The 49,997-nt window shown below is 73.0% G+C and carries 39 protein-coding genes, 1 tRNA gene, 1 other RNA gene and 2 pseudogenes; 30 read left to right on the top strand and 13 right to left on the bottom strand.

What is annotated here, in order from left to right; translation table 11 throughout:
* Positions 1 to 214 (bottom strand): annotated as a pseudogene (locus MNZ29_RS10975) (DUF4912 domain-containing protein); the annotation flags it as partial.
* A 160-nt stretch (positions 215 to 374) separates the two neighbouring features.
* Between MNZ29_RS10975 and MNZ29_RS10980 the strand changes: the two are divergent.
* From MNZ29_RS10980 to MNZ29_RS11000, 5 genes are all read left to right on the top strand, one after another.
* Positions 375 to 2,315, top strand: a complete 1,941-nt coding sequence (locus MNZ29_RS10980) for a serine/threonine-protein kinase (RefSeq protein ID WP_277956894.1) — start codon at positions 375 to 377, stop codon at positions 2,313 to 2,315.
* A gap of 85 nt (positions 2,316 to 2,400) precedes the next feature.
* The gene (locus MNZ29_RS10985; protein WP_242355192.1) at positions 2,401 to 3,825 is read left to right on the top strand and encodes a BamA/TamA family outer membrane protein; all 1,425 of its coding nucleotides are present in this window, start codon (positions 2,401 to 2,403) and stop codon (positions 3,823 to 3,825) included.
* 29 nt (positions 3,826 to 3,854) lie between these two features.
* Entirely contained in the window at positions 3,855 to 4,508 is a 654-nt protein-coding gene (locus MNZ29_RS10990) for a hypothetical protein (protein WP_242338014.1), read from the top strand.
* Positions 4,505 to 6,031, top strand: coding sequence for a PAS domain-containing sensor histidine kinase (locus MNZ29_RS10995; protein ID WP_242338012.1), 1,527 nt, complete (start codon positions 4,505 to 4,507; stop codon positions 6,029 to 6,031). The genes MNZ29_RS10990 and MNZ29_RS10995 overlap by 4 nt, the downstream gene beginning before the upstream one ends.
* A gap of 123 nt (positions 6,032 to 6,154) precedes the next feature.
* Positions 6,155 to 6,919: an SDR family oxidoreductase gene (locus MNZ29_RS11000; RefSeq protein WP_242338010.1), complete on the top strand. Its 765-nt coding sequence runs from the start codon at positions 6,155 to 6,157 to the stop codon at positions 6,917 to 6,919.
* Positions 6,920 to 6,989: 70 nt separating this feature from the next.
* Here the strand turns inward: MNZ29_RS11000 and MNZ29_RS11005 are convergent, their stop codons facing one another.
* Together MNZ29_RS11005 and MNZ29_RS11010 are read right to left on the bottom strand one after the other, a co-directional pair.
* Complete coding sequence (locus tag MNZ29_RS11005; protein ID WP_242338008.1) at positions 6,990 to 7,889, bottom strand: RNA polymerase factor sigma-32; 900 nt, start codon at positions 7,887 to 7,889, stop codon at positions 6,990 to 6,992.
* A 338-nt stretch (positions 7,890 to 8,227) separates the two neighbouring features.
* Complete coding sequence (locus tag MNZ29_RS11010) at positions 8,228 to 9,343, bottom strand: glycosyltransferase family 4 protein (protein ID WP_242355194.1); 1,116 nt, start codon at positions 9,341 to 9,343, stop codon at positions 8,228 to 8,230.
* 243 nt (positions 9,344 to 9,586) lie between these two features.
* Between MNZ29_RS11010 and glgX the strand changes: the two genes are divergently transcribed.
* The 9 genes from glgX (at position 9,587) to MNZ29_RS11055 (ending at position 23,294) form a co-directional block, all read left to right on the top strand.
* On the top strand, positions 9,587 to 11,722 hold the full coding sequence (glgX, locus tag MNZ29_RS11015; protein WP_242338004.1) for a glycogen debranching protein GlgX: 2,136 nt from the start codon (positions 9,587 to 9,589) through the stop codon (positions 11,720 to 11,722).
* 78 nt (positions 11,723 to 11,800) lie between these two features.
* The gene (locus tag MNZ29_RS11020; RefSeq protein ID WP_242355196.1) at positions 11,801 to 13,225 is read left to right on the top strand and encodes a sigma-54 dependent transcriptional regulator; all 1,425 of its coding nucleotides are present in this window, start codon (positions 11,801 to 11,803) and stop codon (positions 13,223 to 13,225) included.
* 8 nt (positions 13,226 to 13,233) lie between these two features.
* Complete coding sequence (gene glnE, locus MNZ29_RS11025; protein ID WP_242355198.1) at positions 13,234 to 16,278, top strand: bifunctional [glutamate--ammonia ligase]-adenylyl-L-tyrosine phosphorylase/[glutamate--ammonia-ligase] adenylyltransferase; 3,045 nt, start codon at positions 13,234 to 13,236, stop codon at positions 16,276 to 16,278.
* A gap of 68 nt (positions 16,279 to 16,346) precedes the next feature.
* Positions 16,347 to 17,774, top strand: coding sequence for a patatin-like phospholipase family protein (locus tag MNZ29_RS11030; protein ID WP_242355200.1), 1,428 nt, complete (start codon positions 16,347 to 16,349; stop codon positions 17,772 to 17,774).
* A 98-nt stretch (positions 17,775 to 17,872) separates the two neighbouring features.
* Entirely contained in the window at positions 17,873 to 18,787 is a 915-nt protein-coding gene (locus MNZ29_RS11035; protein ID WP_242337996.1) for a branched-chain amino acid transaminase, read from the top strand.
* Positions 18,788 to 19,206: 419 nt separating this feature from the next.
* Positions 19,207 to 19,968 carry a Fic family protein gene (locus tag MNZ29_RS11040; protein WP_242337994.1) on the top strand — a complete coding sequence of 254 codons (762 nt, stop codon included), beginning with the start codon at positions 19,207 to 19,209 and terminating at the stop codon, positions 19,966 to 19,968.
* Between the two features lie 232 nt (positions 19,969 to 20,200).
* Entirely contained in the window at positions 20,201 to 21,031 is an 831-nt protein-coding gene (locus tag MNZ29_RS11045; protein ID WP_242371308.1) for a deoxyribonuclease IV, read from the top strand.
* Positions 21,028 to 22,155 carry a bifunctional oligoribonuclease/PAP phosphatase NrnA gene (locus tag MNZ29_RS11050; RefSeq protein ID WP_242355204.1) on the top strand — a complete coding sequence of 376 codons (1,128 nt, stop codon included), beginning with the start codon at positions 21,028 to 21,030 and terminating at the stop codon, positions 22,153 to 22,155. Before MNZ29_RS11045 ends, MNZ29_RS11050 begins: the two co-directional genes overlap by 4 nt.
* A complete protein-coding gene (locus tag MNZ29_RS11055; protein WP_242355206.1) occupies positions 22,152 to 23,294 on the top strand; it encodes a cysteine desulfurase family protein in 1,143 nt (380 codons plus the stop codon). Before MNZ29_RS11050 ends, MNZ29_RS11055 begins: the two co-directional genes overlap by 4 nt.
* An 81-nt stretch (positions 23,295 to 23,375) precedes the next feature.
* Here MNZ29_RS11055 and MNZ29_RS11060 read toward each other — a convergent pair whose 3' ends face one another.
* Positions 23,376 to 24,287, bottom strand: coding sequence for a serine/threonine-protein kinase (locus tag MNZ29_RS11060; RefSeq protein ID WP_242355208.1), 912 nt, complete (start codon positions 24,285 to 24,287; stop codon positions 23,376 to 23,378).
* A 193-nt stretch (positions 24,288 to 24,480) separates the two neighbouring features.
* Between MNZ29_RS11060 and ssrS the strand changes: the two genes are divergently transcribed.
* The 4 genes from ssrS to tyrS all read left to right on the top strand — a co-directional run bounded on the left by ssrS (position 24,481) and on the right by tyrS (position 27,383).
* Positions 24,481 to 24,674: non-coding RNA, 6S RNA (ssrS, locus tag MNZ29_RS11065), on the top strand.
* A gap of 4 nt (positions 24,675 to 24,678) precedes the next feature.
* On the top strand, positions 24,679 to 25,299 hold the full coding sequence (locus MNZ29_RS11070) for a 5-formyltetrahydrofolate cyclo-ligase (protein WP_242355210.1): 621 nt from the start codon (positions 24,679 to 24,681) through the stop codon (positions 25,297 to 25,299).
* A 35-nt stretch (positions 25,300 to 25,334) separates the two neighbouring features.
* A complete protein-coding gene (locus tag MNZ29_RS11075) occupies positions 25,335 to 26,129 on the top strand; it encodes a TIGR00282 family metallophosphoesterase (protein ID WP_242338020.1) in 795 nt (264 codons plus the stop codon).
* 3 nt (positions 26,130 to 26,132) lie between these two features.
* Entirely contained in the window at positions 26,133 to 27,383 is a 1,251-nt protein-coding gene (gene tyrS, locus MNZ29_RS11080) for a tyrosine--tRNA ligase (protein ID WP_242355212.1), read from the top strand.
* A gap of 319 nt (positions 27,384 to 27,702) precedes the next feature.
* Here tyrS and MNZ29_RS11085 read toward each other — a convergent pair.
* A pseudogene (locus MNZ29_RS11085) lies at positions 27,703 to 28,299 on the bottom strand (SAM-dependent methyltransferase); the annotation flags it as partial.
* Positions 28,300 to 28,367: 68 nt separating this feature from the next.
* Between MNZ29_RS11085 and MNZ29_RS11090 the strand changes: the two are divergent.
* From MNZ29_RS11090 to MNZ29_RS11110, 5 genes are all read left to right on the top strand, one after another.
* Positions 28,368 to 28,748, top strand: coding sequence for a hypothetical protein (locus MNZ29_RS11090; protein WP_242355216.1), 381 nt, complete (start codon positions 28,368 to 28,370; stop codon positions 28,746 to 28,748).
* A gap of 140 nt (positions 28,749 to 28,888) precedes the next feature.
* Complete coding sequence (locus tag MNZ29_RS11095; RefSeq protein ID WP_242337976.1) at positions 28,889 to 29,077, top strand: YfhL family 4Fe-4S dicluster ferredoxin; 189 nt, start codon at positions 28,889 to 28,891, stop codon at positions 29,075 to 29,077.
* 150 nt (positions 29,078 to 29,227) lie between these two features.
* A complete protein-coding gene (locus MNZ29_RS11100) occupies positions 29,228 to 29,563 on the top strand; it encodes a YfhL family 4Fe-4S dicluster ferredoxin (protein WP_308197060.1) in 336 nt (111 codons plus the stop codon).
* A gap of 91 nt (positions 29,564 to 29,654) precedes the next feature.
* On the top strand, positions 29,655 to 31,307 hold the full coding sequence (locus MNZ29_RS11105; protein WP_242355218.1) for a thiamine pyrophosphate-binding protein: 1,653 nt from the start codon (positions 29,655 to 29,657) through the stop codon (positions 31,305 to 31,307).
* A gap of 178 nt (positions 31,308 to 31,485) precedes the next feature.
* Positions 31,486 to 32,043: a hydrolase gene (locus MNZ29_RS11110; RefSeq protein WP_242337971.1), complete on the top strand. Its 558-nt coding sequence runs from the start codon at positions 31,486 to 31,488 to the stop codon at positions 32,041 to 32,043.
* A gap of 128 nt (positions 32,044 to 32,171) precedes the next feature.
* Here the strand turns inward: MNZ29_RS11110 and MNZ29_RS11115 are convergent, their stop codons facing one another.
* A complete protein-coding gene (locus MNZ29_RS11115; protein WP_242337969.1) occupies positions 32,172 to 32,768 on the bottom strand; it encodes a sensor histidine kinase KdpD in 597 nt (198 codons plus the stop codon).
* Between the two features lie 474 nt (positions 32,769 to 33,242).
* Between MNZ29_RS11115 and MNZ29_RS11120 the strand changes: the two genes are divergently transcribed.
* The 3 genes from MNZ29_RS11120 (at position 33,243) to MNZ29_RS11130 (ending at position 34,603) form a co-directional block, all read left to right on the top strand.
* Positions 33,243 to 33,737, top strand: coding sequence for a flavin reductase family protein (locus MNZ29_RS11120; RefSeq protein WP_242337967.1), 495 nt, complete (start codon positions 33,243 to 33,245; stop codon positions 33,735 to 33,737).
* 218 nt (positions 33,738 to 33,955) lie between these two features.
* A tRNA-Pro gene (locus tag MNZ29_RS11125) sits at positions 33,956 to 34,029 on the top strand.
* Between the two features lie 154 nt (positions 34,030 to 34,183).
* Complete coding sequence (locus tag MNZ29_RS11130) at positions 34,184 to 34,603, top strand: hypothetical protein (protein WP_242337965.1); 420 nt, start codon at positions 34,184 to 34,186, stop codon at positions 34,601 to 34,603.
* 593 nt (positions 34,604 to 35,196) lie between these two features.
* On the opposite strand, the gene MNZ29_RS11135 is transcribed toward MNZ29_RS11130, so the two are convergent.
* From MNZ29_RS11135 to MNZ29_RS11150, 4 genes are read right to left on the bottom strand one after another with little or no spacing between them, the layout of a single operon-like run.
* On the bottom strand, positions 35,197 to 36,537 hold the full coding sequence (locus MNZ29_RS11135) for a DUF2399 domain-containing protein (protein ID WP_242337963.1): 1,341 nt from the start codon (positions 36,535 to 36,537) through the stop codon (positions 35,197 to 35,199).
* Complete coding sequence (locus tag MNZ29_RS11140; RefSeq protein WP_242337960.1) at positions 36,534 to 40,679, bottom strand: SbcC/MukB-like Walker B domain-containing protein; 4,146 nt, start codon at positions 40,677 to 40,679, stop codon at positions 36,534 to 36,536. Before MNZ29_RS11140 ends, MNZ29_RS11135 begins: the two co-directional genes overlap by 4 nt.
* Before the next feature lie 14 nt (positions 40,680 to 40,693).
* Positions 40,694 to 42,001, bottom strand: a complete 1,308-nt coding sequence (locus MNZ29_RS11145) for a DUF2398 family protein (protein WP_242337958.1) — start codon at positions 41,999 to 42,001, stop codon at positions 40,694 to 40,696.
* On the bottom strand, positions 41,998 to 43,536 hold the full coding sequence (locus tag MNZ29_RS11150) for a DUF2397 family protein (RefSeq protein ID WP_242337956.1): 1,539 nt from the start codon (positions 43,534 to 43,536) through the stop codon (positions 41,998 to 42,000). The genes MNZ29_RS11145 and MNZ29_RS11150 overlap by 4 nt, the downstream gene beginning before the upstream one ends.
* A gap of 185 nt (positions 43,537 to 43,721) precedes the next feature.
* On the opposite strand from MNZ29_RS11150, the gene MNZ29_RS11155 reads away from it, so the two are divergent.
* The 3 genes from MNZ29_RS11155 (at position 43,722) to MNZ29_RS11165 (ending at position 45,869) form a co-directional block, all read left to right on the top strand.
* Positions 43,722 to 44,300: a type IV toxin-antitoxin system AbiEi family antitoxin domain-containing protein gene (locus tag MNZ29_RS11155; RefSeq protein WP_242355220.1), complete on the top strand. Its 579-nt coding sequence runs from the start codon at positions 43,722 to 43,724 to the stop codon at positions 44,298 to 44,300.
* Positions 44,297 to 45,196 carry a nucleotidyl transferase AbiEii/AbiGii toxin family protein gene (locus MNZ29_RS11160; RefSeq protein WP_242337952.1) on the top strand — a complete coding sequence of 300 codons (900 nt, stop codon included), beginning with the start codon at positions 44,297 to 44,299 and terminating at the stop codon, positions 45,194 to 45,196. Before MNZ29_RS11155 ends, MNZ29_RS11160 begins: the two co-directional genes overlap by 4 nt.
* An 88-nt stretch (positions 45,197 to 45,284) precedes the next feature.
* The gene (locus MNZ29_RS11165) at positions 45,285 to 45,869 is read left to right on the top strand and encodes a hypothetical protein (RefSeq protein WP_242337950.1); all 585 of its coding nucleotides are present in this window, start codon (positions 45,285 to 45,287) and stop codon (positions 45,867 to 45,869) included.
* 46 nt (positions 45,870 to 45,915) lie between these two features.
* On the opposite strand, the gene MNZ29_RS24935 is transcribed toward MNZ29_RS11165, so the two are convergent.
* On the bottom strand, positions 45,916 to 46,083 hold the full coding sequence (locus MNZ29_RS24935) for a helix-turn-helix domain-containing protein (RefSeq protein ID WP_200860884.1): 168 nt from the start codon (positions 46,081 to 46,083) through the stop codon (positions 45,916 to 45,918).
* Positions 46,084 to 46,318: 235 nt separating this feature from the next.
* On the opposite strand from MNZ29_RS24935, the gene MNZ29_RS11175 reads away from it, so the two are divergent.
* Positions 46,319 to 47,419, top strand: coding sequence for a toll/interleukin-1 receptor domain-containing protein (locus MNZ29_RS11175; RefSeq protein WP_242337948.1), 1,101 nt, complete (start codon positions 46,319 to 46,321; stop codon positions 47,417 to 47,419).
* Between the two features lie 7 nt (positions 47,420 to 47,426).
* Here MNZ29_RS11175 and MNZ29_RS11180 read toward each other — a convergent pair whose 3' ends face one another.
* Both MNZ29_RS11180 and MNZ29_RS11185 read right to left on the bottom strand, forming a co-directional pair.
* Entirely contained in the window at positions 47,427 to 48,056 is a 630-nt protein-coding gene (locus tag MNZ29_RS11180) for an ABATE domain-containing protein (RefSeq protein ID WP_242337946.1), read from the bottom strand.
* A gap of 95 nt (positions 48,057 to 48,151) precedes the next feature.
* On the bottom strand, positions 48,152 to 49,732 hold the full coding sequence (locus MNZ29_RS11185) for a hypothetical protein (RefSeq protein WP_242337944.1): 1,581 nt from the start codon (positions 49,730 to 49,732) through the stop codon (positions 48,152 to 48,154).
* Between the last annotated feature and the right edge of the window lie 265 nt (positions 49,733 to 49,997).

A 49,997-nucleotide genomic window follows, 5' to 3' on the forward strand; every position in this document is an offset into this window, starting at 1 on the left:
CGGCGCGGACGGCCTTGCCCGTCGCCGACGCGGCGCGGCTCGCGGCGGTGCGGGCCTTGCCGCGCGCGGTCTTCACCGCGCGGCCCGTCTTCTTCTCCGCGGCCTCGAGCGCCGCGACCAGCTCGCCCTTGGTCTTCCTGGACTGGCCCGGACCCAGCACCTTCCGGGCGAGCTCGCGCAAGCTCTCGACGGTCATCTTCCTGAAGTCGGCCATGGCAGTGTTCGAGAGAAATCCGGGTTGGCCGCGGTCCGCAAGGGGTTTCCCGGGTCGGCAGCGCGCGGGCGGCGGCGTTCGCGTCGCGTGTCCCCCCTGCGCGGGGCTGGGCCGGCCGTCCGCCTCTGCTACGCTCGAATCTCGCAACGGTGGGGGCCTCATGCACCGTCGGGCAACGTCGACCACGAGGGGACTCGAGCCGTGCGCGAGGTGCGGCGGCGCGCACCCCGCGGATGCGTCCTGCTCGTCTCCCCTGCCGACGCTCGCCTTCGGCGGTGGATCCGGCCCGGCGCGGGCGCCCGCGGCGCAGGTCGCGGCGGTCGATCCGCTCCTGGGGACGCAGGTTGGCAGCTTTAGGATCTCGAGGCTCCTCGGCCGCGGCGGGATGGGCACCGTGTACCTCGCCGAGCATCCCGTGATCGGCAGCCGCGTCGCGGTGAAGTTCCTGCACGAGGCGATGTCGGCGGACGCGCAGGTCGTCTCGCGCTTCTACGACGAGGCGCGGGCGGTGAACCTCATCGGGCACGAGAACATCGTCGGCATCTACGACCTCTCGGTGCTCCCGCCGGGTCGCTTCTACTACGTGATGGAGCTCCTCGACGGCGAGACGCTCGCCGAGCGGGTCCGCGGAGGTCCGCTCGACCCCGCGACCGCCCTCGACGTCCTCCTGCAGCTCTGCGACGCGCTCCAGTGCGCGCACGAGCGGGGCGTCGTCCACCGCGACCTGAAGCCCGAGAACGTCTTCCTCGTGAACCGCCGCGGCCGCCGGAACTTCGTCAAGCTCGTCGACTTCGGCATCGCGAAGCTGCGCGGCGCCCGCGTCGCCGGCCGCACCGAGGCGGGGTTGATCGTCGGGACCCCCGAGTACATGGCGCCCGAGCAGTGCGAGGACGGTCCGATCGACGCGCGGACGGACGTCTATGCGCTGGGCGTCATCGCCTTCGAGCTCGCCACCGGGCGTCTCCCCTTCGCGGGGAGGAGCCTCGCGGCGCTCCTCCTCGCGCACCTCGAGGCGGTCCCCCCCCGCCCATCCGAGCTCGCCCCGGTCGCCCCGGCGCTCGAGCGGGCCATCCTCCGCGCCCTCGAGAAGGACCCCGATGCTCGCTTCGCGGACATGGCCACGTTCGCCGCCGCGCTCCGCGAGGCGCGCGCGGAGCTCCCGGCTCGCACGCCCTCCCCGGCTCCCGCCGCGGGCGCGGCACCGGTCCCGCGCGGTGCGGACGCCGCCCGGGAGGCCGCCGTCGAGGCGGAGGTGTGCGCCGGAGGCGCCCCCCCGGTGCGCCTCGCCGTCCGCGAGCTCACCCGGAGCGGCGCCTTCCTCCGCGGCGACGCGGCGCTCCCGCCGCTCCTCTCGCGGCTCCGGCTCACCCTCGCGCACCCCTCGCTGCGCGCGCCGCTCGGGCTGTCCGCCGAGGTGGTGCGCCACGTGTCCGCCGCCGAGGCCGCCGCCTGGCGGATGGACCCCGGCTTCGCGGTGCAGTTCGTGGACCTCGCGCCCGCGGACCGCGCCGCGCTCGCGACGCTCGCCGACACCCAGCGCCGCGCGACCCCGCCGCCGGCGGCGGGTCCCACGGGGGAGCCGCTCCTGCGCGCCCTCGAGGCCCGCGCCTCCGCGAGCCACTACGCGTTCCTCGCCGTGCCGCTCGACGCGGAGTTCGCCGACGTGCGGCGCGCCGCCCGGGGGCTGCGGGAGTCGCTCGAGGCGCTCCGGCTCCGGCCGCTCGCGGCCGATCACCCGGCCCGGGCGACCGCGCTCCTCGTACGCCTCGAGGCGGCGCAGGCGGCGCTCGCGACCCCCGCGGCCCGCCTCGCCCACGACGCCGAGCGCGGCAACGCCCTCGGCGTCTCGCGCTGCCTCGCCGCGGGCGTCCCCCGCGCCCTGCTCGAGTCGCGGCGGGCGGAGCTCCTCCGGGCGGCGCCCGCGCGCGGCGCCGAGGCGAGCCGCCAGCGCGCGCGCGCCGAGGTCGCCCGCAAGCTCGGGAACGCGGCCGCCGCCCTCGCAGCGTACGAGGCCGCGCTCGCGGCGGATCCACTCGACGTGGAGACCCTCGAGGCCTGCCTCGCCCTCCGCCGCGGGCCGAATGGCCCCGCCGCCCGCTGAGGGAGGCCCCCGCCGCGGGCTGAATAGACGATCCGAGCGCAGCGTCCAGGTCAGCGGGCCGCTCTTCGCCTACAATCGCCCGCCGATGACCGCGCTCGTCCCCGCCCTGCTGGCGCTCGCCCTCGGGCAGGCCGCCGCTGCCCCGGCCGCGCCGGAGCCCCCGCCGATCGCCGCCCCGGCGGTCGACGCGCCCGAGCCCGACCTCTCGCCCCTCCCGCGGCGCTACACCATCGAGCGGGTGGTCGTCTCCGGGCTGCACCACGCGCGCGAGCCGGAGGTGCGCCGCCACCTGCTCGTCACGGAGGGCGACCTGCTCGACGAGGAGCGCGTGCTCCTGTCGCGGCTGCGGCTCCTCCAGCTCGGCTGGTTCTCCAAGGTCGAGACGCGGGTCGAGCGCGGGAGCGAGCGCGGCCTCGTGGTGCTCGTGGTCGAGGTGGTCGAGCGGAACACGCTCCTCGTCACGGATCTCGTCCTGGGGTCGACGGGGCCGCAGCCCATCTACGGCGGCCTCGGCCTCTCGCAGCAGAACTTCCTCGGCCGGGGCTTCGGCCTCTCGGGCGCGTTCGTCTACGGCGGCTCGCCCGCGGGCCGGCCGCAGGATCCCGGCCGCTTCGCGGTGCGAGGCAGCTTCTTCGCGCCCGACCTGCCGCTCGCCCGCCGCGGGGCGCGGGGCGAGCGCGGCCTCGTCCTCGGCGCGACCGTCCTCTTCGTGCGCGGGGAGGAGCTCGCCTGCGGCGACCCGGACTGCGACGCCTTCTCGGACGACTTCGGCGCGGCGCCGCGGCTCCGCTACCAGCGCGCCTCGTTCGAGGGCACCATCGGCATCCGCCCCGGCGCCTTCGAGCGGCTCCTCGCGAGCTACCGGTACGAGGCCCTCCGGGAGCTCTCCGCCGGGGGCACGCCGGCCGCGCCCGAGAACCTGCCGGCGCTCCGGCCCGGCCGCTCGCGCCTCTCGGCGCTGACGGGGACCTACGAGATCGACACGCGCGACGACTTCTTCCTGCCGCGCGAGGGCCTCCGCGGCCTCGCCCAGGTGACGTTCGGCTCGCGCGTGCTCGGCGGCGACTACGAGTACAGCCGCTACCTCCTCCAGCTCGAGACGGCGTTCGGGCTCCTCGACCTCCCCCTCCGCCTCCAGGCGACGCTGGGCGCCGCGCAGGGCGGCGCGCCGTTCTTCGAGCGCTTCTACCCGGCGGACCTCGCCTACTTCGCCGTGGGTCCCGCCCTGGCGCGCTCGCTCGAGCTCAACTTCTCGACCGACTCGCGCTACGACGCGTTCGTCGCCATGGGCGGCCTCGAGTACGCCGTGCCGCTCTGGCAGCGGCAGGCCTTCTTCCGGCGCGGCTACCTCGCGCTCGGCGCGCGCGGCGTCTACTCCTCCCAGGTGCTCGGCGGCGCGCGGACCCGCTTCTCCCGCACCCCCGTCTCGGCCGAGCTCGCGCTCCGCCTCGACACGCCCGTCGGCGTCTTCAACGCGTCGCTCGGCTACGCGGTGGACAACCTGCTGTGACGCGCGCTCCCCGCAGGACCGGCCGCGCCGTGCGCCACCTCCTCGCCGCCCTCGGCGCCGCGGCCGCGCTGGGCGCCGTGGCCGCCGGCCCGCCCGAGCCGCTCGCCGCCCGGGTCGCTCCGCGCGCCGGCCGCGTCGAGGCGAGCCTCGATCTCTCCGCCGCGTTCCCGGCCGCGACCGAGCGCGACTTCGGCAACGGGCTCACGAACGTCGTCGCGATCTACGTCTCGGTCGTGCCCGACGGGTCCCGCGCGCCGGCCGCGCTCTACGGGCGGGTCGTGGAGATCCTCTTCGACGTCTGGGAGGAGACGTACGCGGTGACGGTGAAGGACCCGCGCGCGCCCCAGGGCGTGCACTACGTGCTGCCGGACTTCGCGGCGCTGCGCCGGTTCCTCTCCGAGGCGCGCGGCGTCGACCTGGGTCCGGTGCAGGCGCTGCCCGGGGCGCCCTACCACCTCGAGGCGCGCGTCGAGGTGAACCCCGTCTCGCGCGAGCAGCTCCAGCGCACGCGCGAGTACATCGCGAACCCCGCCGCCGGCACCCGCACCTCGGGCGGGACGCGCAGCGTGCTCGGCGCCGTCGCGAGCTTCCTCCTGCGCGAGCCCGATCCCGGCAGCGACGTGCACCTCTTCCGCTCGCGCTCGTTCGCGCCGGGCGCCGCGGCGTCGGGGGCGGGGCGGTGAGCGGCGCGCCCTCCCTCGTCCGCCGCGCGGCCGGCGCGCTCCGCGTCTCCCGGTTCGAGGCGAAGATCGCGGTCGCCCTCGTGGTCTCGGCGACGCTGCCGCTCCTCGGCGCGCTCCTCCTCGCCGGGAAGCTCGCCGAGGAGAACCTCGCGCTCGGCCTCGACCCCCGCGTGGTGGAGCGGCTCGAGGCGGTGCCCGCGCTGTACGGCGACCTCTTCCAGGCCCGCAAGCAGCTCTACGCCGAGCAGGCGCGCGCGCTCGCGCGCGGGCTCCCCAGGGACCGCGGGCGGACGCACGCGTATCTCGAGTCGGCGCTCGCGAAGACGCCGCGGCTCCGGCGCGTGTCGCTCCACGCCGCGGACGGCGCGGTCGTCGCCGAGGCCGAGACGCAGGCGGAGAACCCCGAGGGCGAGTGGCGGGAGGCGCCGGCGCGGGTGGCGCTCCCCGGCGGCGGACGCCTCGACTGCACGTTCGCCATCGAGGCGCGCTACTTCGCCGAGCTCGGCGAGGCGCGCGAGGTGGGCGAGCTCGTCCAGGGCGTGGACGCGCTCCGCTCGGAGATCCGGCGCAGCTACGTGCGCGCCTTCGCGCTCCTCCTCGTCGCGTGGGCGGCGGGGGCGGCCGCGATCGGCATCCTGCTCGCGCGCCGCACCACCCGGCGGGTCACGCGGCTCGTCGGGGCGGTCCGCCAGCTCGCCTCGGGCGACCTCTCGGTCCAGGTCGATCCCGGGCGGGCGAACGACGAGGTCGCCGGCCTCGCCCGCGCGTTCAACGCCATGGTCCGCGAGGTGCGGGAGAGCCGCGACCGGATCGTCTACCTCGAGAAGATCTCGGGCTGGCAGGACGTCGCGCGCCGGCTCGCCCACGAGATCAAGAACCCGCTGACGCCGATGAAGCTCGCGTTCCAGCAGCTCGAGGCGCGCTGGAAGGCAACCCGGGTCCGGGACCCCGACTTCGGCAAGCTGCTCGGCGAGGCGGGCGAGATCGTGCGCGAGGAGATCGGCACGCTGCAGCGGCTCGTGGACGAGTTCTCGGCGTTCGCGAAGCTCCCGGAGGTGCGGTCCGAGCCGTCGGAGCTCGGCGCGTTCGTGAAGGAGTTCCTCCGCACGAGCAAGCAGCTCGGGGCGGCCGCCGAGCTGTCCGTCGTGAAGGCGAGCGGCCCCTGCCCGGTCGCGCTCGACCGCCAGCTCATGCGCCGGGTGCTCACGAACCTCTGCCAGAACGCGATCGACGCGGCGCGCCCGGCGCGCGCCCGGATCCACCTCGGCATCGCGCGCACGCGCGAGCGCGCCGTGCTCACCGTCGCGGACGAGGGGCCCGGCATCGACCGGGACCTCTGGGACCGGATCTTCGATCCGTACTTCACGACGAAGGGGGTCGGCGGGACCGGCCTCGGCCTCGCGATCGTGAAGAAGATCGTCCTCCAGCACGGCGGCGAGATCCAGGTCGGCGATCGCCCGGGCGGCGGCGCGTCCTTCACCATCGCCCTGCCGCTCGCGCCCGAGGCGCAGCGGGCCGCCTGACGGTCCGCGGCGGGCCCGGGCCCGGCGTCGCCCCCCGCGGGCGGCGCGGAGCCCGGCCGGGCCCGGGTCCCCGCTGCGACGGCGGGTTCAGCTCGAGCGCGCAACGCTGTAGCATCCGCCGCCATGGCATACGATCTCGACGGCAAGGTCGCGCTGGTCACGGGCGCGACGGCGGGGTTCGGAGCGGCGTGCGCGGAGGCGCTCCTCCGCGCGGGCGCGCGGGTGGTCGCGACGGGGCGGCGCGAGGACCGGCTCGAGGCGCTCGCCGCCAGGGGCGGCGGCCGGGTCCACCCGCTCGTGCTCGACGTGCGCGACCGGGGCGCGGTCGAGGCGGCGATCTCCGGCCTCCCCCCGGGGTTCGCGGCGATCGACGTGCTCGTCAACAACGCGGGGCTGGCGCTCGGGCTCGAGCCCGCCCAGCGCGCGTCGCTCGACGAGTGGGAGACGATGATCGCGACGAACTGCACCGGCCTCGTGACGGTGACGCGCGCGGTGCTGCCCGGGATGGTCGAGCGGAACCGCGGGCACGTCGTGAACCTCGGGTCCGTCGCGGGGAGCTACCCGTACCCGGGCGGCAACGTCTACGGCGCGACGAAGGCGTTCGTGCGGCAGTTCTCGCTCAACCTGCGCGCCGACCTCCTCGGCACGGCCATCCGGGTGACGTCGATCGAGCCCGGGATGGCGGAGACGGAGTTCTCGCTCGTGCGGTTCGGCGGCGACGCCGAGCGCGCGAAGAAGGTCTACGAGGGCGTGACCCCGCTCTCGGGCGAGGACGTGGCGGACGCGATCGTCTGGTGCGTGACGCGTCCCGCCCACGTGAACGTGAACGCGCTCGAGCTCATGCCCGTGCAGCAGGCGTTCGCGCCGTTCGCGGTGAGCCGCAAGTGAGCCTCACCGAGACGCGCGGCGCCGCCGGCCCGTGGGGAGCGGCGGCGCCGTCGAGGCCTCGATCGCCGCGCTACTCCGTCGCCTCGGCCCCCATCGTCGCCGGGTAGCCGATCTCGTCGGCGAGCGGCTGCAGCTCGCGGCGGAGCTTCTCCAGCGCACGGATCTCGAGCTGGCGCGCGCGTTCGCGAGAGAAGCCGAAGTGCTGGCCGAGATCCCGCAGCGTCTCCTTGCCGTCGCCCATGATGCGGGCCTCGACGATGTGGCGCTCGCGCGGGTCGAGGCGGCCCATCGCCTCGCTCACGCGCCGGTTGACGATCGCGTCCTCCTCGACGCGGGCGAGCTCCTCGTCCTGAGGATCCGCGTCGGCCGGGGTGAACTCGAGGTGCGTGCTCGTCCCGTCGGCGACCGGGGCGTCGAGCGAGAGATCGCGCCCCTCCATCCGCTGCTGCATCTCGATGACGTCGCTCGCCCGGACGCGGAGCTTCTTCGCGACGAGGTTCACGTCGATGCCCTCGGACTCGAGCCCGGCGCCCGGCGTCACGCGCTCGATCTCGTGGCGGGTGCGGGCGAGCGAGAAGAAGAGCTTCCGCTGCGCCTGCGTGGTCCCGATCTTCACGAGCGACCAGGACTTCAGGATGTGGTTCTGGATGTACGCCCGGATCCACCAGACCGCGTACGAGATGAGCCGGATCTCCTTGTCCGGATCGAACTTCTGCACCGCCTTCATGAGGCCGATGTTGCCCTCCTGGATGAGGTCGGCCATCCGCAGCCCGTAGGAGCGGTACTCGAAGGCCACCTTGACGACGAAGCGGAGGTTCGCCTCCACGAGCCGGTGGGCGGCGCGCGTCTTCCCCTCGTCCCGGTACTCGCGGGCCAGGCGACGCTCCTCTTCCACGGTGAGGAGCGCGACCTTGTTGATCTCGCGGAGGTACTGGTCGAGGGTGCTGCTCGCGCCGGTCGTTCGATTCATCGTTCCTGCCTCCTGGTGGCCTCGTGGTGATGTCGCGTCAGAGCCATCGAGCAATGGGCGTGCCGGGGAGGAGGTCCCCTGTTTCTGGCGCAAAACCGGGGGGTGCCGCGCCGCCGGAGCGGACGCAGACTGTAAGAACGAACGCAGTCGCCCGGTTCGAGATCGGTAACCGCGACAGGAGCGGCCATCCGCGGGCGCGAGGCCTCGCCGGTCACGGCGGCGCTCGCTCGTGCGCTCGTGCTCCAGGGAGCCAGAGCCTGCAGAAACGACGACCAGCGCCCGGGCGCCGGAGCGCCCGGCGAGCGGGCGAGCGACCGGTCTCGCGCAGAGGACGAACCTCATGGAGGGGTTCCGAGGGCAGCGGCGCGGCCGGTGAGCGAGCGGTACAGCTCGAGCGTCCGGTCCGCCATCCGCTTCGGGCTGAACCGCCGCGCGCGCGCCCGCGCGCGACCGGCGAGGAGCGCGCGCCGTCCGGGGTCGGCCGCGAGCGCGCCGATGGCCGCGGCGAGGGCGTCGTCCTCGCCCGGCGTGACGAACGCGGCCGCGCCCGCCCAGCTCTCGCGAAGGCTGGGAATGTCTCCGAGGACGAGCGCGCAGCCCGCGAGCGCCGCCTCGAGGACCGAGAGCCCGAACGGCTCGTACCGCGCCGGGTGCGCGAAGATGGCCGCCTCTCCCATCCATCGGGCGAGCTCCTCCTCCGGCAGGTGGCCGAGGAGCTTCGCGCCGCCACCGGCCTCCGGCACGCGGGGCGCCCGGGTCGCGCGCGCGGGCTCCTCGGTCTCGCCGGCGATCGCGACGCGCCAGGGGAGCCGGAGCCGCGGCGCGATGCGCACCAGCGCCGCCGCGTTCTTCGCCTCGTCCCACAGCCGTCCGGCGCCGAGGACCAGCTCCGCCTTCGCTCGCGGGCGGAAGCGCGCGGGGTCGCGGCCGCCGGGGATGACGGTCGGGCGCGGGATCGGGCCGTAGTGGCGGACGAGCGCCTCGGCCATCGCCGCGCTCGGCGCCGCGACCGCGTCGGCGCCGCGCAGCCCGGCAGCCACGACGTCGCGGTAGTGGTTCCACTCCGGAGGCGCGACCTCGTGCCGGACCGCCTCGAACCACGACAGCACGCAGGAGTGCCCCATGACGAGCTTCGGCGCGCGGAACGGGAGCGCCCCGTGCGCGAACGCGTTGGAGTGGACGACGTCGGGGCGCTCGCGCGCCTCGAGCTCGAGGAGCCAGCGGCCCGCGGCGCCGACGTCCTCCCAGGGGTCCTCCATCCACTCGAGCCGAAAGGCGCGCTCCTCGTGCACGAGGCCCGGGATGCCCGCGAGCGCCCGTCGCTGGTCGGGCGTGAGCAGGCGCCCTTCGGTGGCGAGCACCACGGCGACGCCCCGGGCGGCGAGCGCGCGCGAGAGCTCGACCGCGTAGGTGAACACGCCCCCGAGGGCGTCCGCGACGAGGAGGACCTTCATCGGCGCCCTGAGATCCGGTCGAGCACGACCTGCACTTCGACGATGCGTTCCATCTCCGGATCGTAGCGGCCGCCCTCCGCGAGCGCCCCGGCGAGATGCGCGACTCGGGTTCGAGTACTACGCCATCCGCCGGTCGCGGTCCCGCGCCGGCGCGCGCCCCCGCCGGTCGGGCAGTTGCCCGATGGCCGTCCGTCCGGTGCGGGAGCAGCTTGAGGGAGGCCCGGACATGGAGCGGGCCCCCCCATGGCGGACGAGATGCTCTGGCCGGGTCGGCCCCACCCCCTCGGCGCGACCTGCGACGACGAGGGCACGAACTTCGCGGTGTACGCGCGCGAGGCGGACGCGGTGGACCTCTGCCTCTTCGATCCCGCCGATCCCGCGCGCGAGCTGCGCCGCGTGCGGCTCACCGAGCGGACGGGGCACGTCTGGCACGGCTACCTGCCCGGCGTGAAGGCGGGGGCGCTGTACGGCTACCGCGCCCACGGCCCGTACGAGCCCGAGGTGGGCCTCCGCTACGACGGCGCGAAGCTGCTCGTGGATCCCTACGCCCGCGCGATCTCGGGCGAGGTCGATCTGGCGGGTCCGATCTTCGCCTACCGGCCCGACGCGCCCGAGCAGGACCTCGCCATGGACGACCGCGACAGCGCAGCGGCGGTCCCGCGCTCCGTCGTCGTGGGCGGGGGCTTCGACTGGGGCGACGATCGTCCGCCGCGCACCCCGCTGCACCGGAGCCTCATCTACGAGGTGCACGTGAAGGGCTTCACGGCGCGTCACCCCGAGGTCCCGCCCGAGCTGCGAGGCACCTACGCCGGGTTCGGCTCGCCGCCCGCCGTCGCCCACCTGCAGCGGCTCGGCGTGACCGCGGTCGAGCTGTTGCCGGTCCACGAGTACCTCGACGACCCCTTCCTGCACGCGAAGGGCCTCACGAACTACTGGGGCTACTCCACCCTCGGCTTCTTCGCGCCGGAGCAGCGGTACGCCCGCGGCAGCCGCGGCGAGCAGGTGACCGAGTTCCGCGAGATGGTGAAGGCGCTGCACGCCGCGGGGATCGAGGTGATCCTCGACGTCGTCTACAACCACACCTGCGAGGGGAACCACCTCGGCCCGACGCTCTCGCTGAAGGGGCTCGACAACCGCAGCTACTACCGGCTCGTCGACGAGTCGCCCCGCCACTACTGGGACGCGACCGGCTGCGGGAACTCGCTCGACACGACGAACCCGCAGACGCTGAAGCTCGTGATGGACTCGCTCCGCTACTGGGTCGAGGAGATGCACGTCGACGGCTTCCGCTTCGACCTCGCCGTCACGCTCGCCCGCGATCCCGAGCTCTTCGACGAGGCGTCGCGCTTCCTCGTCGCCGTCCACCAGGATCCGGTGCTCGAGCGGGTGAAGCTCATCTCCGAGCCGTGGGACCTCGGCCCGGACGGCTACAAGGTGGGCGCGTTCCCGGTGCGCTGGTCGGAGTGGAACGGCAAGTACCGCGACGTCGTGCGCCGCTTCTGGAAGGGGGACGAGGAGCTCGCGAGCGAGATGGGCTACCGCCTGACCGGCTCCGCCGACCTCTACGAGGGGGCCGGCCGGAAGATCTACGCGAGCGTGAACTTCGTCACCGCCCACGACGGCTTCACGCTGCGCGACCTCGTCAGCTTCGACCACAAGCACAACGAGGCGAACCTCGAGGAGAACCGGGACGGCGCCGACGACAACCACTCCTGGAACTGCGGGGCGGAGGGCGAGACGGACGACCCCGCCATCCTCGCCCTGCGCGACCGGCAGATGCGGAACCTCATGGCGACCCTGCTCGTGTCGCAGGGCGTCCCCATGATCGCCGCCGGCGACGAGCTGGGGAAGACGCAGGGGGGCAACAACAACGCGTACTGCCACGACGACGAGCTCTCCTGGCTCGACTGGAACCTCGACGAGCGCCGCCGCGCCTTCCTCGCCTTCGTGCGCAGGATGGTCAAGCTGCGGATGGAGCAGCCGGTGCTGCAGCGGCGCCGGTTCTTCCGCGGCGGCCACCCGTGGGACTCGTCGCTCAAGGACCTCGCCTGGTTCCGCCCCGACGGCTCGGAGATGACGGAGGAGGACTGGCAGAAGCCGTTCGCGAGGTCGGTCGCCTTCCTCCTCGGCGGCGACCAGATCGCGACGCCGGACGAGCGGGGCGAGCGGATCATGGGCGACTCCCTGCTCGTCCTCCTCAACGCCTGGCACGAGCCCGTCACCTACGTCCTGCCCGACGTGGACTGGGGGCAGGAGTGGCAGGTGCTCGTGGACACCGCCGGCGCGTCCGAGGAGAAGCACGAGCACGTGAAGGCGCGTGGCGCCGTGCCGGTCGAGGCGCGCTCCCTCGTGATCCTCTCCCGCCCGGCCGATCGCTGACGCGGCGCGCGGGGAAGGCGCTCCCGGCGGCGGCCGATTCGCGCGGCCGCCCCGGCCCGGCCTTATAATCCCCGCCCCATGGACGCGACGAAGCCGACCGTGCTCGTGGTGGACGACGAGCGCAACATCCGCCGCACGCTGCGCATGGTCCTCGAGGCGGAGGGCTACGCGGTCTCGGAGGCCGAGAGCGCGGAGGACGCGCTCAAGATCCTCGAGGGGGAGCCGGTCGATCTCGGCATCTTCGACATCCGCCTGCCCGGCATGGACGGGCTCGCCCTGCTCTCCCGCGCGCGCGAGCTGTGGCGGGACCTGCCGGTGGTGGTCATCAGCGGCCACGCCGACACGAGCGACGTGGTCGACGCGGTGAAGCGCGGCGCGACCGACTTCTTCTCGAAGCCGGTCGACCGCGACCGCGTGCTCGTCTCGGTGAAGAACGCGCTCGCCCGGCGCTCGCTGGAGGAGAAGGTCCAGGTCCTCGCCTCCCGGGAGCGGAAGTTCCAGGACGAGATGCTCGGCGAGAGCCCGGCCATGCGGAGGCTGCGCGAGGACATCGCCAAGGTCGCCCCGACGAGCGGCCGGGTGCTCGTCCTCGGCGAGTCCGGCACGGGCAAGGAGCTGGTCGCCGCGGAGATCCACCGGCAGTCGAAGCGGGCGCAGGGGCCGTTCGTCAAGGTCAACTGCGCGGCCATCCCCTCCGAGCTCATCGAGAGCGAGCTCTTCGGCCACGAGAAGGGCAGCTTCTCCGGAGCGGCGGCGCGGCGGCGCGGCCAGTTCGAGGTCGCCCACGGCGGGACCCTGTTCCTCGACGAGATCGGCGACATGAGCCTCTCGGCGCAGGCGAAGGTGCTGCGCGCGCTCCAGACAGGCGAGATCGTGCGGGTCGGCAGCGAGCGCGCCCTCACCGTGGACGTCCGCGTCATCGCCGCGACGAACAAGGATCTCGAGGCGGAGGTGCGCGAGGGGACGTTCCGCGAGGACCTGTTCTTCCGCCTGAACGTGGTGCCGCTCGTCTCGCCGCCGCTGCGCGACCGGCTCGAGGACGTGCCGCTCCTCGCCGAGCGGTTCTTCCAGCTCGCCGCGCGCGAGAACGGCACGCGCCCCAAGGCGATCGACCCCGAGGTGTACGACCGCCTGCGCGCCTACCGCTGGCCCGGCAACGTGCGCGAGCTCCGCAACGTCTGCGAGCGGATGGTGATCATGAGCGGCGACCGGATCACCGCCGCGGACGTGCCCGAGGCGGTCGGGCCGCGCCAGGCCGCCGCGCCCGCCGCCGGCGCGTCGGACCTGTCGCGCTACGGCGAGGTCCCGCTCCGCGAGCTCCGCGACCTCGTCGAGCGCGACTACATCCTGAAGAAGCTCGAGGAGCACGACTGGAACATCACGCAGGCCGCGCAGGCGCTCGGCGTCGAGCGCACGAACCTGCACAAGAAGATCAAGCAGCACGGGCTCTCGCGCGCGGGGCGGGGCGCGCCCCTGCCCGACCCGGACGGCGACGAGGGGTGACCCGCCCCATGCGCCCGGCCCACGCCATCCCCGGCCTCCCCCCCGCGGCGCCCCGGGCGCCCGAGTCGGAGGAGCGCCTCGCGCGCCTCGGGCGCCGCGCGCCGGACCGGCTCGACGAGGTGCTCGCGCTGTGCCGGCTCGCCGCCGATCCCGACCTCGCCCTCGCCGGCGTCGAGCGCTACGTGGACGGCGCGGGCGAGCTGCCCGCGGAGCGGGATCTGCTCGAGGCCCTCGTCCTCCTCGCCGGCTCGTCGCGCATGGTCCCGGCGCTCCTCGCGCGGGACCCGCGCCTCCTCCGCCGCGCCGCGCGCTCGCCGTTCCTCGGCCGCGAGCGCTCCGAGGCCGATCTGCGCCGGCTCCTCGCCCGCGCCGTGCGGAGGCTCGATCCGGACGACGTCGCGGGCCTCCTGCGCCTGCTCCGCGCGCTGCGCGCGCGCGAGATCGTCCGCATCGCCCTGCGCGATCTCCGGCGCGCCCGGGTCAAGGAGGTCACCGCGGAGCTCGCCTCGCTCGCGACCGCCTGCCTGGACGCGGCGATCCGGTTCCACGACCGGCGCCTGCGCGCGCGGCACGGGGCGCCCGCGGGGCTCGAGGACCGCGAGCCGGGCGCGGGCTTCTGCGCGATCGCCATGGGGAAGCTCGGCGCGCGCGAGCTCAACTTCTCCTCCGACGTGGACCTCGTCTACGTCTACGACCGGGACGGGCAGACGGGCGGCGAGCGGCCGGTGACGCACTTCGCCTACTTCGCGAAGCTCGCCGAGCTCGTGACCGAGGCGATCGCGAAGCCCACCGAGGACGGGTTCGTCTTCCGGGTGGACCTGAACCTCAGGCCCGACGGGCAGAACGGCCCCATCGTCAACAGCGTCCGCGCCGCGGAGCTCTACTACCAGTCGTTCGGCCGCACCTGGGAGCGCAACGCGCTCGTGAAGGCGCGCCCGGCGGCGGGCGATCTCGCGGTGGGGGACGAGCTCTTGCGCCAGCTCGAGCCGTTCGTGTGGCGGCGCAGCCTCGATCTCGACGTGCTCGCCGAGATCCAGGCGATGAAGGCGCGCATCGACGCGCGGGCCGGCGCGGAGGGGAAGGACGACCTGAAGCTCGGCAAGGGCGGCATCCGCGAGGCCGAGTTCTTCGTCTCCGCGCTCCAGCTGCTCCACGGCGGCCGGCCGGACGGGAAGGCGCTGCGCGAGCGCGCGGTCCTGCCCGCCCTCGATCGCCTCCTCTTCGCCGGCGTCGTGCCCGCGAAGGACGGCGACGTGCTCGCGGACGCGTACCTGTTCCTGCGCCGCGCCGAGCACCGCGTCCAGATGGTGGAGGGCGCCCAGACGCACCGGCTCCCGGCCGCGGGCGAGCGGCTCGGCCTCGCGCGCGGGATGGGCTACGCGACGGAGGAGGCGTTCGAGGCCGCCCTCGCGGCGCACCGCGAGCGGGTGGCGAAGCTCTTCGGCGGGCTCCTCGGGGCGGCGGCCGAGGAGGCGCCGCTCGACCCGGAGCTGGCGCTCCTCGCCGATCCCGACGTCGAGGCGGCGCGCCGGGCAGAGATCGCGTCGCGGCGCGGCCTCGTGGACCCCGATCGCGTCCTCGCCGCGATCGACGCCATGGCCCGGCGGCGCACGCCCTTCTCGCCCCACGGCGATCCCGCCGCTGCGGTCGCGCTCCTCTCCGACGCGCTCGGCACGCCCGATCCCGACCAGGCGCTCTCCCACCTCGCCGACTTCGCCGCCGCGCTCTCGAACCCCGAGCCGTACTTCCGCATGCTCGCCCAGCACCGGCGCGTCTCGCGGCTCCTGCTCGCGCTCTTCGGCACCTCCGACTTCCTGTCGAAGCGCTTCCTGCGCCACCCGGAGCTCATCGACATGCTGCTCCGGCAGGATCAGGTCCTGCTCGAGAAGGACGCGGCCCGCTTCCGCACCGACCTCGAGGAGCGGCTCGCCGCGCTCCCGTCCGACCTCGAGGCGGACGACCTCCTGGAGCGCCAGCTCGGCGAGCTCCGGCGCTTCAAGAACGAGGAGGTCCTGCGCATCGCGATCCACGACATCGCGGGCACGATCGACCTGCCCTCCATCGCGCGCCAGCTCTCGGACCTCGCCGAGGTCTGCCTCGAGCGCTGCCTGGAGCTCGCCGAGGGCGAGGCGCGCGCGAAGGGGATGCTGCCGCCCTCGCGGCTCTGCGTCGTCGGCATGGGCAAGCTCGGCGGGCGCGAGCTCGGCTACCACTCCGACCTCGACCTCGTGTTCCTCTACCGCGGCGGCGGCGGCGAGCACCACACCGCCTACGCCCGGCTCGCGCAGCGCTTCATGTCCTTCCTGCAGATGCCTCTCCGCGAGGGGCGCCTCTTCGCCATCGACACGCGGCTCCGCCCGTCCGGCAACCAGGGCGCGCTCGTCATCGGCACGGAGGGGTTCACGCGCTACCACATGGGCGAGGCGCTCCCGGGCGGCGGCGCGCGCGACGGCGCCGCCGGCGGGGTGCGCAGCCAGCTCTGGGAGCGGCAGGCGCTCCTCCGCGCGCGGCACGTGGCGGGCGATCCCGCGCCGTTCGCCGAGATCGAGGCCCAGGTGATCGTGCCGGCCGTGTACGGGCCCCGCGAGGATCGCGCCCAGCTCGCCGCCGAGATCCGTCGCATGCGGGAGCGGATGGAGAGCGAGCTCGCCAAGGAGGCCTCGCGAGGCAAGAACCCGAAGACCGGACACGGCGGCCTCGTGGACGTGGAGTTCGCCGCGCAGTTCCTCCAGCTCGCCCACGGCAACGCGCACCCCGAGATCCGCACCGGCTCCACGCCGGTCGCCCTCGAGCGGCTCCGGGCCGCGGGGCTGTTGCGCGAGGCGGAGTTCGAGGCGCTCGCGCGCGGCTACGAGTTCCTGCGAAGGGTCGAGCTCCGGCTCCGGATCGTCCACGACTTCGCGATCGACCACCTCCCCGAGAGCGGCCCGCCGCTCCACCAGCTCGCGCGCCGGCTCGGGTACTACGGCCCCGCGCCCGGCGACCGGTTCCTCGCGGACTACGCGCGCACCACCGGCGCGGTCCGCCAGGCGTTCGACGCCGTGGTGCGCTGACGGGGCCTGGGTAGGCCGTCCCGGCGGTTTTCGTCGCCGGAGGGGACTCGTCTACAATCCCCGCCGCCTTGCCCTCCGACGACGCCCTCGACGCGCTGCACCAGGACCTCCGGCCCTTCTGCGAGGCGGAGGCCGCGCTCGTCCGCGACGTGGTGTCGAGCTCGCCCTGGCTCTCCGAGCCGGACGAGGCCGCGCTCCGCTACGCGCTCAACCTGGCCCGCACCACGCTCGTCCGCGCTCCCGACGGCGGGGACGTGGACCTCTCCGGCCTCCTCGCGCCGTTCCGCGAGGACGTCCGGGCGCTCGCGCTGCCCGCCCTGCTCGGCAAGGGCGGCATCGACCGCGCCGCGGTCGCCCGCGTCGTCCCCGGCCTCTCGCTGCACGCGCGCGCCTGGCGCGGCCGCGCCGCGGCGGCCTTCGCCGGGCGGCTGCCGCCCGAGGCCATCGACCGCGAGGTCTGCGAGAAGGCGCTCGTGCTCGTGGCGGGCGGCGGGGGCGGCGTCGCCTGGTCCTATCTCGGCGCCTTCGCCCTCCTCGAGCAGTACGGCCTCGTGCCGCGGCTCCTCGCCGGCACGAGCATGGGCGCGGTGCTCCTCCTCTTCCGCGCGCGCCGCCTGCGGTGGCACCCGACGGACGTGGACGAGGCGATGCGCTCGCTCTCGTTCCGCTCGATCTTCCGCTTCCTCCAGACCGGCTCGCGCTACGGCCTGCCCGCGGCGATGCGGCTCTACCTGCGCGCCGCCATCGGCGAGTTCCTGCGCGGCCCCGACGGCCACCCGCTCACGCTCGGCCAGCTCGCCGTCCCGCTCGTGGTCGCGGTCACCGGCATCCGCAACGGCGCCCTCCCGCGCGACCCGAGCTACTACGAGCACCTCCTCGACCTGCACGGCCGCGAGGCCCGCCCGCACGTCGTGAAGCGGATGATGGCGGAGGTCTTCGAGGCGGTCGGAGAGCTCATCGTGCAGCGCGACCGCTTCGCCCGCCTCTACCTCGGCGGCGACGACGGGACCCGCTCGTTCGACGCCATCGACGCGGTCGGCTTCTCCTCCGCGCTGCCGGGCGTCATCCACTACGACGTGCTGCGCGACGACGAGCGCATGCACCGGCTCCTCGCGGAGCTCTTCGAGCGCCACGACCTGTTCCGGCTGGTCGACGGCGGGCTCGTGGACAACCTCCCCGCGCGCGAGGCGTGGGCCACCGTGCAGCGCGGCGCCATCGGCGCGCGGAACGCGTTCGTGCTGGCGCTCGAGGGCTTCGGGCCGAAGCTCACCCAGCCGCTCTGGTTCGGCCTCGAGCAGCTCGCCGCCCAGAACGTCGCGCGCAACCGGCCCTTCGTGCACCACCACCGCTCGTTCGCGCAGGTGCTCTCGCCGGTGGAGGTCGTGCCCTCCGAGCGCGCGCTCCAGCGGGCCATCCAGGCGGGCAAGGCCGAGCTCCACCCGGACATGCCGTTCATCGCGCGCATGTGCCGGCCCTTCCCCCCGCTCGCCGTCTGAGGGCTGCCCCCGCCGCGCGCGCCCGCCCCGGCCCTTGAAACGCCCCCCGCCGTCGGGCATGTTCGACCCCCACCACCACAGAAAGCGGGAAGGCCGGCATGATCAAGGCGGACAAGATCTGGCTCGACGGAAAGCTCGTCGCCTTCGAGGACGCGAAGGTCCACGCCCTCACCCACGCCCTGCACTACGGCATGGGCGTCTTCGAGGGCATCCGCGCGTATCGCGGCGCGGACGGTCGCCCGGCCGTGTTCCGGCTGCACGAGCACGTGCAGCGGCTCTTCGACTCCGCGCACATCGTGCTGATGGAGATCCCCTACTCGGTCGAGCAGGTCGAGCAGGCCTGCATCGAGACGCTCAAGGCGAACAAGCTCGACGCCGGCTACCTCCGGCCGCTCGCGTTCTTCGGCGCGGGGGCCATGGGCGTCGGCGCGGTGAACCCGGTCCAGGTCATGGTCGCCGCCTGGCCCTGGGGCGCCTACCTCTCCGAGGAGGGCCTGAAGCGCGGCATCCGCGCCAAGGTCTCCTCCTTCACGCGCATGCACGTCAACGTGAACCTGGTCCGCGCCAAGATCTCGGGCCAGTACGTGAACTCGTTCCTCGCCACCCGCGAGGCGGCCCTGAGCGGCTTCGACGAGGCGATCCTGCTCGACACCGAGGGGTACGTGGCCGAGGGCGCGGGCGAGAACATCTTCATCGTGAAGAACGGCGTGCTGCAGACGCCGCCGCTCTCGTCGCCGGTCCTCGCCGGCATCACCCGCGACTCGATCCTCCGCATCGCGCGCGACCTCGGGATCCCGGTGCGCGAGGAGAAGTTCACTCGCGACACCATGTACCTCGCCGACGAGCTCTTCATGACCGGCACGGCCGCCGAGGTGACCCCGGTGCGCGAGGTGGACGGCCGCCGCATCGGCAGGGGCGAGCCGGGGCCGGTCGTGAAGAAGGTCCAGGAGACCTTCTTCCGGGCCGTGCGGGGCGAGGAGCCGCGCTACCGGGAGTGGCTCACGGCGTACTGACCCTCCGCCTCGAAGGGCGCCATCGTCGCGAGACGAGCCCGCTCCGACGCCGCCGCGCTCCCGCCGGCGGCGTCTCCCTTTCTGGGACCAGCGCGCCCGTGGGAGGCGCAGGCTGCCCCAAGAGGGTCATCACATCGGGACGCCCGGCTCCTCCACGTAACCAGTCGAATTATGAACGTTCTCTTTGCTCGGCCCGACGTGGTCCGGGCGGCCGTGCGAGCGCGCGGAACAAAACCGGCCGAGAGCCCGTTCCAACCGCCGAGGTCGATGTTGGGTTGACGATGGGCGAAGCCTTCGGCTAGATTGCGCGCGGCTTCCGGTCAGGATGACCTGAAAATCACCCCACAATACATGCACTTGAGGCTGGTCACCGGGCAAGGCTCCCGCGAAGACCGCCGGGGCTCGAGGAGCACGAAAAAATGCGGACCCGATACGTCGACATCGACGATCGCATGGAGGATCTCGGCGACCGGATGCAGAGCGCACCCGAGGTCGGCGCGGATTTCCTCCAGAAGTACGAGCTGTCGTGGCTGTACCACGAGAACGCGCTCGAGGGCGTCGTCTACACGCCCCAGGAGCTCGCGGCCGCGCTCGCCAACCAGCCGCTCGCGGACGCGACGTTCGTCACCGCCCTCTCGGCGCTGCGGAACCACAAGACCGCCCTCGACCTCGTCCGCGAGGAGGCGAAGGCCAAGCGACCCAAGCTCACCGTCGCGCTCGTGAAGCGGCTCTACGAGACGCTGTGCGGCGGGCCGGAGAAGACGCCGCCCGACTTCCGGAAGGACATGCCCCTTCACCGGGCGTACTTCCACGAGATCGCGCAGCCGGCCAAGATCCCGGCCGGTCTCGAGAAGGTCCTCGAGGCGACGGAGACGGCGGAGTTCCGTCACCTGCACCCGATCCAGCAGGTCGCGCGGCTGCAGCACGGCTTCATGCAGGTGTTCCCGTACACCGACCAGTCCGGCCGCATCGCCCGGCTGCTCGCGAACCTCCTGTTCCTGCACGCCGGCTACCCGCTCCTGCTCATCGTCCACTCCACCGATCGGCAGCGGTACTACGACTCGCTGCGCTTCGCGGAGACGGTGCTGCGGGACCTCACCGTGGAGGCGCTCGACAACGCGCTCGAGCAGGCCGAGAAGTTCTTCGCGGCGAACGTCCGGGCCAAGAAGGCTGCCCGCTAGCCGCTCCGGACCTCGTTCCGGCAGTTCTGCGCCCGGTCGGGGAGTCCCCCGACCGGGTGTATCGTTTCACTCTCGGGAGGAGCTCGGAGGAGATCGGCGCGGCGGGCCTGCCCTGGGACAGGCGCCCGCAGTGCGGCCAAGGGTGCGCATCGTTTGAGCTTTTCGTCCCGGTCGGGACGATCGGGGCGAGCATGGCGAGGCCACGCCCGCCTATTGTATAGATGCGCGCCCAATGTACCTCGGAGCCCACGAAGGCATCGCAGGCGGAGTGTCGACCGCTTTCTCCCGCGCCGAAGCGGACGGCGCGGCCTGCCTGCAGATCTTCACGCGCAACGCGCGTGGGTGGGCGGCGAAGCCGCTCGAGGACGACGACGTCGCCCGTTTCAAGGGCGAGGCCAGGCGGACGAAGCTCCCCACCGCCGCCCACTCCTCCTACCTCATCAACTGCGCGGCGCAGGACCCCGAGATCCGGAACAAGAGCTGGGAGGGCCTCGCCGACGAGCTCGGCCGCTGTGCCCAGCTCGGGATCCCCCACCTCATCTTCCACCCCGGCAGCCACGGCGTGGAGACCGAGGGGTTAAAGCTCGTCGCGGAGGCCATCGAGCGCGCGCTCGACGCGGTCCCGGGGAAGACGCGCCTGCTCGTCGAGACCACCGCCGGCCAGGGGACCAGCCTGGGCTGGCGGTTCGAGCACCTCGCCGCCATCCGCGCAGCGATCCCCGCCGCCCCGCGCAGGCGCGTCGGCGTCTGCGTGGACACCTGCCACCTCTTCGCGGCGGGCTACGACCTCACGACCGAGGCCGGCTACGCGCAGACGTTCGAGGAGCTCGACCGGGTGGTCGGCCTCGCGCACGTGCGAGCGTTCCACCTGAACGACTCGAAGAAGCCGCTCGGGTGCCGGGTCGATCGGCACGAGCACATCGGGGAGGGAGCGATGGGTCTCGCTCCGTTTCGCCTCCTCGTCAACGACGCCCGGTTCGCGGAGCTGCCCGGGTTCGTGGAGACCGAGTCTCGCTGGAAGGAGAACATCGAGGTCCTCCGCGGCCTCGTCCGTCGCCGATGAAGTCTCCCCATCCCATGCGCCAACCGAACGAAGAGCCGACTCGATCACGTGCGCGGCCGCCCGTGCGCTCCGCCAGGATGGCGCTCTACCCGCGCCACGTGGCGAGCACGAAGGCGAAGCTCGACCGCCTCATCGAGTACGCCCGCTCGCACAAGCGCGCGCTGATCCTCACGCACGACAACCCGGACCCCGACTCCATCGCGGCCGGCGTCGCGCTCGCCCACCTCCTCGACAAGCTCGCCGGGGTCGAGGCGATCGTCGCCTACGGCGGCATCGTCGGCCGCGCGGAGAACCGCGCCCTCGTCCGCGTGCTGAAGCTCCCGGTCGTGCCGGTCTCGCGCGTCGTGTTCGACGAGTACGACCTCATCTGCATGGTCGACACCCAGCCGGAGCAGGGAAACCACTCGCTGCCGGCGCGCCACTTCCCCGACGTCGTCATCGACCACCACCCGGAGCGGCCCGACTCGCACCTCGCCCCCATCGCCGACGTCGGCGGCCCGCTCGGCGCGACCTCCACCGTGCTCGCCGAGTACTTCCGCGCGAGCGGGCTCGAGATGCCGGCGCCCGTCGCGACGGCCCTCTTCTACGGGATCAAGGCGGACACGCGCGACCTCGGCCGGCAGACCACGGACATCGACGTCGACGCCTACCTCTGGCTCTTCCCGATGGTGGACAAGGAGGCGCTCGGCGAGATCGAGCACCCCCGGCTCCCCGAGGACTACTTCCGCCTCTACCACGTGGCGATCGAGAAGGCGCACGTCTACGAGGACGAGGTCGTGATCTGCGACCTCGGCGAGATCTACACGCCCGACATGGTCGCGGAGATCGCCGAGCGGTTCATGTACCTCGAGGGCATGCGCTGGTCGCTCGCCTTCGCGGAGTACGAGGACCAGCTCTACTTCTCGGTCCGGACGGGCGACCGGCGCATGAACGCGGGCCGGCTCATCCGCGAGGTCATCGAGGCGAAGGGCGGCTCGGCGGGCGGCCACGGGACCATGGCCGGCGCGCGGCTGCCGATGAAGGGCCTCTCCGGCGCGGCGAAGAAGCGCCTCCGCGAGGACGTCGTCCGGAGCTTCCTCGACGCTTTCGGGGTGAGCGCGCGGAAGGTCCGCAACCTGGTTTGATCTACCTCGACCACAACGCCATCACCCCCATGCGCCCCGAGGCGATCGCGGCGGTCCGCGCGGCGCTCGAGGTGTTCGGGAACCCGAGCTCGGTGCACGCCGCCGGCCGCGCCGCCCGCGACGTCCTCGACCGCGCCCGCGGCCAGGTGGCGGCCGCCCTCGGGGCGGCGCCCGCCGACCTCGTCTTCACGAGCGGCGCGACCGAGTCCGCCGCGCTCGCCATCCGCGGCGTGCTCGCCCGCGCGCCCGCCGGACGCCGCCGCCTCGTCGTCACCGCGGTCGAGCACCCCTGCGTGCTCTCGCTCGCCCGCGCGCTCGAGCGGACCGGCACGCCGCTCACGGTCGTGCCGGTGGACCGCCGCGGGCTCGTCGACCCGGAGCGGTTCCGCGCCGCGCTCGGCGCGGACGTGGCCCTCGCCTGCGCGATGCGCGCGAACAACGAGACCGGCGTCCTCCTCCCCGTCCCGGACCTCGCCCACGCGGCGCGCGAGGCGGGGGTGCTCTTCTTCTGCGACGCGGTCCAGGCGATCGGCAAGATCCCGCTCGACGTGCGGACGCTCGGCGCGGATCTCGTGGCGCTCACCGGCCAGAAGTTCGGCGGGCCGCGCGGAGCGGGCGCGCTGTGGGTGACCCCCGGCCTGCCGCTCGCGCCGCTCTCCGGCGGCGAGCAGGAGCGCGGCCTCCGCCCCGGGACGGAGAACCTCCCCGGCATCGCCGGGCTCGGCGCGGCCATCGAGGCCGCCTGCGCGGCGCGCGAGGAGGAGGCCGCCGGGATCGGAGCCCTCCGCGACCGCCTCGAGGCGGGGCTGCTCACCGCCGTGCCGCGCGCGCGCGTGAACGGGGCGGACGCGCCGCGGCTGCCGGGCACCGCCTCGGTGACGTTCCAGGGCTGCGACGCCGAGGCGCTCCTCATGGCGATGGACGTGGAGGGCCTGTGCGCGAGCGCCGGCTCGGCCTGTCACTCGGGCTCGACCACGCCGTCGGGCGTGCTCCTCGCGCTCGGGCTCTCGGAGGCGGAGGCGCGGAGCACGATCCGCTTCTCGCTGGGCTGGACCACCACCGCCGCGGACGTGGACGCCGCGCTGCGCACGGTCCCGCCGCTCGTCGAGCGCGTCCGCGCGGCGATCCCGGCGGCCTGACGCGTTCCCGCTGGGTTGCCTGCGGCGACGCGGCCGCGCCGCGCGGTCCAGCGACGCCGTGAGGATTCCCGGGGCGTCGCGTCAGGCGCCGAACAACCCCCGCACCACCGCCGCGATGGCGAGGTCCGTCCCGATCGCCTTGTCGTAGCGTAGCGCGAGCTCGCCGGCGACCTCGGCCGCGCTCCGCCAGCGCTCGGCGGGATCCGGGGCGAGGCAGCGCAGCACGAGGGCGTCGAGCTCGAAGGGCAGCTCCGGCCGCACCTCCGACGGCGCGCGCAGCCGGCCCGCGAGGATCCGCTGGCCGACCTCGTTCACGTCCCGCCCCGGGAACGCCCGCTCGTTCGTGAGCAGCTCGAAGATCACCGCGCCGAGCGCGAACACGTCGGTCCGCGGCGCGGGCGCCCCGCCGCGGATGAGCTCCGGGGCGAGGTAGTGCACCTTCCCCATCGCGCCGGACGTGCGTCCGCTCGCCCCGGCGGCGCGCGCGACGCCGAAGTCCCCGAGCTTCACCGCGCCGAGGCGCGAGACGAACACGTTCGACGGGGAGACGTCGCAGTGGATGACCCCCAGCGGAGCGCCCTGCTCGTCGAGGCCCTCGTGCGCGTGGGCGAGCGCGCCGGCGACCACGTGCCCCACGTAGCAGCCGAAGTCGACGGGGAGGAGGATCCGCCGCGCCGCGCAGCGGCCGAGCACGTCGCGGAGGTTTCGCCCGTCCACGTACTCCATGGCGATGAACGGCGAGCCGCCGGCGACGCCGGTCTCGAGGACCTCCACGATGGCGGGGTGGCGGAGCCGGCGCGTGACCGCGGCCTCCTCGGCGAGGAGCGCGACCTGCTCCGGATCGCGCGCCAGCTCGGGGAGGAGCCGCTTCAGCGCCACCGTGCGTCCGGCGTGCGGGCCTCGCAGGGCGATCGCGCGGAAGACCTCGGCCATGCCGCCCCGGCCGACGAGCGCCTCGAGCGTGTAGCCCGCGATCTCCGGCAGGCCGCTCACGCGCGGCCTCCGCCGGCGAGCGGCGCCGCGCCGGGGGTGGCGCTACCGAGCGTACGAAGGGGTGCCCGCACGGGGGGATTCTACCCGTGGAGGCTGACGTCACCGCTTGACAGTGCCGCCGCGGCCGCCTACGATCTGATTTGTAAAAACGCTGCGTGTTCCGCGGTGTTAGCTCTTTTTTCTTGATCTAGATCTGCCCCTGCCGAGCTCGTGCTTGGGCCCCGCGTCGTTTGGGCCGACTTTGTGCCAAAGCGGAGCGCCCGCCCTCGTCCATGAGCAAGCTCCCAAGCAGCGAGGGAGAAGCCTACGGACGCTGGTGCACCGGGTGCCCCACCTGTGAAATACAGGTCCAAGCAACCGGGCCACACGGCTCTACGCGGGGGCTCTTTTTTTGCCCGCGGAGGCGGCGCTGAGCGGGACGCGCGAGATCGAGGCGAGCGAGGAGAAGCGCGCCCTCCGCGCGGCTCTCGTCGCCGCCCGCCGCGCCCTCCCCGCCGCCGAGCGCCTCGAGAAGTCCCGCGCCATCGCAGCGCGCCTCGACGAGGTCCCCGTCTTCCGCTCGGCGCGCACGCTCGCCGTGTACTCCGCGCTGGGCGGCGAGGTCGACACGGCCGTCATCGCCGCCCGCGCGCTCGCCCGCGGCGCCTTGCTCGTCTTCCCTCGCGTCGTGCCCGGCGACCGCCGCCTCGCCTTCGGGCGCTGCGCTCCGGACGCGCTCGCGTGCGGGCCCCTCGGCGCGCTGGAGCCGCCCGCGGACGCGCCGGAGGTCCCGCGCGACGCGGTGGACGCGGTCCTGCTGCCCGGGGTCGCGTTCTCGGCGGACGGTCACCGGCTCGGCCGAGGCGGCGGCTACTACGACGCCACCCTCGAGGCGATGCCGCGCGCGGCGCGCATCGGCCTCGGCTTCGAGCTCCAGGTCGTGCCCGCGCTGCCGTTCGAGGCGCACGACGCGCGCCTCGACGCGCTCGTCACCGAGGCGCGCACGCTCCTGTTCCGCCGAGAATCCCGTTGACGCGGGCCCCTCCCGCTTGCGACACCTCGAAGACCTTGAAGGTCCTCTTCCTCGGAGACGTCTTCGGAAAGCCCGGCCGCCAGGCCGTGCAGCGGCTCGTCCCACGCCTCATCGCGCGGGAGGGGATCGACCTCGTCATCGCGAACGCGGAGAACTCGGCGTCGGGCATCGGGGTCACGCCCGACACCGCCGAGGAGCTCCTCGCCGCCGAGGTGGATCTCCTCACGAGCGGCAATCACATCTGGTCCAAGCGCGAGATCGTGCCGTACCTCGAGCGCCCGGACGCCCGCCTGCTCCGCCCCGCGAACTACCCGCCGGGCACGCCGGGCCGGGGCCGCGGCGTCGCGCGCACGCCCGACGGCCGCCGGCTGGGCGTCGTGAACCTCGAGGGCCGCGTGTTCATGCGGTCGCTCGAGGATCCGTTCCGGGTCGCCGAGGAGCAGATCGCCGCGCTGCGGGCCGAGGGCGTGAAGGCGATCCTCGTCGACATGCACTGCGAGGCAACGAGCGAGAAGAACGCGATGGGCCACTTCCTCGACGGCAGGGTGTCGGCGGTGCTCGGCACGCACACGCACGTGCAGACCGCCGACGCGCGCGTCCTCGCCGGCGGCACCGCCTTCGTCACGGACGTCGGCATGTGCGGGCCGTGGGACTCGGTCATCGGCGTGAAGAAGGAGCTCGTGGTCGAGCGCTTCCTCACGGCGCGCCCCGTGCCGTTCGAGCCCGCGAAGCGCGAGGTTTGGCTCCAGGGCGCCATCGTGGACATCGACGAAGAGACCGGCCGCGCGCGCGCGATCGCGCGCGTGCAGGAGAGGCTCGAGGAGACCTAGGCGATGGACCCGAAAGCGAAGCTCAGGAGCGCGACGCCGGACGAGCAGCTCCAGGAGGTCACCCGGGCGTCGGTGGACCTGCACCTCGAGAAGGACCTCCGCGCGCGGCTCCAGAAGGCCTACGACACCGGCGTGCCGCTGCGGGTGAAGGCGGGGTTCGACCCGACCGCGCCCGACCTGCACCTCGGCCACACGGTGCTCCTCTCCCGGATGCGCCGCTTCCAGCAGTTCGGCCACACGGTCATCTTCCTCATCGGCGACTTCACCGGGCTCATCGGCGATCCGACCGGCCGCAACAGCACGCGGCCGCCGCTCACGCCCGAGCAGCTCGCGGAGAACGCCGAGACCTACAAGAAGCAGGTCTTCCGGATCCTCGATCCCGCCGTGACCGAGGTCCGCTACAACTCCGAGTGGCTCGGCAAGATGGGCTTCGCCGACGTCATCCGCCTCGCGTCGCGCTACACCGTCGCGCGCATGCTCGAGCGCGACGACTTCAAGAAGCGCTACACGGGCAACGTCCCCATCAGCGTGCACGAGTTCCTCTACCCCCTCGCGCAGGCGTACGACTCGGTCGCGCTCGCGGCGGACGTCGAGCTCGGCTCGTCCGACCAGCTCTTCAACCTGCTCGTCGGCCGCGCCATCATGCCGGACTACAAGCTCGCGCCGCAGGTGGTGCTCACCGGCCCGATCCTCGAGGGGCTCGACGCGAAGCTCGACGCGGACTCCGGCCGCATCGTCGGCAGCAAGATGTCCAAGTCGCTCGGCAACTACGTGGGAGTGGCCGAAGCGCCGGAGGAGCAGTTCGGCAAGCTCATGAGCGTCACCGACGACCTCATGTGGCGCTACTACGAGCTCCTCTCCGACCGCTCGAGCAACGAGATCGCGGATCTCCGGGCCGGGCACCCGAAGGACGCCAAGATCGCGCTCGCGAAGGAGATCGTCACCCGCTTCCACGACGCGGACGCGGCGCGGCGGGCGGAGGCGCACTTCGCGCAGGTGCACGCGCGGCGCGAGGTGCCGGACGAGGTCGAGGAGCGAGCGGTGGCGCTCGACGGCCAGCCGAGCCTCCCGCTCGCGCGACTGCTCGCGGACGCGAAGGTGGTCGCCTCCGGGAGCGAGGCGCGCCGGCTCATCGCCCAGGGCGGCGTGTCGGTGAACGGCGAGCGCGTGTCGGACGACAAGGCCACGCTCGGCGCGGGCGAGTGGCTCGTGAAGGTGGGCAAGCGCCGCTTCGTCCGGCTGAAGCTCGCCTAGACGACAGTTCGTGATTCGCGATCACCTTCGGTGACCGAACTCAACGCGCGCGGGCCTTCGTCTTCTTCGCGCGGGACTTCGCGGCGGGCGCAGCGGGTCGCTTCGGGCGCGGCTTGGGGCTCGCCTTCTGGCGCGGCTTTCCGGACGGCTTCGGCTTCGCGGCGGCGCGCGGGGGCGGGGGCCGGGGCGGTGTAGCGGCCGGGGCCGCGGTCGCGGACGCGCTCGGGGTCGCTGTCGAGGTCGGGGCCGCGGTCGGGGTCGCGGCCGGGGCCGAAGTCGCGGCCGGGGTCGCGGTCTCGACGGTCCTCGCTCCGCCGGAGCGCCGTAGGCCCTTGCCGAGCACGTAGACCTCGTAGCTCGACTCGCGCACCGCCTCGGGGCGGATGACGTGAACCTCGTCGAACCGCGCCTGCAGCTCCTTCTTGAGCGCGGGGAACTCGCCGCCCATGAAGACCTTCGCGACGAACGCGCCGCCGGGCGCGAGCGTCCGCTCCGCGACGGAGAGCGCCATCCGCACGAGCTCGAGCGACCGGGCCTCGTCGGTGATCTTCACGCCGATGGTCTTCGGCGCCATGTCGCTCGTGACGAGCTGGAACGGGCCGGCGTGGAGGGAGCGGATCGCGTCGAGCGCGCCGGGCGAGAGCAGGTCCACGATGGCGGTCTTCACCCAGACCTTGCCGAGGCGGCGGATGGGCTCGAGATCCACGCCCACCGCGACGCCGGTCTCGCCCACCTCGTCGGCCAGGATCTGGAGGAACCCGCCGGGCGCCGCGCCGAGGTCGAGGACCGCCTGGCCCTTCCTCAGGAGGCGGTGGCGCCGGAGGATCTCGTCGATCTTGAAGGCGGAGCGCGCGCGCAGCCCTTCCTTCTTCGCCTTGCGGTAGTAAAAATCCTTCGGATCGTAGGGCTTGGCCATGTGCTCGATTTGCCGCCCCGGGGCGGCGGCGGGTATCCTGCGCGCTCTCGCAGAGCAGTCAAGCCGACATGTCCCGGACCAAGACCGCCCTGCTCTGCGCCGTCGCCCTCACCGGGCTCGCCGCCACCGTCCGCTCCTCCCTCCGCGTGCGGGGCCTCGAGACGGAGCTCCAGTCCGCGCGCGTCGCCGGGCAGGCAGAGGGCGCCTCCTTCGTCGAGACGCTGCGGGGGGAGCACGCCGAGCGCCAGCGGCTCGCCTTCGACCGCCGCCGCGACCTCGCCCTGGCGCTCGCCGCGGCCCGCCGCGACCGCCTCCTCGGAGCCCTCGCGATCGCAGGCGCCGCGCTCGTCCTGGGCGCCGGGCGCGTGCTCTCGGGGCTCGCCGCGGAGGTCGAGGAGGACCGCCGGCACGTCCGGGCGAACGCGGAACGGGGACCGAATCGGTCCTGACCGATGGCAAATGTCGATTGGAAAGGTCTGGATTTTCCCCAGGAAATTCGCGGGCCCACGCTTGACTCGACGAAGGCGCGCGGGCATAAAGCCTCTGCAACCCACCGCCCTGCCAACGGCGAAACGAGAGGATCGAAGAGATGGCCCTGAAGATCACGGAAGAGTGCATCAACTGCGGCGCGTGCGAGCCCGAGTGCCCGAACACCGCCATCACGCAGGGCGATGACCTCTACATCATCGAGGCTGCGAAGTGCACGGAGTGCAAGGGCCAGAACGACGCCCCGGCGTGTGCCGCGGTCTGCCCGGTCGACTGCTGCGTCGCCGCGTAAGCGGACCTAGACGGCGGTGACCCCGCGCCGGCCCGTCCCCAGGGGACGCGCCGGCGCTTCGCTTTTGGCTGGACGGCCCGGGCGGGGCGCCAGGACCCTCGGGACGCTTGGAGTATCCTGGCGCGCGCCGGGCGGCGAGCTTCCCGGCGAATCGCGGCCCGCGCGCCGCACCAGGAGCAGAGCATGGCGACGAAGATCACGGACGAGTGCATCAACTGCGGCGCGTGCGAGCCCGAGTGCCCGAACGGCGCGATCACCCAGGGCGACGACATCTACGTCATCGATCCGAGCCTCTGCACCGAGTGCGTCGGCTTCCACGGTGAGGAGGCCTGCGCGGCGGTCTGCCCGGTGGACTGCTGCATCCCGGACGAGGAGAAGGCCGAGACCGAGGAGCAGCTCTACGCGCGCCTCGCGACGGTCCACCCGGACAAGCAGTTCCCGCCGCTCGCCGAGCTCACCTCGGCGCTGTCGCGCTTCCGCAAGTAGCCCGGCCTGGTCGGCCCGGAGTCCCGCACGCCCTGCTCGCCTCGCTGCGTGCGGGGCGTCGTCGTCCCGGGGGAATCCCCGAGGAGGCCCGATGGAGACGCTCACCGGTGGTCGGCTCGTCGCCCGCATGCTGCGCAAGGAGGGCGTCTCGACCGCCTTCACGCTCTCGGGCCTGCACGTCGCGCCCATCTACGCGGGCTGCGTGGACGAGGGCATCCGGCTCGTGGACACCCGCCACGAGCAGGCCGCCGCGCACGCCGCCGACGCCTGGGCGCGGCTCACGCGCGGCGTGGGCGTGGCCATCGTCACCGCCGGCCCGGGCGTCACCGACGCGGTCACCGGCGTCGCGAACGCCTGGGCGGCGAACGTGCCGCTCGTGCTCCTCGGCGGCGCCGCGCCGACGTTCAACCAGGGGCGCGGCTCGCTGCAGGAGATGCCGCAGGTCCAGCTCTTCGCCGGCATCACCAAGTGGGCGGACCGCGTCCCCTCCGCGGACCTCGTGCCGAGCTTCCTCGCGAAGGCGTTCCGCGTGGCGCGCGCCGGCCGGCCGGGCCCGGTGTTCCTGGAGCTCCCCTGGGACGTGCTCTCGAACGGCGCCGACGAGGCGCTCGCCGAGGCGCAGACCCTGTACCGTACCGACGCGCGCATGCCCGGCGATCCGCGGAAGCTCGACGCCGCGCTGGCGCTCCTCGCCCGCGCCGAGCGGCCGGTGCTGCTCGGCGGGTCGTCGGTCTGGTGGGACGACGGCGTGGACGCGCTCGCGCGGCTCGCCACGCGGAGCGGGATCCCGGTCTACCTGAACGGCATGGGCCGCGGCTGCCTCCCGCCGGACCACCCGTCGGCGTTCCAGCTCTCTCGCAAGGAGGCGCTCGCGCAGGCGGACGTGGTCGTCGTGGTGGGCACGCCGCTCGACTTCCGCCTCGGCTACGGCACCGAGCCCACCTTCGCGCCCGGCGCGCGCGTCGTGCAGGTGGACGTCGAGGGCGGGGAGATCGGCCGGAACCGGCCGGTGGAGGTGGGGATCGTCGGCGACGCGCGGAGCGTGCTCGAGGCGCTCGAGGCGGGCGTGAAGCTCACGCCGGCGGCGGCGGAGTGGCGGGCGTTCCTGCGCGAGAAGGAGACGGCCCGCGCGGAGAAGCAGCGCGCGTTCGAGGAGAGCGACCAGCGGCCCATCCATCATTTCCGCCTGGCGAAGGCGCTCGACCGGGTGGCCTCGCGCGCGGGCGACGTGACGTTCGTGGGCGACGGCGGCAACGTGGTGGCGGTCGCGGCCAAGGTGCTGAAGGTTCGCAAGCCCGGGCGCTGGCTCGACCCGGGCCCGCTCGGCTGCCTCGGCGTCGGCGCGCCGTTCGCGATCGCCGCGAAGCTGCTCGCGCCCGAGCGGCCGGTGTGCGTCGTCCAGGGCGACGGCGCGTTCGGCCTGAACGGCTTCGACTTCGAGACCGCGGTGAGGTTCGGGCTGCCGATGGTGGTGGTCGTCGGGAACGACGCCGCGTGGGGGCAGATCCTCGTCCCGCAGCGCGGCCTCTACGGCGACGACCACGCGGTCGCGACGAAGCTCGCGCCCACCCGCTACGATCGAGTCGTCGAGGCGTTCGGCGGCAAGGGCGAGCACGTCGAGGACCCGGCCGACCTCGAGCCCGCCCTCGAGCGCGCGTTCGCGTCGGGGACGGTCTACTGCGTGGACGTGGCGATCGACCCGGAGGCGGCGGCGGCGAGCGGGGCGGCGGGGTACGCGATCTGAGCGACCGATCAGGATCGCGAAGAGGCGAGCGTGGCGAGCCGCCGGGGCGCCGACGCGGAATCGGCGAAGCCGATCGCGTCGGCGCACGGGACCCGGCGAGCAGGGTGGGCCCCCGACGACGGCGGCCAGCCGTCGGCGGGGCGGGGGCGCGACCCCCGTTCGAACTGGAGGTGACGCGATGGGACGCAAGGTGAAGCTGGATCGCACCACGGCGGCGGTGCTGGTGGTGGACGTGCAGGAGCGGCTCACGCCGGCGATGCCGGAGGAGACGCTCGAGCGGCTCGTGAAGTACGCGCGCGCCACGATCGGCGCGGCGAAGGAGCTCGGGCTGCCGATCCTCGCGACCGAGCAGTATCCGAAGGGGCTCGGCCGGACGATCCCGGAGCTCCGCGAGCTCCTCCCCTCCCCGCCCCTCGAGAAGACCCGCTTCTCCTGCGGCGCCGACCCCGGCTTCGCCGCCGCGCTCGAGCAGACCGGGCGGCGGCAGGTCATCGTCGTGGGGATGGAGACGCACGTCTGCGTGTTCCAGACGACGCGCGATCTCGTGGCGATGGGCTACGAGGTCCACGTCTGCGCGGACGCGGTGTCGAGCCGGACCGAGGAGCACCGCCGCGTGGGCCTCGAGCTCTGCCGCGAGGTCGGCGCCATCGTGACCACCGCGGAGACCGCCATCTTCGACCTCCTGCACGAGGCCGCGACCCCCGAGTTCCGGAAGGTGGCGCCGCTCGTGAAGTAGCGGAGGCCGACGACCTGCCCGCTCGCGCCGAGCCGTTCGGCGGGCGAGCGGGACGGAGTCGGCGTCGGCGGCGGGAGTCCCTGGGCTCCTGCCTGCCGGGGCGCGGCAGGCGGAGCGGTTCCGACCGCCTACTCGAGCTCGAGGGCGTCTTCCTCGGCGCGCACCGCGCGCGCTGGGGAGCGCGGCAGCGTCGCGACGTAGCAGGTACCGGCGCGGGTGCGCACGCGCGCGAGCCGCCCGCGATGCTGCAGCACGATCTTCCGCGCGACGACGAGGCGGAGCGTACCGACGGTGTCGTCGGCCCCGTCGGGGCGGACGCCTTCCTCGAAGTAGGTGACGAAGCGGTCGCCGCGCGCGAGCGGCCGCGGGAACTGGACGCGGAAGACCACCTCGTCCTCGTACTCCCGCCAGCGCAGAGACACCGGCCCGGCGCCGGCGGAGCGCTTGATGGCGTCCTCGAGGAGGATCGTGATCGCGTAGGCGACGCGCCTCGCGTCCCATTCGCCCGACCCCTCCCGATCCGGATCCGGGGAGTAGTCGACGTCGTCGGCCAGGGCCCGGACCTCCGCCAGCGCGGCGGGGCAGAGCTCGGCCAGGCTGGTGGGCGTCCACTCGAGCGGGAACTCCCCTTCCTCGCCCGGTGTCCGGGCGGCAGGACGCTCGATCGGCTCCCGGGGAGCCTCCCTGGAAGGCAGCTGATCCATGTGGTTCGTCTCGATCGACACGTTTTCCTCGCTGCGCCGTTGGGCGTGAATTGCCGACTGGTGTGTATGGAACGGGCGCCGGATGTCCGGAAATTCCTGCCCCCTTCCTCGCCTCGTCTTGCTCTCGGCGGCCGAGGAGCCGAGCGATCGCTCGTGCTCCGTCGCCGATACGAGGGCGCGGGGACGCGTGCGGAGATCGACCGCGAGTGGAAAGTCTGCCCATCGTGCGGCCAGCAGGCGCGTCTCACGCCCCCCGTCGAGCGCGCCGCGGGGTGGATCGCTCGGCGGCGGACCGCTTCGCGGCGCGACCCGTCGCCGGCTTTCTCCGCCGGCCAGGTTCACGGTCCGTGCTCGCCGTCAATGCCTGCGCCCGGGCGCGACGCTCCCGCTCCCCTGTCGCCACTCTCCGTCCCCGCCCCGCGCTCGGGGCCCGCCCCGAGGGGAGGAAGGCGCCGTCCTCGATCCCGGAGCAGGATTCGCGCCGGAGAGACCCCCATGCCCACGCGCGCCGAGACGATGCCTTTCGAGGAGGTCCTGAAGCGCTTCCCGTTGCCGGTGAGCGTCGTCACCGTCGGCCGCGGAGGCGCGGAGAACGCGCTCAGCGTGTCGTGGGCGTGCCCCGTGTCGTTCGACCCGCCGCACGTCCTCATCGCGTTGGACCGGCAGCACTACTCGATCGACTTCCTCGTTTCGACGAAGAACTTCGCGCTCAACATCCTCAAGGCCGACCAGCGGCGCATGGCCGGCCACTTCGCGCGGCAGAGCTTCACGGGCGAGGACAAGCTCGACGCGGTGCGCACGCACGAGGGCGTCACCGGAGCGGCGCTCTTCGACGACGCGCTCGCCTGGCTCGACTGCGAGCTGGTGCGGACGCTGGAGGTGGGCGATCACCTGCTCTGCATCGGCCGCGTCGTGGACGCGCGCGTGCTCGCCGAGGGCCCGGCGCTCCTCACCACGGACGGCGTGCAGTACGGGAAGGCGCGCCCCTGAGCCGCGCAGCCGGCGGTCGGGCCCCCGCCAACGGCCGCGCAGCGCTCGGCGCGGGTGCTCGGAAGGCCTGATTCCCCGCGGACGCGGACTCCCCGGCCGCCCCGGCGCCCCGCCTCGTCGTCCGGGCTCCGGGGCGGAGCGGCCGGCCCGCCGAACGGCACCGTTCCCCCGTTGACCGCCTCGGGTCGCGGTGCTACGTATCCGCTCCCCGCAGTTCCCGGGGCGTAGCGCAGCCTGGTAGCGCACTTGCTTGGGGTGCAAGTGGTCGCTGGTTCAAATCCAGTCGCCCCGACTTCCAAGAGCCCGTCACCGGTCGGTTTCCGGTGGCGGGCTCTGTTTTTTTCGGGCGTCCTGTGCGCTTCGTGGTGCGTTTTTCCGCGGCGCGTCCTCGGCGCTCGGCTCCCGTTTCACGAATCGTGTGGGCTTCGTTCGTGTATCTTCGAAAGATGCGCGCGCTGACAACCGCCCTCCTGTTCCTCATCGCAGCGGCAACGTCCCCAGCCTGGGCTGACGCTCCCGAGCGCGCCCGGGGCATCTCGGTTCACATGCTGCCCCGGCGCGTCGCCGACCTGGGCGGCAGAAAGTGGGGTCTGGTCGTCGATTACGCTGAGTACCTCAAGCCGGAGCCCGCCCAGCCGGTGCTTCAATCGCCGTCCGAGCTTCTCGCTTTCACCCGAAAGCAGGACACGAGCGTCCAGGCGAACGGCGTCTGGATCGTGACGACGCACCCGGACGCCTACTCCGAGCAGGAGAAGAAGCTCATCGACGACATCAAGGCGGTGTGCCGCAAGGAGCGAATCCCCCTGTTCATCGCGCGGGCGTCGCAGCTCCCCGCGGGATGGCAGCGATACGACGACAGGCAGTAGCGGACGCGCTCGGAACCGACGCCCAAGCCTACGACGACACGCTCCCGTATCGCCTCGCGTTTCGGGCTGAACTTCTTGCGCAGCGCTCGCCCCGTGCGACGTCGTGTTGACGCTCACCAGGAAGCGCGCTTTTCTGAACCAGCCGTGCGCGGCGTGATGAGACGCCCGTCGGAGGGAGCATGGGGGGCAGGCATTTCGTTCGCGGTCCTGACGAGTGGTGCGATCCTGATCGCCGCCGGCGTCTGCATCGCTTGGTTCGCCCCCTGGATCCAGCTGACCGGGCTCCGGCTGATGGGGCAGCCGAGAAATGCAGTCGCGGCTTGGTCGTACCGGGTCGCATCCTCACGAATGAGCCTGAACAGCATCCGGTCATCGGGCGCCGGTGTGATTCTGATCGGCGCATTCCTCGTGTTCGTCGCGTCGCGACGCGGCTTGGCTCACCCAACACTTCCGCCCAGCGATCCGCCTCAAAGTCGCAGGTATCCGCAGCGGCAATGAACTTCGTAAGCAGCAGAAGGCGTCCATCGCAATATCGCGCGGCGTCGTCGGAACCCGAGGCGCCGTCCACGTGTCGGCTACAGCTGACGCCTTGACTACGGAGTCGGCGCCGCCGTTATCGCCGGAGCTTCGGCGCCGTCCATCGCCGGTGGCGCTCCGACGCGGAGGTCTTGCATCAATAATGGAAGGAGCGCCTCCTCGTACGCTGCCGCGCCTGTCGCGCGCATCGTCTCGGTGAGGCGTGCGTCCCACGGCGCCTCGGGCAAGCGATCAACATCGAGCCTGGTACCAGCGGCGACGTCCGCCGGAACGCTTGAGAGATAGTCCCCGGCCGCCATCCTCCATGGCGTCGCCGCGGGAATCGCCGCGAGCACCGCCGCGACGTGTCCGAGGCCTGCCTCGTCGAAGTCCGCTCGCACGGCGACGCGCCACCCGGCAGCCGCGAGTCGAGCGATGGCATCGATCTCACGTCGCGACGGAGTACCGTCCGTACAGAGAAGCCGGACGTCACAGTCGTCCGCCAGATCCGCAGCCGCCGCAGAGACGGACGGGTTCTCGGTAACGAAGACCCATCGCTCGCCCTCCCCCGCTCGCGGCCACTCGCATCGACTCAGAACACGCGGCGAGAGTGTGATCGCCGCACCAGCGGGTACGTTCCAGCCCACCGGGATCATCCCAACGGCGACAAGACCACCCGTTACGTCGTCGCACTCGACGCCGACCTCGGCCCACGCCGAGCGCGGGCGCTGCCGTGGCCGTATGGTTCCGTTCGCCGCCAGGATCGCAAGCGTCAGGCCAGCCAACGGGGTCCCACCGTCGAGCCCGTGAGGATCTCCGGTCACGTCGGACGCGAGCCTGCGGCGATCGACGCAAGCCGTGTCCGGAGGGAGGGCCGCCAACACGCCGTTCACGCGCTGGAGCAGCGAGGACGCGTCTCCCGCGGAGAGGAGCCGCGCGACCCAGCCGTTGCGCCGCAGCGCCGCCCAGACGACCTCGCGGTCAAGGCCACCCGCGACGCGCGGCGACTTCGCCGACAGCGTCTCCACGAACGCCTCGTGGAGGCGTCGCTCGCCGTCGGTCCGGTCCGCTTCCGCCCTCGCCCGCGTGGCGAGCGCGCGCCCCATCGCGTGCGCGGCGACGGCACCGGGGGTGAGGAGCGGGCCGCGCACGCGCAGCCTGTCAGCGAGATCCGACAGGTCCACTCGCCGCGACTGACCGGCCTTGAGCCCGCGTCCTCCAAGGAGGCCGCCGGCGGCGGCGCGCGGGTCCGGCTCAGTCGGCGCGCGGACGTCCAGGATCCCAGACGCGAGCGCCGGGTCGCCACGGCGATCCGCCGCCGCCGCGACCTGCTCCCAGAGCCACGCGAGGCGCGGGTCCAGCAGCGGCCCGAGGTCGGCACCGACGCACGCGCCGCCGCACAGCTCGCAGCCCTTCATGACCGCCGCTCCGGCGCGGACGTCTGTCCCGGGTCCGGGATCGCGGCGAGTCCGCGCACGAGCATCGGGAAGGCGACGACCGTGCCGTCCGGTCCCGCTTCCAGGTCGTGCGCATCGATCCCGTCCCACGCCCCGGGACACCCGTCCCACAGGTAGCTCGTACAGACGAGATCGAGGTCGAGCGCGGCGATGTACCGCGCCAGGCCTTCGCGTCCGCGCTCGTCGACTTCCGCCGGAACCTCGTCGAGCGGGACGATGCGCAGCGCCTGCGGTCCGAACCGATCGTACGCCGCCGCGATGGCCGCCAGCATGGGGGCGAGCACGACGAGGCGGCGCTCACCTCCGGACAGACCGGTCTTCGAGTTCCAGCGCTGCGACTTGCCGCCGGGCCGGGTGATCTCGTACTCGAGGTCCACCCACTCCCGGACGTCCACGGCCGAGGCGACGCGCTGCTGCATCGACTCGCCCGGCGCCGCCGCGAGGAGCGCCTGCAGCGCCTCCCCGAGGCACCGCTGCTGGTCGGGCGTGCGCTCCGCGTCGGACACCTCACAGGCGAGCTCGAGCACGGTTTTCGACGCGGCCGAGAGATCGTCGCCGCCGCGCCGCGGCACCCGAACCTGCACGCCGACGCCCGACGACGCCGACGCGGAGCGCATCTTCCGGTTCACCTCGGACACCCAGTCGTGGAGCCGTGTCCAGGCCGTGCCGATCGCTCCCGGAAGGCGACCAAGGACGAACTCCCGGAGCGCCCTCTCCTCCGACGCCTGGAGGGCCTGCTCGGCGCGGCGGCGCAGGGTCGCGGCGTGCACGGCCGCCTGCGTCGGAGTGTACGATTCGTCGCGATGCGTGAGGACCCACGTGAGCAGCTCGCCGTGGTCCTCGCCCGGATCGAGCGACCACGTCCCCGCGAGCCCAGCTCGAACCGTGTCGGCGCGCTCGCGGAGCGTCTTCTTCGTGATCGTCCGGCGGTCCCGAAGCTTGGACTCCACCTGTCGGAGAAGCGACTCGTCGTTCCCGGGCGGCTCGCCATCGAGGACCGCGTCCGCGACGCCGGGAACCTCGAGCAGCGCACGCAGGGCGCCGAGCGCCTCCGCCGCCCCGGGCTCCGCGTCGCGCAGCTTGCGCCCCGCTTCGTCGAGCGCGTGCCACGCCGCGGTCTCTCGCTGCACGGCCTCGAGCTGAGTCTTGCGCGCCGGGTCGAGCTCGAGCCGCAGCGGTGCGAGCCGCTTCTGCGCGGCCTCGTGCCGCGCGAGAACGTCCGCGATCGCGGCGCCCGCGGTCTGCTCGAGAACCTCGACGGCCTTTCTCGTGTCTGCGGCCTCTCTAAACGCCTCGCACGCGACGGCCTCGAATCGCTGGAGGTCCTCCACCTCCCCGACGGGCCGCCGAACGATGACGCCGGCGAGCCGGTCCGCCAGCTTCGCGAGGCGCGTCGCGCCGAGTCGCAGGCGACTTGCCGACGCGGCTCCTCCATCGCGCATCCGCTCGAGGCGGGGCAGCTCGGCCGGGAGCCCGACGGCGCGAGTCCGCTCGACCCACGCCGCGAGCTCTTGGCGCGCATTCGCATGGGCTTCGTCGCCGCGGGTCCGAGCCTCGCTCGCGTGGTCCTGCGCCTCGCGCGCGGCGCTCACGAGCGCCGCCCGCCTCGACTCGGCAGCGCGGAGCTGGGCGGTCGGCGGAAACCTCCGGGAGGCGATTGAGATCCCGTCCGCCTCCGCTCGGAGCTGAGCCGAGCGCCCCTCCCGCTCGGCGGCGTGTCGCTCGATCTCGACCGCCTGCGCGTCAAGCTCCTCCGCCTTCCGGAGCGCGGCCGCCCTCCGCCCGCGCGCGCCGACATGTCTGGATGAAGCCAGCTTCGCCGGATCGGCCGCCCCTGGAACACGCCCATGGAGGACACCCGCGCGGAAGGTGCCGTCCCTTCCGACGGTCAAGCCCGCGTCGTCGCACGAGGGCACGTCGGCAGTGGGCGCGAGCGCGATGCGCGCGAGGACGGCGGCCGCAGCGCCGGAGAGGGGGTGCTCCGGATCCACGGCGACGACGTCCGCGAGGCTCGGGGCGACCTCGCGCCCAAGGGCGTCGACCCGCCACGCCGGCGAGGAGGCGCCGCCGGGACTCAGCGTCGCGCCGAGGAGCCCCGCGGAAGCGAAGACCTCCTCGAGGAGCGCTCGCTCCCGCTCGTCGCCGAACGTGGGCTGCCACTCGAGCGCCGAGCCGAGGGCGACCTCGTCATCACCGGCGCCCGCCCACTCCGGCCTCGGAAGCGGCAGCAGCCGACCCTGCCGAAGCTCGCGCGCCTCGGCGCGGAGCGCCGCCGCGTCGCGGCGAAGGTCGCGCGCCGCGCCGGCCTCCGCCTGCGAACGGCTGCGGAGCTCGGCAGCCATTGCCTCGGCGCGTTGCTGCGCCTCCCTCTGCCATCCTTCGCAGGTCGCGAGCACCTGTCCCGGCTCCGCGGTCGCGAGCTCGTCGACGTCCGACGGCGACCATCCCTCGTCCTGCGCCTCCTCCGGCCGCTCCCCGCCGCCAGCGATGCCATCCGGCATCGCGAGGCGCGAGTTCGCCTGCGTCCACGCCGCGACCGCGGTCAGGAGCGCCGCGCTCTCCTCGCGCGCCGCTGCGTCGGCGCGTTCCGCCCTTGCGACGGCCGCGTCCGCGGTCGCCGCCGCCTCATGCGCGGCGCGCTCCGCTTCCACGGCCGCCGCCTCGGCCACTTGCGCCGTCCTGCGGTCGGCGAGCGCGAGCGCCGCCGCGTCCGACTCTCGCGCGCGGGCGTCGGCGGTCTCGTTCCAGGAGGCGGCTGTGGTTCTCAGGAGATCCGGAGTACCGTGGATCACGAGCTCGGGACCCGCGTCCGCCGTCACCGCACCCGCGCGAAGCACCGGCCGCGGAGCGTCGGTCCAGGACAGAATCGGCGGCCGGCGCGTGCTCCCCCCCTCGACCGCGTCGGCGACGCACTCGTTCACGTCCTCGATGAGGTTGTCGAGCTCGCGGCGGAGCGACTCGCCTCGCGACACGGCGGCCCGCGCCGCTCCCTGCATCGCTCTCGCCGCGGCGTCGCTCGCCCGAGCGCGGACGTCGAGCGTGGTCCTGAGGTCGGCGAGCCGCCCCGCATCCTGGTACGCCTGGTGGGCCTCGAGCGCTCGGACCTCAGCCTCTGCGTCCGCCACGGCACCTTCGAGGCGCCGGACGGCCGACGCGGCCGTCTCGAGCTCGGCGTGCGCCTTCTCCTGTTCGGTGCCGCGCGTCTTGAGCTGCCCCTGACACGCGCGCACCTTCTTCGCGGCCTCGAGCGCCGCGGAGTGCGCGCCCGTGACGACCTCCGCCGCGTGCGCGCACCACGCCGCACAGAACTCGCCGAGCAGCTCCGACGCCTCCCGGTCCTTCGCGAACGCCTGCCGTGTCGACTCCGACTCGGCCAGCGCTTCGGCGGTCGCGGCGACGACTTCGTCCGCCACGCCGGGCAGCGACTCGCGGAGGGCGTCCGCCGCGGCCTGCGGTGACACCTCCCCGAGCAACGTCGGGTTGCGTACCTGCCGTAGCCGTGTCGCGAGGGTGATCACGGGCTCGGTGTCTGCCGCGGCGAACAGCCGGGCGGCGAGGTGCGCCACGTACGCGTCCTCGTCCGCGAAGACCTGCCCGCGGCAGCGGATGACCTCGTGCTCGAACTGGTCCGCCGTGAGCGGCGTCCTCCCCTCGACGTAGAGAGCGAGGTCGTGAAGCGGGCGGCCCGGGACCGCGAACGGGACGACGCGGACGGGCGGCGATCCGCCTTCGGAGAACTGGAGCCTCACGCCGTACGACCAGACCCCCTCGTCCCCGGGACCGCAGAGCGTCAGCCATGCGTACCCGAAGCGGCGCTTGCCGGCCGCCCCCTCTCGCATGAGCGACGAGAGGCTCGTCGGCCGCGCCTTGCCTGCCGCGAGCCGCGTCGCGTTCAGGTCGAGCAGGTACGGCCAGAGCGCCTCGAGCGCGGTCGTCTTCCCGGTGCCGTTCGGACCGCGGAGCAGGAGCCGCCCGCTCGCGGCGGGCAGCTCGAGATCTCCGAACCGCCAGACGTTGCTCAGGCCAGCGCCGACGAGACGCCATCGGCGTCCGAACCTGTCCGGCGCGCCCGCCTGCCGCTTCGACGCGGTAACGTCCGGCATCTGCGGCGCAGCGTTCATTCCGAGCTCCCATCGGTATCAAAGTCGAACGCGAGCGCCTCCGCGCGCTTGCGCGCCTTCGGGTCCGGTGGCGCGGACCACCGCGCGGTCGCCGGCGAGAACCACCACCACGTGCCGGCTCCGCCGTTCGCGCTCAGGCGGACGAGGTCGAGGGCCGAGAGGAGACCCTGCACCGCTTCCGCGAGCCGCCGCGGAGCGTCCGCCAGCTCGCGCCGCCAGCCACCGCGACCGTCGGCGCGCGACCCCGCGAGCCGCCGGAGCTCCTCGACGACGTCGTCCTCGCGGAGCCCTCTCCAGCCCGGTCCCGGCCCTTCCGTCGTCGAGCCGAGCGCCCCCTTCAGCGAGGCGACCTGGGAGAGCAGGAGGGCCGCGTGAGGCACGGTTCCGGGGGCGGGGAACGCCACGGGCCCGAGCTCGTGGAGGTACCGGAATGCCTCCTCGGGAACCACGAACGCCGCGCCCTCGGCCCGCCGTTCCACCCTGAGGCCGAATGCCATCGCGAGCGGCGCGCCGTCGTCGCCGCGCACGCGCCGTGACAGCCAGTCCGACTCGGCGGGGTCAAGATCGACGACGTGCACGACGGCGTCGTCGACGAGCCGCCTGCGCATCCTGCGGGCGGGGTCCGGCTCGCGCTCAACTCGCTCGAGCCACGCGGCGGGGTCCTCCGCGGGACCTCCGGGGCCGAAGTTCGCGATGACGTGCGCGAGCCGCGCGTGATGGACGGCGAGCAGCACGGGCGCGTCCTCGTCCTCGATGAAGCCGTCGAGCTCACCGTCCACCTGCACGACGACGGCGCGTTCGTCGAGCATGCGCAGGGCGCGCACGATCGCTCGACGCTCCGCGATGTCGTGCGTCACTGGAAGGCCGGCTTCGGCCGCTGCGGCGCGCGCGGCGGCCACGAGCTGCGCGAGTCCGACGCGCGGCGCGACGGACTCGGCACCGGCGACGAGCAGGAAGAACCAGGACGCCTGGAGCGGCGTCGGACCATCCGCCGCCCACGCTCCGAGGCGCGCCGGCGGCGACTTGCGCAAGCGCACGAGGTCGCGCTCGACGACGAGAACCCACCCGAGCCGCGAAAGCGCGTCGCGGACGGCCGGGAGGTTCCGTCGGACGGCCGCGATCCCTTCGTCGTCGCGTCCCGACACGAGCCAGGGCCGCACGGCGAGCAGCCGAAGCACCGCGGCCGTCTCGGTGCTGGCCTCCGGCGCCCACCGCCGGCGCCGGGAGTGCTCGCTCGAGCGCGGCTCGTCATCAGGTCCGACGTTCGCTCCCGCCGCCGCCTCGATGCGATCTGCTTCGCTCATGTCGCACCGCCCGCGAGCACGATCCGGGGCTGGTCGTCTTCGTGGTGCACGGCCACCTCGGGCGCGCGGGCGGTCTCGGCCGGACGATGAAACACCGGAACGCGTCCCGGCGTGAGGACGCGCCACGTCGGTGCGACGACACACCCCAGGCCGGCGCCGGTATGGAAGAGCGTGCATCCGAGCCCGTCGTGGACCGCGACCCGGCGCCCGCCCTCGCTCCTCGCCCTCGCGGCGGCGGTGAGCGCCGCCAGCGCGACCCGAGCCGCCCGCTCGGAGAGCGACGCTCCCGCCCCCGCGATCAGCACTTCCTCGATGGCCGCGGCGTGCTCGGCCATTCGTTTCGCGCGTGCCTGGGCCACCGCGCTCCGCGCGGCAGCGTCGTCGCGAGCGGCGGGCGCGCGCCCGCGAGCCCCGGCGCGCCCGGTGAGCCGGAGGAGCTCTGGCACGTCGACCCGCGCGCTGTCGCGCCACGAGCGCACGCGAGGGAGATCGGCGTCCGGCGACTCGGCATACAGCTTTCGCCACGGGTGGTCGCCGAGCGCGGCGAGGAGAACTGCCGTGCCCAGCGTCGGGTGCGCACAGGCACGCGCCAGAGCGAGCGCGCGGCTGCGGTTCGTCGCGGTTCCCGACGACGTGTGGAGCCGGCGCAGGTTGACGTGCATGCCCGGCAGGGCGCGCACGAGCCTCAGGGCGAAACGCTCCGAGCGTCCGGAGTCGGGATCGAACCACGCGAGGAGCGCGTTCCAGTCCTCGACGGTGCCACCGCGCGACGCTCCGATCGCACCGCGCTCGATCAGCGCACGCGCATCCGAAGCACGGACCGCCGCAGCGGCGAGCTCGGTGAACCCGCCGCGCAGCGCGACGAGCGCGCGGTGCGCGCGCGCCGAGCCGCGTCCCAGCTCGACGGCCACGTGCGTTGCGTACCCGACCAGGAGCGACTTGAGCTCGGCCGTCGACTCCTCGTCCAGGTCGAACCGGTCGACGAGGGCGGCAAGGTTGTCCTCGGCGCCGACGAGCGCCGAGTCGAGGTCGTCGTGGTTGACGAAGAGCTGCCCGACGAGCCCCGCCGTGTCCGAGCCGAGCTGGGTGGATGCGACGAGCGCCTCGGCTGTCTCGACGACGCGCGCGAGGCTCGAGAGCGGGATCTCGCGAACGGTCGGCGTACCGGCGAGGACCTTCCGGTAGAACCGCTGGACCTGGCGTCCGACGGGCGTCGCCGTGTAGCGCCAGTTCCGGGCGAGCAGGTCCGCGTGCCTCAGGATCCGGGAGGCGTCGGTCCGGGCCGACACCGCTCCCCAGTCCCGGAGCTTGTCGAGGCGAGCTTCCACTAGCGCGTCCTCGATCGCGAGGCCCGTCGCCGCCCGAACCCGGGAGCCGACCTCGCGCGGGGTGAGGTCGGTGATCGACGACTCGAGCGCATCCATGATCGCGACGTACTGATCGGACTCGCGGACGACGAGGTAGACCAGCGCCGTCCGCGCGTCGGTGACCGACGCGACGAGCGACTCGGTTGTCGTGTCGTCCCGGATCGCCATGCGTGCGAGGGAGCACCACGCCGCCATCCTCGCAAGCGGCGCAGAACACCCCCCGTTTTCACCGTAGCAAACGGGACGGACACGGAGTGGCTGAGGCTCGACTGCGAGTCCCCCCCGCAGCGGATCGGCACCCGCGCACAGCCGCGCGCTTGCAGAAAAGGCAACGTAACGTTTAGATTCGCGCGGTGGCGCGTTCAGCCCAAAAGCCGAGCTGGGACAAGCTGTTCGCGACAGCTTCGGGTCAGGACGGCCTCTTCACGACCGAACAGGCCGCCGAGGCGGGCTACTACCACCAGCTCCTCAAACGGTACGTCGAGTTCGGCCGCGTCAGGCGAGTCCGCCGCGGGATCTACCGGCTCGTTCACTATCCGGCCGGCGATCACGAGGAGCTGGCCGAGGTCTGGCTCTGGTCGAAGCAGGCCGGGGTCTTCTCGCACGAGACGGCGCTCTCGCTGCACGGGCTCTCCGACGTCCTCCCGAAGCGCCTCCATCTCACGGTTCCGGCGGACTGGCGGGGGAGACGCCTCAAGATTCCCCGTGGAGTGGTGCTTCACCCCGCTACGGTTCGCGCCGAAGAACGAGCGTGGTTCGGCGCCGTCCCCGTGACCGAGCCGGGCCGAACCCTCCTCGACTGTGCGATGGCACACCTCTCCCCGGAGCTGCTCGCCCAGGCCTTCCAGCAGGCGGCGTCCCGGGGGCTCGTCTCGCCGGATCGGCTCGCGGAGGTCTCGCAGGCCGCCGGGCTGCGTGTGGTGCCAGGATGAAGCCCCGCGCGTACGCGACGCCGGCGGCGTTCAAGGCGGCCCTCGACCAGAGGCTACGGAACGTCGCCGAGCCGGGCGGCATCGCGCGGCGGCGGCAACTGCTCGTGTTCGATAGGTACCTCGCGCGCTTGGTGCGCGTCCTCGGCGACGCGGCCATCCTCAAGGGCGGCCTCGTTCTCGAGCTGCGCCTCGAGCGGGCGCGGACCACCCGCGATATCGACCTCCGCCTGGTCGGATCGCCCGATGGCTTGCTCGCGCGCCTCCAGGAGGCGGGCAGGCTCGACCTCGGCGACTTCATGTCCTTCGAGGTCAGGGTGGACGCCCGCCACCCCGACATCGCCGGCCCCGGCGTCCAGTACGAAGGCCAGCGGTTCCGGGCGGAGTGCCGTCTCGCCGGCATGCTCTACGGTCAGCCCTTCGGCGTCGACGTCGCGTTCGGCGATCCCATTCTCGGCGAGCCGGAGTTGATCACCGGCGGCGACCTGCTGGCGTTCGCCGGCATCGCCGCCCCCGAGCTGCGGGTGTATCCAGTCGAGACGCACGTCGCGGAGAAGCTCCACGCCTACACGCTTCCACGGGCGACACCGAGCACGCGCGTGAAGGACCTGCCGGACCTAGCGCTGCTCGGGCAGATCGGTCCGCGGGACGCGCGGCGGGTCCGAGCTGCGCTGGAGCAGACCTTCGGGTTCCGCGCCACGCACCCTGCGCCGTCGCGCCTCCCCGATCCGCCGACGGACTGGAAAGAGCCGTACGCGGCGATCGCCGAGGAAGATGCGCTCCCCTGGACCACGCTCGACGACGTCGTAGCGGCGGCCCGGGGGTTCCTCGACCCGGTGCTCGGCTCCGACGCACACGGAAGCTGGGATCCCGGCTCGTGGACATGGGACTTCACCTAGAGACGAGTGCGGAGCGCGAAGCGATGTCGACCACTCCGAAGGCCCGCGCAAGACGACCCGCCGTCGAGTCGCGTTCGATCCGCACCACATGATGGTCTGGCCCACGCTTCATCCACGGCCGCTCCGGACCGAGGACCTGGCGGACCAGTTCCGACAGTTCTTCGATGCGCACGTGTTCCTGGTGGGGGAAGACGAGTGGCCAGAGGAGCGTCCCGACACGGCCGAGGCGGTCGCCCACGTGCGGTGGCAACTGCTGCGGTACGACGTCCTGGTCAACGGCGGTGAGAACCCCCTCGTCTTCGCCGACGACGTGGATGCGGACCTCGGCCACCTCGGCTTCGTGCTGCTCGACGACGCTGGAATGCTCAAGGAGGAGCTCCGACCGACGCTCGGCGAGCCCGGCTTCGGCAGCTCGCTGCTCTACATCGACGCGATCGAGGTCGCGCCGGCCCAGGACACGTACGCGATGGCGGTCGAGCTCATGGAGCACGTCATCCGGCACCACTCCTCCGGGTGCTTCGGTGCCGTCTACTTCCGTGGCGTCCAGGAAATGCCCGACGTCCGCCTCGAGCGGGCGCTGCGCTACTTGCAGTTCCAGAAGGTCGGGACCGAGCCGATCTACTTCACGAACCTCGAGCACCGGCGCCCGGAACTCCCGGAGTACGACGAGTAGACCCCGGGCCCGGCTCCGCTCCCCCCTCGTCAGCGAGCCCCGCGGTTCACTCCCCGCCGCGGCGCAGGTACTCCGCAAGCGACGGCTCGGGCACCCGGATGGCATTCGAGACGCGGACGTGCCGGAGCCGTCCCTCCCGGCACAGCCGGTACACGGTCGCGCGGCAGACGGAGAGGCGCCGGGCGACCTCGGCGACGGTGAGGAGAGCCGACACGGACTGAGCGTCGCGCACCGCCGGCGCACCGTTTACCGTGCCACGGGGTGCGATCGGTGCCACGCCGTGGGATCCGGGCCCGGCGCGGCCATGAAGGATATCGAGTGGTTGCGAGGCGCTGCCACCCGGTGCCACCCTGTCCTCTCGGCCCATGGTCGCTTGGGGTGCAAGTGGTCGCTGGTTCAAATCCAGTCGCCCCGACAGCCTAAGAGCCCGTCACCCCAGAGGATTTGAGGTGACGGGCTCTTTCCTTTCCGGGCTCCGTGGTGCGTTTCGTGGGTGCGTTTCGGGAGGCGACACGTTGCCAAGCCCGCTGCTGCTGAAAACCCATCGGTCCCTCGTCGCTGCCCGCCTGCGTAGCCTCGCCAGCGAGGCCGAACAGCTCACGACCACGATTCAAGATTCCCCGAACGGCTTGCCCTTGGAGCACGCGATCGAGGCCGTCGAGCAGTGGGCAGTTCGCGTCACCGATATGCTCCGTGCCAGCTTCACTGACGACCGCGTCGCCGTCGACGTCGCCGAGGACCTCCATCGCACGATCAAAAGCGCCAAGGTGGTAGCGGGGGTTCCCTTCTCGAAGAGATCGCTCTCCGTCTCAGGCAGGATTCGGGACACCGCCAAGAAGATGGAGCGCTTGTCCCAGAACATCCGGATCTACGACGAGCCGCGGGGCCTGCCACCTCTCCAGCGCGCCGAACAGATAGAGGTTGCGCTGGACACCGTGCGTCAGTTCAACAAGGGCGCGAGCACGGTGGTCCCCCGGTCCGCGCCAGCTAGTCCGGCGCCGTCCGCAACGCCTGCAACCGACTCGGTTGCCGGATCGGAACCGTGCGCCCGCGCTGCCGCGACTACGCCAACGGCCCGCCTCGTCTTTATCAGTCACAGCTCGAAGGATGCGGGCCTAGCGTCGAAGCTGGTCCGGCTCCTGACCATGGCTGTCAAGCCGCCGCTGAACAAGGCGGATATCCTGTGTACGAGCGTCGCAGGCTGCACGCTGGAGGGTGGCGCGCAGACGCACGACCGTATCCGCGCGGAGGTCAAGGGCGCCCCGGTCTTCATCGGGCTCGTCACGTCGTTGTCCACCGAGTCGAGCTACGTACTGTTCGAGCTGGGCGCGCGGTGGATGGCCGGGGGGAGGACGATCCCGGTCTTGGGCCCTGGCGAAGGCTACGACCGCCTACCTGGACCTTGGAACCGCAACGTTAACGCTCTGAGGACCGATGACCGCGCGAAAGTGCTCCAGCTCGTCCGCGAGATCGCCCAGGAGCTGGGCCGAGACGTCGACTCCCCGGACGCCTGGCACGACGAGGCAGATGCGGTCGTGACCCATAAATAGTCGTGATTCACTGTTCGTTAACGAGACGCGCGGCCACGTTCCTGAGGTTCTCCCTCCCGAACACCGCGCCGACCCAGATCAGGATGAGCGCGGCGCCGACCGCCGCGTGCTCCAGCGCGTTACTGGTTGCGATGAGCCCTGGCTCCATGGACCTCATCAACTCGCCCGCGAGGCCGTGCGTCGCGGCGCTCATGCTCGGATAGCCCATCGCGTAGGCGTTCGCGTAGAAGTGCCCGGCCTCCTTCGCGCGCCTCCGCAACGTGGGGAACCGAGGGTATTTCGGGGAGGTGGTGAGCGGGCCACCGTTCAGGGCGTCCACGAACTCCCGCATGAACACGAGTGCCTGGTCCCGCATGTGCTGGCGGAACTGGGCCACCTTCATCTCGTCCTTGCCGACCCACCCGACGGTGATCCCGGCTTCCAGCAACGGGCGCGCGATCACCGCGACGTCATCGCCGTCGATCCCGTCCGCCGTGGCGACGGCGAGGACGGCGCGAATCTGGCTCCTCAGCCGGCGGAAGGTGTCGTTAGCGAGGTGGTGCAACGCGCCGCTGGGCGCGGGCAGGGAGGCGGAGTCGAGGAACGAGAGCAGCTCGCGAAAGGCGGCCAGGCGCTTCTCGATACGGGCCTGCGGCATGGCGTTAACGCTCGGGAGGTCGCGCCTAGCTCTTGGCAGGTGGGGCGCGCCGGCCGCTGCGGTCCTTAGGCATAGTCTTCGAGAGACGCGCGCACCTACGCCCCACGGGTTTGGAGGTGCCTCTCGAACCGACTGAGGTCGAGGATGGCGCGTCGGATCGAGCGGTAGTCGTCCTGCGGAACCTCCGCGTACACCTCCTTCCCGGCCTCGTCCTCGGTGGCGAACAGGCCGGAGGGCGCCTTCTTCGTGTTGAACAGGTGCACGTAGCAGCCGAAGTCCAGCGCGTAGACGTTGAAGCGCACCCCGGCAACGTCGCCGCCGCTCACGCCGCGCCGGACGACATGGAGGACGCGCGAGTCGTACAGGATGTCGATGAGCGGGTGGCTCTCGCCCTGCTTGAGCAGGAACGCGCGCGCGCGGCGCCCCCCGATCACCTGATCCACGATCCAGTTCAGCAACTCGGCCGCCTCCGTGTTCGCCGTGGCGGCGGGGAACTTGTCGCGCTGGTACCACTGTAGAGCAGCGTGCCGGATGTGCTGCACCGAGAGGCGCTCCTCGGCGGCCGCCTTCTGCGCCGCCTGCGAGAGGATGTTCACCGCGTCGCGCGGGACGCCCTCGGCGGCGCGCACCCAGTCGTCGAAGGCGTTGTGCTGCGTGAACGCGGCGGCGACGAGCGTCTCCGCGTTGAAGAGCGCGGGGTGCGTCTCCCCCTCCGCGGCGAAGACCGCCTCGACGTGCCGGAAGAGGAGGTCCCGGAAAAACGCCTTCGCGCGGTCCGGGTCGCTGTTCGCCACCATGAAGTCGTCGAGATCCAAGTTGGCGGAGGTGTCGGCCCCGAGTTCCAGGCCGATGTAGTCGCCGGGCACGGCGCTCGGCGCCCGAAACCGGGAGCGGTGCTCGATGGCGCCGATCTTCAGGGTCGCCCCCGAGACGGGGAGCACGCAGCGCTTGAGGAAGTCGGCCAGGAACGGTTGCAGGTCCAGCGGAACGACGCTCCATTCGTCCAAGATCAGCCAAAGGCGGCCGGCCGGGAGCGCTGCGACCAGGCTCGCGAGCTGCTTCGACGCCGCTCCGAAGTGGACGCGGTGCGTCTCCTGGCCCTTCTCGACCCGGCGCACCTCCCTCTTGCGCGTCTCCTCGGTCGCCGCCGTGTCCTCCCCCTTGAACGCGACCGGGTACCCGAGCGACATGGACGTCGCCGCCTTCTCCGAGAGCGTGGCGCTCTCGGCGAGTTCCCGTTCGACGGAGCCGCCCGTGACGCGCACGTCGGTCGCGACGTCCGCGAGCGCGTCCAGGCGAGGGAGCAGATCGGTGTACACCGAGTCGCTGAGCGCGATGTCCACGAGCGCGTCGTGGATCGCGCCGAACGTGTCCATGAGGAGCCGCGTTGCGCGCTCTGCGAGCGGCGTCGCCGTGTCGCCGTACAGGCCGCCGGACGAGCCGATGGTCCGCATGTCGACGTAGACGGCGATCTGCCCGCGGACGCGAACCCGCTCGGCCAGGAACTTGAGCGCGTGCGTCTTCCCCGTACCGCGCCTCCCGTAGAGGACCTGATGATCGCCGGTGGACAGGAGCGCGAACAGGTGCCCGACGTCCACGAACGTCTTGACGAGGACGGAGGGCTCGCCCCGCTCAGCGCGAAGCTGCACCTTGAGCAACGCGGTGTTGAGATTCACTCGAAGGTCTATACCGCAGGATCGCGCGCCCCGGCATCGTGGTCGCGCCCCACCTGCTCACCTTTGTAGAGTCGCGAGACGCACCACGGCGCGCACCGCGAGCACGCAACCGCGCAGAACCACAGCCCCATTGCCGCGGGTCAAGTCCCGTCTTCTGTGTGAATGGAACTCCGCGTGAAGCTCCTCGGCTGAATCACGCCGCCTTGGCGGCGGCGACGTCCTTCGACTTCAGCATCGACAGGTCCAGATAGCGACGGTCGGTCCA

Origin of the sequence: Anaeromyxobacter sp. SG64 (genome assembly GCF_022690745.1) — a bacterium.
Taxonomy (GTDB): domain Bacteria; phylum Myxococcota; class Myxococcia; order Myxococcales; family Anaeromyxobacteraceae; genus Anaeromyxobacter; species Anaeromyxobacter soli.

Excerpts from the sequence above, each read along its gene's own strand:
- MNZ29_RS10980 (WP_277956894.1), top strand. The coding sequence starts at position 375 with ATGCACCGTCGGGCAACGTCGACCACGAGGGGACTCGAGCCGTGCGCG.
- MNZ29_RS10985 (WP_242355192.1), top strand. The coding sequence starts at position 2,401 with ATGACCGCGCTCGTCCCCGCCCTGCTGGCGCTCGCCCTCGGGCAGGCC.
- MNZ29_RS11000 (WP_242338010.1), top strand. The coding sequence starts at position 6,155 with ATGGCATACGATCTCGACGGCAAGGTCGCGCTGGTCACGGGCGCGACG.
- MNZ29_RS11005 (WP_242338008.1), bottom strand. The coding sequence starts at position 7,889 with ATGAATCGAACGACCGGCGCGAGCAGCACCCTCGACCAGTACCTCCGC.
- MNZ29_RS11010 (WP_242355194.1), bottom strand. The coding sequence starts at position 9,343 with ATGAAGGTCCTCCTCGTCGCGGACGCCCTCGGGGGCGTGTTCACCTAC.
- glgX (WP_242338004.1), top strand. The coding sequence starts at position 9,587 with ATGGCGGACGAGATGCTCTGGCCGGGTCGGCCCCACCCCCTCGGCGCG.
- MNZ29_RS11020 (WP_242355196.1), top strand. The coding sequence starts at position 11,801 with ATGGACGCGACGAAGCCGACCGTGCTCGTGGTGGACGACGAGCGCAAC.
- glnE (WP_242355198.1), top strand. The coding sequence starts at position 13,234 with ATGCGCCCGGCCCACGCCATCCCCGGCCTCCCCCCCGCGGCGCCCCGG.
- MNZ29_RS11035 (WP_242337996.1), top strand. The coding sequence starts at position 17,873 with ATGATCAAGGCGGACAAGATCTGGCTCGACGGAAAGCTCGTCGCCTTC.
- MNZ29_RS11040 (WP_242337994.1), top strand. The coding sequence starts at position 19,207 with ATGCGGACCCGATACGTCGACATCGACGATCGCATGGAGGATCTCGGC.
- MNZ29_RS11045 (WP_242371308.1), top strand. The coding sequence starts at position 20,201 with ATGTACCTCGGAGCCCACGAAGGCATCGCAGGCGGAGTGTCGACCGCT.
- MNZ29_RS11050 (WP_242355204.1), top strand. The coding sequence starts at position 21,028 with ATGAAGTCTCCCCATCCCATGCGCCAACCGAACGAAGAGCCGACTCGA.
- tyrS (WP_242355212.1), top strand. The coding sequence starts at position 26,133 with ATGGACCCGAAAGCGAAGCTCAGGAGCGCGACGCCGGACGAGCAGCTC.
- MNZ29_RS11090 (WP_242355216.1), top strand. The coding sequence starts at position 28,368 with ATGTCCCGGACCAAGACCGCCCTGCTCTGCGCCGTCGCCCTCACCGGG.
- MNZ29_RS11095 (WP_242337976.1), top strand. The coding sequence starts at position 28,889 with ATGGCCCTGAAGATCACGGAAGAGTGCATCAACTGCGGCGCGTGCGAG.
- MNZ29_RS11105 (WP_242355218.1), top strand. The coding sequence starts at position 29,655 with ATGGAGACGCTCACCGGTGGTCGGCTCGTCGCCCGCATGCTGCGCAAG.
- MNZ29_RS11110 (WP_242337971.1), top strand. The coding sequence starts at position 31,486 with ATGGGACGCAAGGTGAAGCTGGATCGCACCACGGCGGCGGTGCTGGTG.
- MNZ29_RS11120 (WP_242337967.1), top strand. The coding sequence starts at position 33,243 with ATGCCCACGCGCGCCGAGACGATGCCTTTCGAGGAGGTCCTGAAGCGC.
- MNZ29_RS11130 (WP_242337965.1), top strand. The coding sequence starts at position 34,184 with ATGCGCGCGCTGACAACCGCCCTCCTGTTCCTCATCGCAGCGGCAACG.
- MNZ29_RS11135 (WP_242337963.1), bottom strand. The coding sequence starts at position 36,537 with ATGAAGGGCTGCGAGCTGTGCGGCGGCGCGTGCGTCGGTGCCGACCTC.
- MNZ29_RS11140 (WP_242337960.1), bottom strand. The coding sequence starts at position 40,679 with ATGCCGGACGTTACCGCGTCGAAGCGGCAGGCGGGCGCGCCGGACAGG.
- MNZ29_RS11145 (WP_242337958.1), bottom strand. The coding sequence starts at position 42,001 with ATGAGCGAAGCAGATCGCATCGAGGCGGCGGCGGGAGCGAACGTCGGA.
- MNZ29_RS11150 (WP_242337956.1), bottom strand. The coding sequence starts at position 43,536 with ATGGCGATCCGGGACGACACGACAACCGAGTCGCTCGTCGCGTCGGTC.
- MNZ29_RS11160 (WP_242337952.1), top strand. The coding sequence starts at position 44,297 with ATGAAGCCCCGCGCGTACGCGACGCCGGCGGCGTTCAAGGCGGCCCTC.
- MNZ29_RS11165 (WP_242337950.1), top strand. The coding sequence starts at position 45,285 with ATGATGGTCTGGCCCACGCTTCATCCACGGCCGCTCCGGACCGAGGAC.
- MNZ29_RS11180 (WP_242337946.1), bottom strand. The coding sequence starts at position 48,056 with ATGCCGCAGGCCCGTATCGAGAAGCGCCTGGCCGCCTTTCGCGAGCTG.